Consider the following 42,222-nt stretch of genomic DNA (forward strand, 5'->3'; position numbering starts at 1 on the left):
CGACGGCGGCGGCGAGGTCCAGGGAGAGGTATTCGCGCCCCCAGTCCTCCTCGGTGGCGGCCACCACCGACGGGTGGAAGGACCGTACTCGTTCGTCGCCGTGCACGGTCACCCCGTGGGCCGCTAGTGCGGACAGGGCCCGGGGCAGGAAGGACGGCGCGACCTTCTCGTGGACGAGCAGCGACTCGGCGGCGTTGCAGACGGAGGGCCGCTGTGTCTTGGCGTCGAGCAGGATCGCCAGGGCCTTGTCCGGGTCGCCGTGTTCGTCCACGTACACATGGCAGTTGCCCACGCCCGTCTCGATGACCGGAACCGCGGCGTCGCGCACGGTGGCCTGGATGAGGTCGTGGCCGCCGCGCGGGACGAGGACGTCCACCAGGCCGCGCAGGGACATGAGTTCGCGGACGCTGTCGTGGGTCGTGCCGGGCACGAGCTGGACGGCGTCGGCGGGCACGGCGGTGTCGGCGAGGGCCTCCCGCATGGCGTGCACCAGGGCCGCGTTGGTGTGCCGGGCCGTGGAAGACCCGCGCAGGAGGACCGCGTTGCCGCTCTTGAGGCAGAGCAGCGCGGCGTCGACGGTCACGTTCGGGCGCCCCTCGTAGATCATGCCGACGACTCCGAGGGGTACCCGTACGCGCCGTACCTCCAGGCCGTTGGGCATGACGGAGCCGCTCGCGGTGCCGCCGACCGGGTCGGGCTCGGCCGCCAGTGCGTCCGCCGTCCGCGCGAGGCCGGCGAGCTGCGGCTCGGTGACCGTGAGGCGGTCCAGCACGGTCGCGGAGCGCCCTGCGTCGTCGGCCTCCCGCACGTCCTGCCGGTTCGCGGCGAGGATCCACGGGGCCCGTGAGGTCAGCCCGCGGGCGACGGCGGTGAGCGCGGCGTTCCGCTGCGCTCCCGTGGTGGTGGCCATCCGGGTGGCGGCGGCGCGGGCGGCCACGGCCGCCGCGCGGACGGTGGCCGCACCCGGGCTTGTCGTGCCCGCGGGCGTCGTGTCCTGTGTCGCCGTGTCCTGCGTCCTCGTACCCGGAGGCGTCGTGCCCTGCCCCGTCGCACCCAGGACCGTCGTGCCCGGTGTCGCGTCCCCGGTCGCCGGGCCCGGACCCGGCGTACCGGTGCCTTCCCCGGTGCCGACGGCGGTCACCGTTCCGCTCCGTCCTGTGTCGCGGTGTCGGCGGTGGCCGCGGGTTCGCCGGGCGCGGGGCCGCCGAGGGCCCAGGCCACGTCGGCGCAGCCGGTCAGTTCGGCCAGCATCGCCCATCCGAGGGCGTCGGCGGCGCTGCGGTCGGAGTCCTGACTCGTCATGTACGTCCTCCTCGGGGCGGGTCGTCAGCCGTAGACCCGGAATCCGGCGCCGGACTTGCGGCCCGCGCGGCCGGCGGCCACCAGGTGACCCAGCAGGGGTGCGGGAACGGTCCGGGGGTGCCGGTCGGCGTCGTGCAGGACCCGCTGGATGCTCAGCGAGATGTCCAGGCCGATGATGTCGAGCAGTTCGAAGGGGCCGAGCGGATAGCCGCAGCCCCGTTTCATCACCTCGTCTATCTCGTCGGCGGTCGCGTAGTGACTTTCCGTCAGTCGCACCGCGCCGTTGAGGTAGGGGAACAGCAGCGCGTTGACGATGAAGCCGGGCCGGTCCATGCACTGGACCGGGTGCTTGCCGAGCCGGCCGCACAACTCCCGTGCCGCGTCGACGTGTCGGGGCGCCGTCTCCAGCGAGGGGATCACCTCGACGAGCCGCATGAGGGGCGCGGGGTTGAAGAAGTGCAGCCCGATCACGTCCTCGGGGCGTCCGGAGGCCAGACCGCACTCGATCACGGGAAGGCTGGAGGTGGTGGTGGCGAGCAGGGCGCCCGGCCGGCAGAGGCGGCCCAGCTCGGCGAACAGCTGCTTCTTGACCTCCAGGTCCTCGGCAACGGCCTCGACGACGAGGTCGCAGTCGGCCAGCCGAGTCCGGTCGCCGACAGGGGTCAGCCGCTCCAGGGCGGCCTCCCTCTCGGCCTCGGTCAGCTTTCCGCGGCGTACGGCCCGTGCCGTCGAGGCGGCGATGGCTTCCCGGGCGGTCCTGGCACGTGCGTCGGTGCGGCCGACGAGCACGGTGGCGATCCCGCTCTTGGCGAAGACCTCGGCGATGCCGGTGGCCATGGTGCCGGTGCCGACGACGCCGACGGTGCGCAGGACGTGGTCCGCGGGCGGATCGACGGGTGCGGGCGGTGCGGCGGCGTCCGCGGCGTCGGCGGGCTGCCGGTAGTCGTAGAAGCCACGTCCGGACTTGCGGCCGAGCAGACCCGCCAGTGCCATGTGCCGCAGTCTGCGGGCGGGCTGGAGCGACGGCTCGGCCGAGCGGGCGGACAGGACGTCGAGGATGTCGCAGGCGGTGTCCGTGCCGATGAGGTCGAGGAGTTCGAGCGGTCCGAGGGGCAGTCCGCAGCCGTGGCGCATCGCCGCGTCGATGTCGTCGCGGCCGGCGAGCCGCTGGTCGTACATCGTGACGGCCTGGTTGAGGAAGCCGAACAGGAGCGCGGTGGAGATGAGGCCGGGCCGGTCGCCCACGGTGACCCGGCCCAGGCCGATGCCGTCGACGAGGTCGCGGACCCGGGTGAGGGCGCTGTCGTCGGTCATCACCGTGCGGCCGATCTCGGCGAGGCCGGCCGTCGGCAGGGCGAGGTGGAGGCCGACGAGTCGTCCGGGACGTCCGGAGGCCGCCGCGAGGTCGGTGAGCGAGAGGGCCGCGGCGGTGCTGGCCAGCACGGTCCCGGGCGGGCAGGCCCGGTCGAGGGCGCGCAGCACCTCGGCCTTGGTGTCGCGGCGCTCGGGCACCGCCTCCAGCACCGTGGCGGCGGGGGCGAGTTCGTCCCAGCGGTCGACGAGACGGATGCGTCCGCGCGCCTCGGGGGTCGCGTCGAGGAGCCGTGCCAGCCGCTCCTTCGTGCGCGCTCCGGGGTCGAGGACGAGGACGGGGTGGCCGGCCGCAGCGGCCCGGGCGGCGATCGCGCCGCCGATGGTGCCGAGGCCGACGACGCCGAGGGTGTCGTGCCGGGCGCTCATGCCGCGACCTCAGTCAGTACGGGCGCCGTGGTCCCGGGCCGCGGGGTGCGGAAGCGGTTGATGGCACTCTCGTGGAGTGCGCGGAATTCGGGGGCCGTGACGCCGAGTCCCTCGGCGGGGGCGAGGCAGCGCACTCCGACCTTGCCGTGGTGTTCGTTGCGGTGGATGGACTGGACGGCCCGGGCCACCTCGTCGAGCGCGTACGTCCGGGACAGCGTGGGATGGATCCTGCCCTTGGTGACGAGCCGGTTGGCCTCCCAGGCCTCGCGGTAGTTGGCGCAGTGCGAGCCGACGATCCGCTTGAGGCTCATCCACAGGTAGCGGTTGTCGTACTCGTGGGTGTAGCCCGCGGTGGAGGCGCAGGTGACGATGGTGCCGCCCTTGCGGGTGACGTAGACCGAGGCGCCGAAGGTCTCGCGGCCGGGGTGTTCGAAGACGATGTCGACGTCCTCGCCGCCGGTCAGCTCGCGGATGCGCTTGCCGAAGCGCTTCCACTCCGCCGGGTCCTGGGTGTGCGGGTCCCGCCAGAAGCGGTAGCCCTCCTCCTTGCGGTCGATGATCAGCTCGGCGCCCATGTCCCGGGCGAGCGCGGCCTTTTCGGGGGAGGAGACCACGCAGATGGGGTGGGCGCCGCCGGCCAGGGCGAGCTGGGTGGCGTAGGAGCCGAGTCCGCCGACGGCGCCCCAGATGAGGACGTTGTCGCCCTGCTTCATGCCGGCGCCGTTCGGGGTGACGAGCTGACGGTAGGCGGTGGAGTTGACCAGGCCGGGCGAGGCGGCCTCCTCCCAGGTGAGGTGTTCGGCCTTGGGGAGCAGCTGGGTGGCCTTGACGAGGGCGAGTTCGGCGAGTCCGCCGTAGTTGGTCTCGAAGCCCCAGATGCGCTGCTCGGGGTCGAGCATGGGGTCGCCGTGGCCCTCGGGGTCCTCCAGTTCGACGGACACGCAGTGCGCGACGACGCGGTCGCCGGTGCTCCAGCGCCGCACTCCGGGGCCGCACTGGAGGACCACTCCGGCGAGGTCGGAGCCGATGACGTGGTACGGCTGGTCGTGCCGGGCGGCGAGACCGCCGAGGCGCGCGTAGCGCTCCAGGAAGGCGAAAGTGGGGACCGGCGAGAACAGGGCGCTCCAGACGGTGTTGTAGTTCACGGCGCTGGCCATGACGGCCACCAGCACCTCACCCGGTCCCGGGGCGGGGGTCGGCACGTCCTGGATGTGGATGGAGTCGGCGGGGCGCCGGTCGCGCAGTTCCACTCCCTCGAACATGCCGGCCTCCTCCTTGTGGAGGACGGCCGCCCGGAAGGACTCGGGGACTCCCAGGGCCGCCAGATCGGCCGGCGCCGAGTCCGGGGACTCGATCACCTCCACCAGTTCGCGCATGGTCAGGCACCACCTTCCGCGGTTCACACTCGACAAGAACTCAACAACTAGTGAACTCAACAAGTAGGGAGTTTTGCATGAAGCGGAGACCCGGGCAAGCCCCGATCCCTTTGCCCGGCACGGCTCTTGACTTCGAGACGGACATCCCGTCGACGCCCCTTGTGTGTGCACCGCGCCGCGTGCAAAACTCATCAGCAGTTGAGTTCAACGGGTAGTGAATTAAGTTCAAAACGAGACCATTTCCGATGCCGGAGGACCTGCCGTGACGCATCCGCACGCCGCCGAAGCACTGCAAGCCACCGCCATCGCCGGCATCGCCGTCATCCTGATCGCGGGTACGGCACTCGCGCATGCCGCACGACGCATACGCCAGCCCGCGGTGATCGGCGAGATCACCGCGGGCATCCTGCTGGGGCCCAGCCTGCTGGGACTGCTCCCGGGGAACCCGACGGACCGTCTGTTTCCCGACGAGGTGCGGCCGTTACTCTCGATGGTCGCCCAGATCGGTCTGCTCCTCTTCATGTTCACCGTGGGCTGGGAGCTCGACTGGACGACGATGCGACGCAGGAAGAGCTCCGTCGCCGGGGTGACCGCGGGCAGCATCCTCGCCCCGATGCTGCTCGGCCTCGGAGTCGCCGCGCTGATCTACCGGAACCACTCGCACGTCAACGGCGAGAAGGTGCCCTTCAGTTCGTTCGCCCTCTATCTGGGTGTCAGCATGTCGATCACCGCGTTCCCGGTGCTCGCCCGCATCCTCAAGGACAACAACCTCAGCCGCACGAAGATCGGGGCGCTCGCGTTGACCAGCGCGGCCTTCGGCGACGTCCTCGCCTGGTGTCTGCTGGCCGGGGTCGTCGCCATCGTCACCGCCTCCGGCCCGTCCGGATTCACCGACACCCTCTGGATGTCCGCCGGCTACGGCGCCGTGATGATCGCCGTCGTCCGCCCGCTGCTCGCGCGGGCCGTCGCCTGGATGTCCCGTCGCGGCACCGGCCTGTATCTGGCGACCCTGGTCACGGCGGGCGTACTGCTGTCCGCGTACACGACGTCGAAGATCGGCATCCACCCCATCTTCGGCGCCTTCGCCTTCGGCCTGGTGATGCCGCGCAGGCCCACGGCGCTGCTGGAGGAGAAGATGCTCCGCCCCATCCAGCACGCCGGTGAACTCATGCTGCCCGTCTACTTCATCGTCACCGGACTCTCCGTCGACGTCGCCGGCATGTCGCTCACCGCCTGGGGCGAGCTCGGTCTCATCCTCGCCGCCGCCATCCTCGGCAAACTGTTCGGAGCCGGACTCCCCGCCAAGTCCTTCGGGCTCACCTGGCGGGAGTCGACGGGCGTCGGCGTCCTGATGAACACCCGGGGCCTGACCGAGCTGATCATCCTCGGCGTCGGACTCAGCCTGGGCGTGCTCGACCAGACCCTGTTCACCGAGATGGTCCTGATGGCGCTGATCACCACGGCCATGACCGGTCCCCTCCTCCCCTTCGTCCTCCCCCGTTCCCGGATGGACCTCATCGCCAGCCCTGCCAAGGCCTCCCCGCTCGTCCGGATCCCCGGTCCGGCCGACGAGCAGGCATCCGACCTGGCCGGATGACCGGGCGCGGCCCGGACCACCGGGCCGCCCCGCCGGTCGGGCTCCGCGCGCCCGGTTCCCCGGCGGGCTCCGCCCTGCCCGCGCGCGGCCCTGCCCGGGGACCGGCGCCCGCCCGCCCCCCGAGCAGACGGCCGGCACGGCCGCGACGCGCGACACCACCCCCCTTCGTCGCTCGGCACCCGCAGGAGAGGCGACGCACAGACAAGGAGATGGCCCAGGTGCACCCCGTCATCAGCACTCTTTCCCGCGTCTTCGACATGCCGTCGGAGTTCATCGGCGACGAGATGCAGCTCCGCGCCGTGGCCAGCTGGGACGACCTCACCGCCGTGGAACTCCAGGTCCACCTGGAACACGAGCTGGGCACCACTCTCGACGACCACCTCATCGAACACATCGACTCGGTGGGCCAGTTGCGCGCCTTCTACGACGAACGGCTCGCCGAACTCTCGTACATCAAGGCCCCGCCGGACGCCTCCGCCATCGCGCCCGCCCTGCCCGGCCCCGTGCCGCCGGCCGTCGTCCAGGAACTCACCGACATCTCCGACGTGGTCGTCGGCGAGACGGGCATCTCCGAGGTCGACCCGGTCCGCGGCAGGCTCGCCTACCGGGGCTATCCGATCGAGGAACTGATCGGCCGGGTCACCTTCGAGGAGGTCGTGCACCTGCTGATCCGCGGCTGGCTGCCCGACGCCGAGGAACTGAGCGCCTTCCGGGCCCGGCTCGCCGCCGCCCGTGAACTGCCGCCCATGGTCGCCACGAACCTGGTGCTCAACGCCAGCTCCAGCACCTCGTCGGTGCTGCGCACCGCGGTCCCCGCGCTCGGCGTCGCCGCGGAGGCGAACGCCGACCCGGCCGCCCACATCGACCTGCGCGAGCGCCTGGTCGCCCGCATTCCGACGATCTTCGCGACCCAGCAGGCGGCCCGCGCCGGACGGCGGCTGCCGAAACCGGCGCCCGAGCTGTCGCACGCCGAGAACATCCTCTACATGCTCGGGCTGCCGCACGACCCCGAGCGGGTACGGCTGGTCGACCTCTGCCTGATCCTCCAGGCCGAACACGGCTGCAACGCCTCGGCGTTCGCGGCCCGTGTCGCGGCCGGCACCGGCGCCGACACCTTCGCCACCATCACCGTCGCGCTCGCCACGTTCACCGGGCCGCTGCACGGCGGCGCCGCCCACCAGGTGATCGACCTGGCCCGCGAGGACGGCAGCCCGGACACCGCCGCCGCGTATCTGCGCGGGCGGGCCGACCAGGCGTCCGCCACCCGGACCCGGCCCGTCGCGCCCGCCGAGGAGGACCCCCGGGTCAGGCCGCTGCGCGACGCCGCCCGGCGCTTCAACGCGGGTCCCGGCAGCGACCGCCTCCTGCGGGTCCTGGACGCCGTACGGGCCGCGGCCCACCCCTCCAAGGGGCCCCGCCCCTATCTGACCGTCGACTGCTACGCGGCCGCGATCTACCACCTGCTGGGCATGCCCTCCGACCTGTTCGTCCCGATGTTCGCGGCGGCCCGGGTCCCCGGCTGGCTCGCCCACGTCGAGGAGCAGCGCGCCCGCCAGGGACGCATCCATCCACGGCTGCGCTACGTGGGCCCGCGCAACCTGCGCCACTCCCCCGAGCAGAACTGACCAGCATCCGATGAGGGAGGGCGCCCCCTTCCCCGTACCCCAGGAGCAGATGTGGAGTTCGGCTGGAACGAGGGCCAACAGGCCCGCTACGACGAGGTACTGGAGGCGACGCGGGCGGCCTTCCCCGCGCCGCCCGGCGCGGGCCACGGCTTCTACACCCGCAAGGACTGGCTCCGGCTCGGCGAGATCGGCATGCTCGGGTCCTGTCTGCCCGAGGAGTTCGGCGGGCAGGGGCTCGGCGCGCTCGACACCGCTCGCGTCGTCGAGGCCGTGGGCCGCGGCTGCGCGGACACCGGCCTGGTGTTCGGTGCGGCGGCGCACACCTTCGCCTGCGCCGTACCGATCGAGCGGTTCGGCAGCGACGCCGTACGCCGCCGCCTGCTGCCCGAGCTGGCCGCCGGCCGGCTGATCGCGGCGAACGCGATGACGGAGCCGGAGGCCGGATCCGACTCCTCGCGGCTCGCGATGACCGCTACCCCCACCGACGGCGGGTTCGTCCTCAACGGCACGAAGAGTTTCGTGTCCAACGGACCGGCCGCCGACGTGTTCGTCACGTACGCGACGGTCAACCCCAAGGCCGGCTTCCTCGGTGTCACGGGTCTGGTCGTCGACCGGGACACGCCCGGCGTCGTCGTCGGCAAGCCCTACGAGAAGATGGGCATGCACTCCTGCCCCGCCGGACCGGTCACCTTCGAGGACTGCTTCGTGCCCGAGGAGCAGGTGCTCGGCGGCGCCGGCGCCGGCGCCGCGATCTTCCAGCACTCCATGGGCTGGGAACGCGCCTGCCTCTTCGCCCTGTACATCGGCCTGCTCGACCGGCTCCTCGACCAGTGCGTCACGCACGCCCGCGAACGCCGCCAGTTCGGCCGCAGGATCGGCGACTTCCAGTCGGTGTCCAACCGGATCGCCGACATGAAGGTGCGCCTGGAGAGCGCCAGGCTGCTGCTGTACCGCGCCTGCTGGTCGATGGACCGCAATGACCCGTCCGTGCTGCACATCGCGCTGTCGAAGCTGGCCGTGTCCGAGGGCGTCCTGGCCTCCGCCGCCGACGCGGTCCGGATCTTCGGCGGCCGCGGCTATCTGCGCGAGGACGGCATCGAGGCCGCCCTGCGCGACGCCGTGCCCAGCACGATCTTCTCCGGAACCTCGGACATCCAGCGTCAGTTGATAGTGAAGGAGATAGGACTGTGAGGCTCCACCAGCTCGTCATCGACTCGGCCCGGCGCGCCCCGGACGCCCCGGCCGTGCGCTCCTCCCAGGGGGTGTTCAGCTACCGCGAGCTGGACGACCTCGCCGACCGGTACGCGGCGGCGCTGCACCGTCGCGGGGTGCGCCCCGGCGACCGCGTCGTGCTGTGGACCCACAAGACCCTCGACGCCATCGCCCTCATGCAGGGCGCGCTGCGCATCGGCGCGATCTACGCGCCGGTCAGCGCCAACAACCCGGCCGCCCGGGTCCGGCGGATCGCGGAGGGCTGCACCCCGGCCCTGGTGGTGGCCGACGCGGACGGGATCCGCCGCGCGGCGGACACCGACTGGGACGAGGCCCTGCCGATCGCCTCCTTCGCCGAGGTGCGCGCGGAGGCACCGCCCGAGGACGCACCGCCGCCGTACGAGAACGAGCCCGACGAGCCCGCCTACATCCTCTACACCTCGGGCTCCACCGGCGACCCCAAGGGCGTCTGCATCAGCCACCGCAACGCCCTCTCGTTCGTCGAATGGGCCGTCGGCGAGGTCGGCGTGACCGCCGACGACCGGCTCTCCAACCACGCGCCGTTCAACTTCGACCTGTCGGTCTTCGACCTGTACGCCACCTTCCTGGCCGGCGCGTCCGTGGTCCTGGTGCCCGAGGGCCTCGCCTACGACCCGGCCCAGCTCGGCGCGCTGCTGCGCCGCGAGCGGATCACCGTCTGGTACTCGGTGCCGTCCGCGCTCGTCCTGATGATGCAGCGCGGCGAACTGCTCACCGGCGAGCCGCCGCAGGATCTGCGGGTGTGCGTCTTCGCCGGGGAGCCGTTCCCCGTCCAGCAGGTCCACGAGCTGCGCAAGGCGTGGCCGGACGTGCGGATGCTGAACTGGTACGGGCCGACCGAGACGAACGTCTGCACCAGCTACGAGGTCACCGACCGCGACCTGGGCAGCACCCGTCCGCTGCCCATCGGCACCGCCGTCAGCGGCGACCGCATCCGGCTCCACCCGCCGCGCGAGCGCGAGGGCGAGATCGTGGTCAGCGGCCCCACGGTCATGCTCGGCTACTGGGGCCAGGAGCCGCAGAAGGGCCCGTACTTCACCGGCGACATCGGCCGGATGGGGCCCGACGGCATGCTGGAGTACGTGGGCCGCCGCGACCACATGGTCAAGGTGCGCGGGCACCGCATCGAGCTCGGCGACATCGAGGCCGTCGTCGCCGCCAACCCCAAGGTCGCCTCCGCGGCGTGCGTCGTGGTGGGCGAGGGCCTGGACGCGAAGATCCACGCGGTGGTGGTGCCGGAGGGTCCGCAGGGACCCGGCCTCCTGGAGATCAAGCGCGACTGCGCCGACCGGCTGCCGCTCTACATGGTGGTCGACGCAGTGCACTCGCTGCCCGAACTTCCCCTGACCGGCAACGGCAAGACGGACCGTCAGGCCCTGCTCAGGCAGATCACCTCGCTCGACGCCCGGTGATCCCCGATGCCCGACGAACGGCACCGTCCGACGACCGCCACCCGGTGAACCCCGATGAGCTCCGCGGCCCTGACCCGCCTCGGCCTCAGAGACGAGGACCTGCCCATGTCTGAACGACTCAGCACTTCCGATCCCCTGCCGGACCAGGTGGACCTGCACACCTTCCGTTCGGTGATGGGGTCGCTGCCGACCGGGGTGAGCGTCGTCACCAGCCTCACCGCCGACGGCGAACCGCGCGGTCTGACCTGCAGCGCGGTGTGCAGCGTGTCGGCCTCGCCGCCGCTGCTCCTGGTCTGTGTGAAACAGCCCAGCGCGACCCTCCAGGCGATCCACGACAGCTCGGTGTTCGCGGTGAACTTCCTGTCCGCGGGCATGACCGAGACGGCCCGCACCTTCGCGTCGCCGGTGCCCGAACGGTTCGAGGGCGTCGGGTGGACGCCGGGCAAGCGCACCGAGGCGCCGGTGCTCGACGACACCGTGGCGTTCGCCGAGTGCATTCTGACGAGCAGTCATCTGGCGGGCGACCATCAGGTGCTGATCGGCCGCCTGGTGCACGGCGACGTCTCGGCCACCCACACGCCGCTGGCGTACTGGCGGGCCCAGTTCTCCGAACTCCAGGCCCACTCCGCCGCCTGAACCGGCCCCCCACCGCCGCCGGCCCTCCCCCTGCACCCCGGGGCGAGGGCCGACGGCGTGCCGTGCGGCCGTGTCCCGCCGCGCCGTCCGGCCGCCCCGGGGTCCCGTCGGCCTCGGGGCGACGTCTGCCCCGGGCGTCGTCGGCACCGGGCGTCGTCGGCACCGGCGTGTGAGGCCGCCGCCCCGGCAGCCGTCGGGCAGGCGGCCGTCGGTCCGGCAGAGCAGTCCACCGCCCCCGGGCGCGCGCACCCGGGGGCGGTCCGGTCGTCAGTGCGTCGTGCCGGTGCGCGGCAGGGTCCGCAGCACCCCCGCGACGTACGCGTGGAACGCCGGGTCGTCGAGGATGAAGTGATCGCCGGGCAGCCACTCGATGGTGACGTCGCCGGCACCGTGGTGCTCCCAGTCGCGCAGTCCCGCGTCGTCGACCATCGGGTCGTCGACGCCGGCGCACACCCACAGCGGGCAGTCGAGCGGCGGTCCGGGAAGCGGTGTGTACGTCTCCGAGATGGTGAAGTCGGCGCGCAGCACCGGTGTGAACAGCTTGATCAGCTCGGGGTGTTCGAAGAGCTGCGGCGGGGTTCCGCCGAGCCGGCGTACGGATTCCAGGAAGGCCGGGGCCGACAGTGTGTGCAGATCGGGCAGGATGCGCCGGGCCGTGGGGCCGTTGCGGCCGACCACGACGACTCCGGCCGGGGGACGGCCCAGGGCGCTCCAGTAGCGGCCCGCCTCGTAGGCGAACGCCGCGCCCATGCTGTGCCCGAGGAGTACGTACTGCCCGGTGGTGTGCGGTGCGGAGCTGCGGATGAGGTCCTCGAAGACCGCACCGAAGTCGTCGCGCACCGGTTCGGCCATCCGGCTGCCGTGGCCGGGCAGTTCCAGCAGGGCCGTCCGTGCCGCCCGCGGCAGCGCCGCCTCCAGGCCGGCGAAGGCCCGTGCGGCGCCGCCGGCGTGCGGCAGGCACAGCAGTGTGGGGAGGTCGTGGGGGGCGTCCTCGGCCACGGCACCGGTGTCCGGGCCGGGAGTGCTCAGCTGCGGCATGACGGGGTCTCCTTCGTGGGGTGGGAGGCGGTGGCCGGACGCGGCCGGTCGCCGGACTCCGAAGGGCTCGCCGACCGCGAGGGCCAGGCGCGTACCGCGGGCTCCGGAACACCGCGCGAGGCCGCGGACGCGGAGCGGACGGCCCCGCCCGAAGAACCGTACGGAGGGCGGGAGTCGGCGCCCGAGGAACCGGCCGGGGGCCGGATCCCGCCGCCCGAGGAACCGGGCAGGGACCGGATTCCGCCGCCCGACGGAACGGACGGGGGCGGGACGTCCCCACTCGAGGCACCGGACGCGGAGCGGACACCGGCGGCGCCCGAGGAAGCAGGCAGCGACCCGGCGTCGGTGCCCGGAGGGCCCGACGGATAGGGCGGGCGGGGCCGTTCGCCGGGTTCGAGGGTGAGGAGCCGGACGGTTCCGCCGCCGCCCGCGACGGCGACGGCGGCCCTGAACTCGGAGCCCACGTCGACGAGTCGGAGGTTCCAGACGCGTGCGGCACAGCCGGGCGCGGCGTGCACCCGGACGGGTCCCTCGCGCCGTGCGCCCGGGTCGACCCGTACGGCGGTGAGGTCGCCCGCCAGCCCGCTGCCGAGGGCCTTGAGGACGGCTTCCTTGCACGCCCAGTGTGTGAACAGGCCGCTGTTCAGGGGGCCTTCGCGGTCAGCGGGCCAGCGCTCGGCCTCCTCGTCGCAGAGCACCTGGCGGCGCAGTCCTGCGGGGTCCCGGAGCGGTCTGATCCGTTCGACGTCGACGCCGACGGGGCCGTCGCGGCTGACCGCCACCAGGGACACGCCCTCGGTGTGCGCGAGGCTGACCCGCAGGCCCGGGTCGCCGGCCACGTGGGGCTTGCCCAGTCTGCCCCGCACGAAGGCGACTTCGGACGGATGGCGCCCCGCGTAGACGGCGGTCACCGCGCGCAGCGCGGCGTGCGCCGAGGCGTAGAGGGCGCGCTGCGAGGGCACCATGGTGCGCCAGCGGCGCAGCTCCCCCCGCGAGAGCAGGGCCAGACAGCGCCAGAGCGCCTTCTCGTTCCCCGGGCCGGGCTCCCGCACCGCCCAGACGTGGACTTCTCCGGCGGGCGGTCCGAGCCTGCGCGCGGTCGTGGTCCGGGTCATCACTTGGGTCATCGCATCTCCAACCAGTCGGTCATCACTGTCCGTTGGCCTCTTGACGATGAACTCAACACTAGTAGAGTTCATCAGGAAATGACATCATCAGGTGTTGAAATCAACGGGCGTTGAACTCCATCGGGTCCCCCGTTGAACCCCGGCGGGACCACCCGCCCCTCAACGCATCTCCAGGAGGTACGGCGTGGCCAGTGACCGCGACGAACTGATCAACCAGCTCACCGAGTTCATCCAGGAGCGGCTGCTCGCGGAGCCCGACGCCCAGGGCATCGCACCGGACACCCCGCTGCTCGAGTGGGGCATCCTCACCTCGATCAACACCGCTCAGCTGCTCACCTTCATCCGGGACGAGCTGGGGACGAACATCCCGCCGACCGAGCTGACCGGCACCAACTTCCAGAACCTGGACAGCATCACCGACCTGCTGCTGTCCCTGCGCACGCCCGCTCACTGATCCAGGGCCTGCCCGACGGGCCCTCGCGGCCACGGCACAGCGCCACCCACCCGAATTCGCGACAGGAGATCACGTTGTCCGAGACATCGGCGAACTACGACTACGACATCGGCATCATCGGCGGCGGACCGGCCGGCTCCACCGCCGCCTCCTACCTCGCCAAGGAGGGGCTGTCCGTGGTGGTCTTCGAATCGGAGACCTTTCCGCGCGACCACGTCGGCGAGTCGCTGGTCCCGGCCACGACTCCCGTGCTCATCGAGACCGGCGCCATGGAGAAGGTCGAGGCCGCGGGCTTCCCCAAGAAGTACGGCGCCGCCTGGACCTCCGCGGAGGACCGGGACATCGACCACATGGGCTTCCAGGGCCTGGACCACGACTTCCGCGCCGCCGAGGTCCTGTTCAGCGAGCGGGACCAGGCGGGCGTCGACCGGGACCACACCTTCCACGTGGACCGCAGCAAGTTCGACCAGATCCTGCTCCAGCACGCGGAGAGCCTGGGTGCGAAGGTCTACCACGGCGTGCGCGTGAACCGGGTCGACTTCACCGACCGGGACCGCCCCGTCATCCAGGCGAAGGTCGGCAACCAGGCGGTCGGCGTCCCCGTCCGCATGGTCATCGACGCGAGCGGCCGGCGCACCATGATGGGCAGTCAGCTCAAGGTCAAGGAGCCGGACCCGGTCTTCAACCAGTACGCGGTGCACACCTGGTTCGACGACTTCGACCGCAAGGCCCTCGCGGTCAACAAGGACCAGGCGGACTACATCTTCATCCACTTCCTCCCGCTGGAGGACACCTGGGTCTGGCAGATCCCGATCACCGACACCATCACGTCCATAGGTGTCGTGACCCAGAAGGCCCGCTTCAAGGAGGCCAAGAACGACCTGGAGACCTTCTTCTGGGACACCATCGGGAGCCGTCCCGCCCTCCAGGACGCGCTGAAGAACGCGAAGCGGGTCAAGGAGTTCAAGGCCGAGGGCGACTACAGCTACGCGCTCACCAAGATCGCCGACGACTCCCTCGTGATGATCGGCGACGCGGCCCGGTTCGTCGACCCGATCTTCTCCAGCGGTGTCAGCGTCGCGCTCAACAGCGCCCGCCTCGCCACCGCCGACATCATCGCGGCGCACAAGGCCGGCGACTTCCGCAAGGAGCGCTTCGACGGCTACGTCAACACGCTCCGCGGCGCGGTCAACAACTGGTACGAGTTCATCTCGATCTACTACCGCCTCAACATCCTCTTCACGGCGTTCGTCCAGGACCCGCGCTACCGCCTGGACGTCCTCAAGATGCTCCAGGGCGACGTGTACGACGGTGAGCCCAAGGCCCTCGCCGCGATGCGGGAGATCGTCGAGGCGGTCGAGAACGACCCCACCCATCTCTGGCACAAGTACCTGGGGACGCTCAAGGCGCCTTCCGCGGCGGCCAAGTTCTAAGGGCCTCGAGAAAGTCCCGGCACACACCGGGCACCACGGAGCCGCACCGGCACCTCCCCGCCGGCGCTCCACGGGTCCGCCGGGTCCGCTTACCGGCGGACCAGGGCCCGACCGGCCCCGTCCCGGCCGGCAGGCACCACGGCAGCCGGCCGCTGCCGGGCACGACCCGGGTGGCGTGGACGCCCCTCCCGCCACCCGGCCCCGGACCTCGTCCGCACCCACTGTCTGTCGCACTCCCGGAGGGGGATCAGCCATGCCCGCCCGCAACGGAATCACCACCGATCCGGCCATAGCCCTTGTCGGCATCGGGTGCCGTTACCCGGGCGGGGTGGACGGTCCCGAATCCTTCTGGCACGTCCTGCGGGACGGCGTCGACGTCATCGGGGAGATCCCGCCCGAACGCTGGGGACCCGAGTACATCAGTGAGGACGGGGCCGCGCCGGGCACCGGCTACTGCCGCTACGCGGGAGTGCTGCCGGGGCTGGACCGGTTCGACGCCGACTTCTTCGGCATCTCGTTCCGCGAGGCACGCGAGATGGACCCGCAACAGCGGCTCCTGCTCGAAGTCTCCTGGGAGGCCCTGGAGCACGCGGGGCTCACCAAGCCGCAGCTCGCCGGCTCCCGCACCGGCGTCTTCTTCGGCATGCTCGGCATGGACTACACGCTGCTGCACTCCAAGACGCGCGGTGTGAAGGCCATCGACCCGTACTACGCGAGCGGCAAGGAATTCAGCTTCGCGCCGGGCCGCGTCGCCTACACGCTGGGGCTGCACGGGCCGGCGCTCGCCGTGAACACCGCCTGCTCCTCGTCCCTGGTGGCCGTGCACCTGGCCTGCCGGGCGCTCGCGAGCGGCGAGGCGGACACGGCGCTCGCCGGCGGTGTGAACGTCCTCGCCGCCCCCGAACTGTCCATCTTCATGAGCAAGGTGCAGGCCCTGTCGCCCACCGGACGGTGCAAGCCGTTCGCCGCCGACGCCGACGGCATCGTCCGCGGCGAGGGCTGCGGCGTCGTCGTGCTCAAGCGGCTCGACGACGCGCTCGCCGACGGAGACCGGGTGCTCGCCGTCATCCGGGGCAGCGCCTTCAACCACGACGGCCGCAGCGCCGGCCTGACCGTGCCCAACGCCTCCGCACAGGAGGCGCTGCTGCGGGAGGCGCTGCTGCGCGCGGACGCCACCCCCGACGAGGTCGCCTTCGTCGAGGCCCACGGCACGGGCACACCGCTCGGCGACCCGATCGAGGCCTTCGCCCTGTCCGAGGTGTTCGGGCCCGGCCGCGACCCCGGTCACAAGCTCCACATCGGCTCGCACAAGGCCAACTTCGGGCACACCGACGCGGCAGCCGGCGTGGCCGCGCTGATCAAGACCGTACTGACCGCGCGGCACCGGGTGATACCGCCGCAACTGCACCTCGGCACGCCCAACCCCGCCATCCCCTGGAACGACGGCCCGCTGAGCGTCTCCGCCGAGGCCCGGCCGCTGGACGAGGACGCGGGCACCCTGTTCGGTGTGAGCGCCTTCGGCCTCAGCGGCACCAATGCCCACCTGCTGCTGTCCGCGCCTCCGGCCTCCGCCCCCGACTCCGCCCCTCCCCCACAGGACGGCCCCCGGGTGCTGCTGCTCTCCGGCTCCACGGAGGCCGCCCTCCAGGCACGCGCACGGGACCTCGCCGAGACCCTCGACGGCCCACAGCCGCTGTCCGACGTGCTGCACACCGCGGCCGTGCGCCGCACCCACCACGAGGCACGGGCCACCGTGATCGGCGCGGACGGGCACGAGCTGCGCGCCTCGCTGCTCGACCTGGCCCAGGGCGCCCCGGACGAGCGCACCGTCACCGGCACCGCGGAGCCCCGGCGACGCCACCACACCGTGTTCGTCTTCTCCGGGCAGGGCTCGCAGTGGCGCGGCATGGGCCTGGACCTGTGGGACCGCGATCCGGTCGCCGCGGCCGGTCTGGAACGCGGCGACGCCGTGCTGCGCGAACTGGGGCTGCCCGGCCTGCGCCGGCTGCTCGGCGACAGCGATCTCTCCGCCACCGAACTCGCCCAACCGGCCGTCGTCGCGGTCCAGTTGGCCCTGGCCGAGATGTGGCGCTCGCGCGGCGTGGAACCGACCAAGGTCGTCGGGCACAGTCTCGGCGAGATCTCGGCCGCCTGTTTCACCGGCGCCCTCGACCTGCCCACGGCGCTCGACCTGGCCGTGCGGCGCGGGCGCGTCATGGCCGCCGCCGCGGGCACCGGGCGGATGCTCGCGGTGGCACTCTCCGAGGAGGAGGCGGCCGAGACCGCCGCCGGGACCGGCCGCGCGGTCACGGTCGCCACGGTCAACGGACCGGGCGCCACCGTGCTGGCCGGTTCCGAGGACGATCTGACGGCGATCGCCTCGCTGCTGCGCGAGCGGTCCGTCCCGGCCCGCTTCGTGCCCGGCGACTACGCGTTCCACAGCCCGGCCATGGCGCCGTTCGCGGAGGAACTGCGCGCGGAACTGGGCGACTTGACGGCCGACCGGCCCGAGGCGTTCGTGTCCACCGTGTGGCCCGACGAACCCCCGGCCACGCTCGACGCGGCCTACTGGGCCGCCAACGTGCTCCGCCCGGTCCGCTTCTGGCCCGCCGTGCGCACCCTCCTGGAGGACCGTGGCGCGGACTTCGTGGAGATCGGCCCGCACCCCACGCTCGTACGCCCGCTGACCGAAGCCCTCACGTCGCTGCGGCGCCAGGGCGTCGCGGTCGGTTCGCTGCGCAGGGACACCGACGGCACGGCGACGATGCTGTCCTCGCTGGCCACCCTGCACTGTGCCGGCGCCGACGTCCGCTGGGCGGACCTCGTCCCGGGCCGGCTCACGGAGCTGCCCCGGCACCCCTGGCAGCACGAGTCGTTCTGGCTGCCCGACGTGACACCCGGCACGCAGTACGCGCCGGCCGCGCGGCCCGACGCACAGGCCGCGCCGGCCCGGCTCGCCGTACAGCTGCTGGACTCCTCGGGCAGGCCGCTCGGGCCCGCGCGCCGACTCGACCTCGGCGGCACGCCCGAGGACGCCGCCACGAACCCGCCGGAGCCCCTCGGTTCCGGCGGCACCGCCCCGGTCGCCGCCCCCACCCCCCTCGGGGCCGACCGGGAAGCCGCCTCGTCCGTCACCGCCCCGTACCATCCCCCGGCGGGAGCGGTGGCGGACGGGACCGGAACCGGTCCGGCCACGACGGAGGCCGGGAACACCCGGGACGCCACGGCGCACGACTCCGCACCGGACGCGGCGAGCGCCGACCGCGAACGCAGGACCCTGATGCGGACGACGTCCGAGGTGCTCGCGGAGACCCTCGGCCAGGACCCGGGCCGGCGCATCCCGCCCCGGCGTGGCTTCGCCGACCTCGGTCTGGACTCGCTGAGCATCGTCGAGTTCGTGGACCGCCTGGGGATGCGGGTCGGCCTGGACATCCCGCTGTCGACCCCCTTCGAACGCCCCTGCCTGGACGAACTGGTCGACCATCTGCTCCCGCAGGTGCTCGCGAAGAAGGCGCCGCGGCCGTCCTCCGCGGACCTCGCGGCGACCGACCGGCCGCGGACCCCGCAGTCCGGCGCGCCCGCGCCCGCCGACGACCCGATCGCGGTGGTCGGCATGAGCTGCCGGTTCCCCGGCAGCCCCACGGTGCGGGACTACTGGCGGCTCCTGCTCGACGGCCGCGAGGTCATCCGCGACGTGCCCGCGGACCGCTGGGACGGCCAGGCCTTCCTGTCGGACGGGCCGTGGACGCCCGGCACGATGACCTCGCTGCGTGGCGGGTACCTCGACGACGTGCGCGGCTTCGACGCGGCGTTCTTCCGGGTCTCGCCGCGCGAGGCCCGCAGCCTCGACCCGCAGCACCGGCTCTTCCTCGAAGTGGCCTACGAGGCGCTGGAGGACGCCGGAGCGACCCGCGACCGGCTGCGCGGTTCGGCGACGGGTGTGTTCGTCGGCATGAACAGCTCGGACCACGCGCAGCACGTCGGCAGCCGGCTCCAGGACGTCGACCTCTACTACGGCACCGGGAACTCCTTCGCCGGAGCGTCCGGACGGCTCTCCTACTTCCTGGGCCTGACGGGGCCGAGCATGGCCGTGGACACCGCCTGCTCGTCCTCGCTCACCGCCGTGCACCTGGCCATGCAGAGCCTGCGCCAGGGCGAGAGCGACCTCGCGGTGGCCGGTGGCGTCAACGTGATCCTCAGTCCGGTGATCCCGGTCGCGGTGTCGGCCGGCGGCGCCCTCTCCCCCAGCGGCCACTGCCGTACGTTCGACGAGGCGGCCGACGGCTATCTGCGCGGCGAGGGGTCCGGTGCGGTCGTCCTGAAACGGCTGTCGACCGCCCTCGCCGACGGCGACCGGATCTACGCCGTGCTGCCCGGCAGCGCGGTGAACCAGGACGGGGCGAGCAGCGGGCTGACCGTGCCGAACGGCACGGCACAGCGCGCCCTGATCGAACAGGCCCTGAGCCGGGCGGGCCTCACCGGACGCGACGTCGGCTACGCCGAGGCGCACGGCACCGGCACACCGCTCGGCGACCCCGTCGAACTGCGGGCGCTCGCCCAGGCGCTGCGCCCCGAAGGAGCCGACGGCGCCCCGCTCCTGGTCGGCTCCGCCAAGCCCAACATCGGTCATCTGGAGGCCTCGGCCGGCATGGCCGGGCTCATCAAGGCGGTCCTGTCGGTGCATCACGACCGGATCGCACCGCACATCGGGGTGAGCACCACGCCGACGCGGCAGGTCGCCTGGGAGCGGCTGGGCCTGGAGATCGCCCAGGGCATGGAGGCGTGGCCCGAGGACGGCCGGCGCCGGGTCGCGGGGGTGAGCTCCTTCGGGTTCACCGGGACCAACGCGCACGTCCTGGTCGCCCAGGCACCGGCGGCGGCGAGCGGCGGCGAGGCCCTGGCCGCGCAGAGCGGCGGCGAACCCCCGGCACGCTTCGCGCTGCCGCTGTCCGCCGCGCAGGAGGCCGCGCTGCCCGCCGCCGCGAAGCAGTACCTCGCGCTGCTGGAGCCGGGCGACGCGACCGCCCTCGCCGACCTGGCGTACACGGCGTCGGCGCGCCGCAGTCACCTCGACCACCGGGCCGTCGTCGTCGGCCGGGACGTGGTCGGCGTCCGGTCCGCGCTGCGTGCCCTGAGCAAGGGCGAGGAGCACGCCCAGGTCCGCACCGGCACGGCCGAGCTGGAGCGCTCCTGTGTGTTCGTCTTCTCCGGCTTCGGCTCCCAGTGGACGGGCATGGGCCGCCGGCTCCTCGAGAGCGAGCCGGTGTTCCGGGACGCGGTGCTGGCCTGCGAGGAGGAGATGCGGAAGTGGATCGCCTGGTCCCCGCTGGCCTCGCTGCGCGGCGAGCCGGACAGCCGCCCCTTCGACGAAGGCATCCCGCAGGAACTCATCTTCACCGTGCAGGTCGGCCTGGTCGCCCTGTGGCGCAGCTGGGGCGTGGTGCCCGAGGCGGTCGTCGGGCACAGCATGGGCGAGGTGGCCGCCGCCTGGGCCGCCGGGGCGCTGACCCTGGCGCAGGCGGCGGAGATCCTGTGCCTGCGCTCGCGGCTCCTCGACACGCTCGTGGGCACCGGCGGTTCGATCGTCGTCGGGCTGCCCCGCGCGGAACTGGCGCCTTATCTGGTGCTGTACGAGGACAAGCTGGGCGTCGCCACGATCAACGGGCCCCGCACCACGGTCGTCGCGGGCGACGTCGACGCCCTGGAGGAGCTGGCCGAGGAACTCACCGAGGCGAACGTGTTCGTCCGCCGGGTCAAGGTGCCGGTGGCGCCGCACTCACCGCTGATGGAGCCGCTGCGTGAGCGGCTGGTGGCGGGGCTCGCGGATCTGGTGCCCGCCGAGGCCCGCATCCCGTTCTACTCCTCCGTCGAGGGCCGCGAGGTGACGGGATCCGCCCTCACCGCCGAGTACTGGGGCCGCAATCTGCGCAACACCGTGCTGTTCCAGGACGCGGTGAGCGCGGTCGAGGACCCGCAGGACCGGGTGTTCGTGGAGGTGTCCCCGCATCCGGTGCTGGTCTCCGGCGCCGAGGAGTCCTTGCGGGCCGCCGGTGTGGCACAGCCCGTGGTGCTTCCGTCCCTTGTCCGGGACGAGGACGAAGTGGGCACGCTGCTCGGCTCGTTGGGCACGCTGCACGCGCAGGGCGTGCCGGTCGACTGGGCGGCGTTCGCGGGCCCCGGCCGCACGGTGGTGGACCTGCCCGGTTATCCGTGGCAGCGCAAGGAGCACTGGCTGCAGGACACGCCCGTGGACCGTGCCGGCGGCTCCGGCTCCCTCGTCGGCGCGCCGGTCCGGCCGACGACCGCGCCGTGGACGGCGCTGCTCGCGGTGTCGGTCGACGGCACCCGCAGCCCGTGGCAGGTCAGCGGCGCCGGAGCCGGTACGACGGTCTCGGCGCCCGCGCTCCTGGAGGCCGCCCTCGCCGGGGCCGCGGCGACGGGCTCCCCCGCGCCGGTGCTCCACGACGTGCGGTTCGGCACGCCGCCGCGAGCGGACGAGGACGGTCGGGCCGGTCTTCAGGCCGTCGTCGACACCCGGCAGGGCACGGTCGTGCTGCGCCGGCTGTCCGGTGACGGCGACGGCGGCGGGCCCGCGCTGACCGCGTCGACCGACGGGTCGCACGGGCCCGCCGCGAGCGCTCCCGATCCGTCGGCGCTCGCCGACGACGAACCCCTCAGGGCCACGCTGGCCGAGCGCTTCCCCGCGCTCGGGGTGCGGGCGGCCGGCAGCGGCCGGGGCGGCGCGGACGTCACCGTGGAACTGGCGGACGGCGCCTCCCGGCACCGGCTGCCCGCCGAACTGCTGCGGCTGGCGCTGCATCTGATCGCGGACGGCGTCGGCGGCGCCGCGGGAGGGGACGGCGAACCGCTGCCCGCCGCCATCGCGTCGGTCCGGGTCCGCGCCGCCGTGGAGGGCACCGTACGGCTGCTGCGCGGTCAGGTCCGGGCCGGCTCGGACGGGCGGCCCGAGGCCGATGTGACCGTCCTCGACGCGGCCGGACGTGCCGTCGTGGAGCTGGCCGGGCTGCGCCTGGCGGGCCCGCCCGAGCCGGCCGCGGCCGACGCGGACCGGGACCGGGTCGCCGACCTGCTGTACCGGATGGTGTGGCACCCCGCGGGCCAGCGGCCCGCCGGCCGTGACGGCGCGCAGGTGGCGCCCGCGACGCGCTGGCTGGTGTGCGGTGACACCGAGCATCTGGCGGGTGTCGTCGCCGACGGGCTGCGGGCGGCCGGCTGCGAGGTGCGCCGGGTGCGCTCCGCGGACGTACCCGGCGAGGAGGGTCTCGTCGTCGATCCCGCCGACCGGGAGGCGTGGCGGACGTTTCTCGCGGTCCACGCGAACGAGGGGACCACGGGCATCTGCGACCTGTGGCCGCTGGAGGACCTGGACTCCCGGCCGGACGGGTGGCGCGTCACGACGGCGCTGACCGCCGCCCTGGCCGAGGCCGAGGGGACCCCGCCCCGCCTGTGGCTGGTCACCCGGCACGCCCTGCTGCCGGCCGGTCACGAGGGCTTCCCCGACGGGAACCAGGGCGCGCACGCCGGGCTCGGCCGGACCCTGGCGATGACCCGCCCCGAGGCCTGGGGCGGCCACGTCGACCTGAGCCGCGGCAGTGCGGAGGAGCTGCGGGCGCTGGTGACACGGCTGCTGTGCGCGCCGGGCGACGAGCACGTCCGCGTCGAGCACTCCTCCGTCCAGGTGGGCGCGCTGGTGCGGGCCGACGTACCCGACCGGTCCGGCGGGCGGCCGTTGTCCGCGGAGCGCTGGCATCTGGTGACCGGAGCGGGCGGCGCCCTGGTGCCCCCGGTGGTGGACTGGCTGGTCGGCGCGGGCGCCCGGCGGATCGTGCTCGCGGACACCGAGCCCGAGCAGGCCGAGCGGCTGCCGGTCGACGACCGGATCGCCGGATGGCGCGCCGCGGGCGCCGAGGTCCGCACGGTCCGTACCGGCGGCGCACGCGAGGAACTGGCTTCGCTGGTGGAGGAGTTGCGTGCCGACACCGGGATCGCGGGTGTGGTGTGCGCGGCGGCTCCGGAGCTGGCGACCCCGCTGGAGGAGACCACCGAGGCCGCGCTGCGGGCGGAGTGGAACCGCGCGGAGACGGCCGAGCTGATGCACCGGCTCACCGCGAAGGACCCGGTGCGCCTGTTCGTCCTGCTGGGGTCCGTTCCCGGCACCTGGGGCGGCGCGGTGACGGGCGCCGCGGCGCCCTCCGACTGGTCGCTGCGGGCGCTGGCCGCACGCCGCAGGGCCTCGGGACTGCCGGTGGCGCACGTGGAGCTGATGCCCCTCGAAGGCAGCCGGCTCCTCGACGAGCGGACGACTTTACTGCTGAAGTCCAGCGGGGTCGCCCCGCTGCGGGAGCGGGACCTGACCACCGCCCTCGACCTGCTGGTCTGGGACCACACGGTGCACGCCTGCGTGGCCGACGTGGACTGGGAGCTGTTCGGGAGCGCGCTCGCCGACGCCCCGCACCGGGAGCTGTTCCGCACCGTCCTGGGGGCCGCGCGGCAGACCGGCGGCACCGAGTTCGTGGCCGGGCTGCGGAGCCTGGATCCCGGGCAGCGCAGGGACCGGATGCTCGACTGGGTGTGCGCGCAGGTCGCCGCCGTGCTCGGGCTCTCGGAGGACGATCTCCGGGCCGACCAGGGCTTCTTCGAGCTCGGCATGGACTCGGTGATGTCGCTGACGCTGCGGCTGCGGCTGTCCCGGGAGCTGGAGACCGAGCTGTCCTCGACGGTCGCCTTCGAGCACCCGACGGCGCTGGCGCTCACCGCGCACCTGCTGGAGCAGCTCGGCCTCCCGGCCGCCGGCTCCGACGACGCGGCCGCGGATCCGGTCGCGGTCGACGAGGACGGTGCCCAGCCCGCCGACGACCTGGACGACCTCGACGACGACGAACTGCTACGCCAGCTGGAGGCGGAGATCTCCGACTCACGGGCGCTTGGATTTGAGGAGAACTGATGACGAAGAGCCAAGCCGAGCAGCCGAGCCAGGAGGTCCTCCGCGGTCGGCTCAAGGACTCCCTCGGCACGATCCGCAGTCTGCGCGCGCGGGTCCAGGAGCTCCAGCAGCCACAGCCGCTGGCCGTGATCGGTCTGTCCTGCCGGCTGCCGGGCGGCGCGACGCCCGAGGCGTTCTGGGAGTCGCTGGCCGAGGGCCGTGACTCGACGTCCCGGTTCCCCGAGGAACGGCACTCCGTCGCGGGGTTCTACAACCCGGACCCGGACCACCCGGGCACCGCGTACACGCTGTCGGGGAACTTCCTCGACGGTCCGGTGGACACCTTCGATCCGACCGTGTTCGGGATCTCGCCGCGGGAGGCGGCGGGCATGGACCCGCAGCAGCGGCTGGTGCTGGAACTGGCCTGGGAGGCCATGGAGAACGCCTGCCTGCCGCCGAGCGAGCTGGAGGGCAGCCGGGTCGGCGTGTTCCTCGGCGCGAGCACCAGCGACTACGTACGGATGCGGCAGCAGAAGGGCTCGATGGCGGACGTCGACGCCTACCAGCTGATCGGCGAGCCGAGCTTCCTGGCCGGACGGATCTCCTACACGTTCGGGTTCCAGGGTCCCAGCATGGTGATCGACACGGCGTGCTCGTCGTCGCTGGTGGCGCTGGAGCAGGCCGTCCTGTCGCTGCGTTCGGGCGCCTGCGACATGGCGCTGGTCGGCGGCGTGAACCTGATGCTGTCGCCGTACGGATTCGTCCTGGTGAGCAAGTTGCGGGCGCTGTCGCCGGACGGGCGGTGCAAGACGTTCGACGCCTCCGCCGACGGATACGCGCGCGGTGAGGGCGGCGCGCTGTTCGTGCTGAAGCGGCTCAGCGAGGCGGAGGCCGCCGGGGACCGCGTCCTCGCGGTGGTGCGCGGCGTGGCGACGGAGCACGACGGGCGCAGCAGTGGTCTGACGGTCCCCAACCCGGCCGCACAGCAGAACGTCATCACCTCCGCCCTGAAGGACGCGGGGGTCTCTCCCGCCGAGCTCACCTACGTCGAGGCGCACGGCACCGGCACCCAGCTCGGCGACCCGATCGAGCTCAAGGCGCTGAACGCGGTCACCAGCACCGGGCGTGCGGCCGACCGTCCGCTGCTCGTCGGCTCGGTGAAGACGAACATCGGCCATCTGGAGCCGGCCGCGGGCGCGGCGGGCCTGCTGAAGGTCGTCCTCGCCCTCCAGCACGACACGCTGCCCCGGCATCTGCACCTGAAGGACCCCAACCCGCAGGTCCCCTGGGACGCCATCAATCTGAAGGTGACCGCGGAGGAGACCGTCTGGCCGGACGGGCCGAGGATCGCCGGGGTGAGCAGCTTCGGAGCCAGCGGCACCAACGCGCACACCGTGCTCGCCGAGGCGCCCCGGCCCGCTCCCCGCGAGGGCACCCCGCGCGAGGTGGGACTGCTCACGCTGAGCGCCAACAGCCCCGAGGCGCTCCGCGCGATGGCGGGCGTGTACGAGGAGCGGGTGCGGGAGGCGGACCCGCGGACCCTGTCGGACATCTGCTACTCGTCGCACATCGGGCGGGCCCGGATGAAGCACGGCCTCAGTGTGACCGGCGACCGCGGTCAACTCGCCGCGGGGCTGGCCGCGTTCGCCGCAGGTGAGCGGGCCGACCAGGTCACGGCGCACGGCCCGTCGGGCGCCAAGGCACGCCGGCTCGGCTGGATGTTCACCGGGCAGGGCTCGCAGTACGCCGGGATGGCCTCCTCCCTCGCGGCGGCGGAGCCGGTCTTCGCGCACGCCCTGGCCCAGGTGGTCGAGGCCCTCGACCGCCACCTGGACGAGCCGCTCGACCCGGTCCTGTCCGACGGCGAGCGCATCAACCGGACGGGGTTCACCCAGCCCGCGCTGTTCGCCGTGCAGTACGCGCTGGCGAAGATGTGGGAGTCGTGGGGGGTGCGGCCGACCGCGCTGATCGGGCACAGCCTGGGCGAGATCACGGCGGCGTGCGTCGCCGGGGTGCACTCGCTCGACGACGCCGCGCGGCTGGTCACGGCCCGCGCCCGGCTCATGGAGGCACTGCCCGCGGGCGGTGTCATGGAGACCCTGGTCTGCGACGAGGAGACCGTGCGCGCGGCGATCGCCGAGGCGGGCCCGGTGCCTTCGGTCGCGGTGGCAGCGGTCAACGGCCCGACGGACGTGGTCCTGTCGGGCCCCGAGGAGGAGGTCGCCCTGGTCGTCGAGGTGCTGGCGGGCCAAGGCGTGAAGCACCGCGGGCTCGCCGTCTCGCACGCGTTCCACTCGCCGCTGATGGCACCGATGATCGACGAGTTCCGCAAGGTCACCGAGACGCTGACCTTCCATCAGCCCAAGTACCCGATCATCTCGAACGTGACGGGCCGCGAGTGGGGGCCCGACCAGCTGCGCCCCGCCTACTGGTCCGAGCACGTGCTGGCGCCCGTGCGCTTCTACGCGGGCGTCACCACCCTGTACGAGACGGGCTGCCGCACGTTCCTCGAACTCGGCCCGGCGCCGGTGCTGCTGGGCCTGGGCGCGCGCTGCCTGCCCGAGGACGGGGTCGGCTGGATCCCGTCGCTGCGCCGTGACCGCGAGGACGCGCACATCGTGGGCCAGGCGCTGGGCGCGCTGCACCACCGCGGTGTGCCGGTCGACTGGAACGCGGTGCACCGCGACGAGAAGCCGCGCCGCACCTCGCTGCCCAGCTACCCGTGGCAGCGGGAGCGGTACTGGTTCAACGACGACGCGCCGGGCGACGTACCGGAGTTCGCGGCCGACGACGCGCCGGGGGCGCTCTTCGAGGGCCATCTGCTGTCCGGCGCGCCCACCTTCTCGCCCCAGCTGGACGACCTGTCCGACGTGTTCGTGCAGACGGGCCCGGACGGCCGGCGGTCCGTGTCGGCGGGCGGCTTCTGCCACTGGGCGCTGGCGGGTGCCGCGAAGCTGCCCGGCGCGCAGCCCCGCCTCGTGGACCGTTTCGTGGTGGGCGAGCCGCTGCTCCTGGACGCGGAGCACCGCCCCGCCCGCATACGGGTCTACGTGCTGCCGCAGGACGACGAGGGCCGCTCGCTGTTCCTGTGCTTCTCCCGGCAGGGCGTCGACTCGGTGGAGAGCGGCAGCTGGCGCCTGCACGCCCGCGGTGTGCTGGTGCGCCGTCCCACGGACACCCGGCGCGCCGACGGCGACCTCGACGCCGTACGGGCCCGGTGCGCGCCGGTCGACCCGGCCGACATCACGGTGCCCGGCTGGGCCGAGCCGGTCCTCAACGAGGTGTACCAGGGACCCGGCGAGGTGCTCGCCGAGGTCAACCGTGCCGCCGAGGACCTGCCCCGCGGCGCCCTGCTCGACCTGACGCTGGGCCTGCTGCGCCAGTCCGAGAACGCCCCGCGTCCGGGCGGCACCCCGGTGCCCACTGCGGTGCCCGAGGGCACCCGGCGTTACGTCCACGGCTGGCTGGACCCGTCCGGGGAGGACGGTGAACTGCGCGGCGGCCTGGAGATCCTGGGATCCGACGGCAGCGTGCTGATCATGATGCGGGACGTCCATCTGCGGTCCTCGACGCAGCCCGCGCCGGACGTGCCCCGCACCGCTCGCGAGGAGACGGTGTGGGAGCAGGTCTGGCGGCCCGCGGCCCCGGAGGCGTTCGCCGAGGGGAGTCTGCGCGACGAGCGGGTGCTGCTGGTCGGCTCGGGCGGCGCGGACACCGGACTGCTGGAGACGGTGGCGAAGCAACTGACGCTGCGCGGCGCGGTGGTGGCACAGTCCGAGCCGTCGGCCGAGGCGGTGCTCCAGGCGCTGGACGCGGGCCGTCCGTACGGGCATCTGGTCCTGCTCAGCGGCCTCGAACTCCCGCTGACCGGGTACGACGCCGAGTCCGTGGGACAGGCACGGGCCGCGGCGGAGCACGTCTTCCTGGCCGCTGCCCGGCAGCTCGCCCTCGACGAGACGGACACGCGGCTGTGGGTGGTGACGCGTGGCGCCCAGTGGACCGGCACCGGGCAGAACGAGATCTGTCTGCCGGCGGCCCCGCTGTGGGGTCTGGGCAAGGTGGCCGCGCTCGAACACCCGGAGCTGTGGGGCGGACTGCTCGACCTGGACCCGGCCGGAGAGGCGGACGAGGCGGAGCGGATCGCGGACCTCGTCGCGACCCGCAGCGCCGAGGATCTGACGGCCCGGCGCGGCGGCACCGTACTGGTGCCCCGGCTGGTGGCGGCCGGCTCGGGCGACGAGGACACTCCCCGGCCGACCCCGCAGCTGAGCGACCTCGGGAGCTACCTCGTCACCGGCGGACTCGGCAGTCTCGGCCTGCTGATGGGCGAGTGGCTGGCCCGCAACGGCGCGGGCACCGTCGTGCTGGCCGGACGGTCGGGCCTGCCGGACCGCGCGACCTGGGACGACCCGCAGCACGACGACACCACCGCGTCCCGGATCACCGGGGTGCGCCGTATCGAGGCCCAGGGCGCGGATGTACGGGTGGTGGCGCTGGACGCCGCCGACGAGACGGCGCTGCGCTCGCTGACCGACCAACTGGGTCTGGCGGGACGCCCGTTGCGCGGTGTGGTGCACGCGGCGGGACTGTCGGAGCCGCAATTCCTGCGGGAGAGCGATCCGGACACCTACGACCGCTGCCTGCACGCGAAGGTGGACGGCACCTGGGCGCTGCACAACGCCACCGTCGACCAGGACCTGGACCTGTTCGTCTCCTTCTCCTCGATCGCCTCGGTGTGGGGCTCGCAGCATCTGGCGGGGTACTCCGCCGCCAACGCCTTCCTCGACTCCTTCGCCCACTTCCGGCAGCTGCGGGGACTGGCCGCCACGACGGTGAGCTGGGGGCCGTGGGCCGCCAGGTCCGGGCTCGCGGACGACTCGGTGATGGCGTTCCTGCGCTCCATCGGGCTCCACCAGCTCAACCCCGACCACGCGCTGGAGCTCCTCGGCGAGGCCGTGGTCGACGGCGTCGCGCACCGCACCGTGTGCTCCGCGGACTGGACGCTGTTCCGCGACCTGATGGAGGCGCGCCGGGAGCGGCCGATGCTCGGCGAGGTCCGCAGCGCGCCCGCCGCGGGCCGGACGGACGACTCCGAACTCGGTCCGCTGACCGCGCGGTTGATCGGTCTGAGCCGTACCGAGCGACTGGCCGAGCTCAACGAGTACATCCGCGTCCAGCTGTCGGAGATCCTGCGCCTGGAGCTCGACACCCTCACCGAGGACACCCGGCTCGCCGACATGGGCCTGGACAGCCTCATGGTGATGGAGCTGATCAGCCGGTGCCGCGACGACCTGGGCCTGGAGATCAACAGCCGCGACTTCTTCGCCTGCCCCGGCATCCACTGGGGCTCCTTCCTCCACGAGCTGATCGAGGAGAAGCACCCGGCCGGCAGCCGGCCGACGGACCCGGCATGACACCCCTGGGTCCGGGGCGCGCGGCACGTGCCGCGCGCCCCGGACCCTGCCGCACCACCACTCCGCCCCGACCCCTGGAGGAACGAGCATCATGCAACCGCTGCCCGCGTCCGACTCGCCCGACAAGGCCGTCCACGACGTCGCCGTCCTGGGCGCCGGAATCGCCGGCTCCATCCTCGCTGCCATCCTGAGCCGCAACGGGGTGAAGACGGTCCTGATCGACGCCGGCACCCACCCGCGCTTCGCGGTGGGCGAGTCCACGATCCCGTACACGTCCGTGATGCTGCGCATCCTCGCCGCCCGCTACGGAGTGCCGGAGATCGCGCATCTGAGCCACTTCTCGACGATGCGCTCCAAGGTGTCCTCGAACTCCGGCCAGAAGCGCAACTTCGGCTTCGTCTACCACCGCGAGGGCGAGAAGCAGGTCGCCGACGAGATCAACCAGTTCGTGATCCCGGTGGCGCTGTCCACCGAGTCCCACATGTTCCGCCAGGACGTCGACTCGTACATGTTCAACGTGGCCGTGCGCTACGGCGCGGTGCCGCGGCTCGGCACGCGGGTGTCCGAGGTCGAGGTGGACGGCTCGGGCGTCACGCTCGCCGTGGACGGCGGGCCCTCGATCCGCGCCCGCTACGTCGTCGACGCCGGCGGCCACAACTCGCCACTGGCACGGAAGTTCGGGCTGCGCGACGAGGTGCCGCAGCAGCGCACGCACTCGCGCACCCTGTTCACGCACATGATCGGGGTGCGCCCGTACGACGACTGCCCCGCCGGCCGGACGCACGACAACCCGAGTCCGTGGCACCAGGGCACCCTGCACCATGTCTTCGACGGCGGCTGGGTGTGGGTCATCCCGTTCGACAACCACCGCGGCGCCACCAACCGGCTGTGCAGCGTCGGTCTGACTCTGGACCCGCGCAAGCACCCGAAGACGGATCTGCCGGCGGAGCAGGAGTTCGCGCAGTTCCTGGAGCGGTTCCCGGACATCGCCCCGCAGTTCAGGCACGCCAAGGCCGCCCGCCCGTGGGTGTCCACCGGGCGTCTGCAGTACTCCTCGCACCAGGTCGTCGGCGACCGCTTCTGTCTGACCTCGCACGCTGCGGGATTCGTGGACGCGCTGTACTCGCGCGGACTGACGAACACCACCGACGTGGTCAACTCGCTGGCCTGGCGGCTCATCGAGGCGGCGAAGGACGACGACTTCTCCGCCGAACGGTTCGGGCACGTCGAGACGCTCCAGCAGGGTCTCGTGCGCGCCCACGACGAGGTGGTCGCCTCCTCGTTCACCTCGTTCCGGGACTACGGGATGTGGAACGCCACGTTTCGCATGTGGGCGCTCGGCACGGTGCTCGGCACGCTCAACGCGCAGGACGCGCTCGTACGCTTCCAGCGGTCCAAGGACCCGATGATCTGGCGCGAGTTGGAGGCGCAGCCGCACCCGGGGGCGCTGTTCCCCGCGAGCGTCGGCTTCAACAAGATCACCGATGCCGCGTGGGCGGCCTGCCGGGACGTCGAGGCCGGTCTGATGACTCCGGACCGGGCCACCGGTGAGCTGTTCGACCTGTTGCAGGACGACGGCTACGCGCCGCCGCCGTTCGGTCTGCACGACCCGGCGAACCGGTTCTACAACCCCAATCCGGCCCGCATGATCCGCACCATGCACTGGGCCCGGCGCGGCTCCGCGGCCGCGGACACCGGCCCCGTGGTGGCCGGCGCACTCGGCGGATTCCTGCGCTCCCGGCTGCGCAGGCACTCATGAGGAAGGACCGGCGCATGCCCAAGGAAGAGCGCACGGAGCGACCATCCCCGGCGGTCCCGGCCCGGCCGCCGGACCAGAGCTGGGCGGAGGGTGCCGAGGCGGTGGGAGCGGCCGAATCGGCGCTGCCCTACGAGCCGACGACCGGCGCGGAGCCGTCGATCCGGGCGGGCGGCCCCGTGGCCGGTACGCCGGCGACGGTCGCCGCCCGCTCAAGGGCCGGCACGGCGTCGACCGCCGCCCGCTCGAAGACCGGCACGGCGTCGACCGCCGCCTCCCCGGACAGCGGGTCGACCACCGGCGCCCGGGACGGCGGTGACGCGACGAGCGCCGACCGCACCGGCGGTCACGCGACGAGTCCCGTCCGCACCGGCAGTGACGCGACGAGCGCCGTCCGCACCGGCGGTGACCCAACGAGTCCCGTCCGCAGCGGCGGTGACGCGACGGCCTCCGGCCCCTCGGGCGGGGCGACGGACGCGTCTGCCCGTGCCGCACAGCCCCCCGGCACGAGCGCGTCGACCGGTGCCGCACGGCCCGCCGGCGTCGGCACGCCCGCGGGTGCTGACGCCTCGGCCCGCCCGGCGCCCGGGCCCGGCCCCGCGCGCCCCGGCAGCCGGACGCGGCACACGGTGGCCGTGCTCGGCGCACACCTCGGCGGCGGCATGCTCGCCGCGATCCTGGCCCGCGCCGGGATCGACGTGGTGCTGGTGGACTCGCCGCACGACGCGACGACCCCGGCGGGCGAGACCACGGTCCCCTACACCGCGGAGGTCTTCGAACTGCTCGCGCGCCGCTACGGCGTGCCCGAGCTGTCCGCCCTCGGTCACTTCGGGCAGCTGCCGGCGGAGGTGCGCAGGACCTCCGGGGTCAAGTCGAGCATCGGCTTCGTGTACGCGCGCCCCGGCGCTCCCGTACGGCCGCACCAGGTGGTGCAGTTCAACGTCCCCAGCGAGCACGGCGAGTCGCATCTGTACCGGCCGGACGTCGAGGCCTGGGTGCACCGGCTCGCGGCGGGACACGGCGCGAAGGTTCCGCAGGGCCGCCCGGTCCTCACCGAAGTACGGGGCGAGGCAGGCGACTTCACGATCGAGCTGGCCGACGGAAGCGAGGTCGGGGCGGCGTTCGTGGTCGACATGTCCGGTCCCGACGCGCCGATGCTGCGCCGCCTCGGACCCGACCCGGCCCTGCGTCCGCTGCGCCATTCCTCGCGGGTGCTCACCGCGCACCTGCGGGGGGTGCGTCCGCTGGAGCGGCGGGTGGACCCCGGCGAGGGCGGGACGCCCTGGACGGGCGGCACCACGCAGGTGGTCTTCCCGGGCGGCTGGATCCAGCTCGTCCCGTTCGGCGACGACCGCACCGGCGAGAACGGTCTGACCAGCGTGGCGGTCAGTCTCGACGCCAAGCTGTGGCCGCAGCGGTCGGCGTCCGCCGAGGAGGACTTCCAGCAGCTGATACGTCAGTTCCCGGATCTGGCATGGCAGTTCGCCAAGGCCACGGCGGTGAGTCCGTGGACCGGTTCCGAGCCGTGGCAGTACGGCGCCAACACGGCCGCCGGCGACGGATTCGTGGTCCTGGACCGCTCCGCCGTCCGCTGCGACTTCACGTTGTCCCGGGACGTCACCCTGACCGCGGAACTGGTTCACGAGGCCGCCGCGCACCTCATCGCGGCGGCGGACAGCGGCGACTGGTCGGTGGAGCGCTTCCGGCCCCTGGAGTCCTTCCAGGCCGCGCTGATCGAGCACGGCGACCGGCTGCTGCGTACGGCCCTCACCGCGACCACCGACTTCAGGCTCTGGAACGCCTTCTGCCGGGTGTGGCTGCTGCACTCCATGTTCGCCGCTCTCTCCCTCAAGCGGGCCCGCAACGACGCCCTGGCCGCGCCCGGAGGGGCGGACCGGTGGCGGGAGTTGGAGCGGTACCGCGGCGCGGGGCTGTGGTTCCCGGTCTACCCGGGCTTCGTCGCCCTGTTCGACGACATGGACCGGCTGGCGCGGCAGGTGGCCGACAACCGGCTGGCGCCCGGTGTCGCGGCCGAGCGGATTTTCGGCCAGTTGCGCAGGGCGTCCTTCGTTCCGCCGCTATTCGCCTTCGGTGATCCCACCGACCGCTACTACAACTTCACCCCGCTGAAGCGGGTCAAGGTCCTGCTGTGGGCGAAGCGCCGGGCACCGTACATGGTTCACCGGGTCCTCACCCGGGGGGCCACCGTGCTGCCCGACGTGGAGCGGTAGGCGGACGCTTCGGGGAGATCGAAGGAATTCGGGCACAGGAACCGCCGTCCCGCAAAGGCTCGCCCGAACGGGCCGGGGACGGCGGTTCCTTGTCGCGCGACGGCCGCGAAGCGCGAAATGGTGCCGCCGCTGATCGGATCCGGCCAGCCCGCGCGCGGTCGCGCGATTCGGGCTCGACACCGCCGCGTCCTGCCGGAATGCTCCCTACCGGGGAGTCTTCCCATGTGGGATGCTGATATCGTCGATTTCCTACACGCATGAATTAATACCCGAAGGGGGACTGGTGAGCGCCGGAAACGGGATCCCCTGTGCCACGCAGGCGAACGCACAGCCGGGCGACGCAGCCCGCGGCAGGCGGTCGTCGTCACGCGGCGGAGGCCGGCGTCCGGGGCAGAGCAGCACCAAGGAGCAGATCCTGTCGGCCGCGCTCGCCCTCTTCGCCGAGAAGGGCTATTCGGGCACCACGATGCGTGGCATCGCACAGCAGGCACAGGTCGACCCGGCCCTCATCCACCACTTCTTCAGCAACAAGGAAGGCGTGTTCCAGGACGCCGTCCAGTCCCGCCTCGACGTGTCGGCCCTCTTCGACCCGCTGACGGACGACGACGCCGAGCCGGTCCTGGAGCGCCGCGGCGAGCGGATCGTGCGTACGTTCCTGTCGTACTGGGAGGACGGGTCGACGCGGCCCGCGCTGGTCGCGATCTATCGCACCGGGCTGTCGGACGAGTCGACCTCGAAGGCGTTCCGTGACCGCATCGAGGAGGGCTTCGCGGCCTGCGTGCGGCGGATCGTCCCCGAGCGGAGCGACCGCACCCAGGCGCTGGCGTCACTGGTGTCCGCGCAACTCGCCGGCCTGGTGATGCTGCGGTACGTCCTGCGGATGGAGCCGCTCGCCTCGCTCGACTTCGAGGAGCTCGTCGAGTGGTTCGCGCCCGCCGTGGACGTGCACTTCGACCGGCTCTCGGAGGGCTAGCCGCCCCCTGGCGGCGGCCTCGGTGTGCGTGCGCGCGAGGACGAGGACGCCCCGTGCGGCGGCGGCCGCCGCGGCACATCCCGCCAGCGCCGCGGGAAGGCCACCGGGGTAGCGGTCCCCCAGGACCAGGACCCCGACGACCACGGCGAAACCGGGGTTGACCAGTGTGAGGGTGGCCAGCGGCGCCTCCAGGCCTCCCCGGTAGGCGAGTTGGGACAGCGTGAGGCCCGCGACGGCCAGGCAGGCCACGCCGGCCGCGAGCGCGGCGGCGGACAGCGGCAGCCGCAGGGCGCCGCCCCGGGTCAGTTCCAGGACCGCCGTCTGGGTGAGCGCCGAGGCCGCGCCGAACGCCACCCCCGCGGCCACCGCGTACCAGAGGCTGGTGGTGATGCCGCGCCGGGCGGTGGCGGCCGCCACGACGGAGATCCCGAGCACGGCGACGGTCAGGCCCAGGACGCCGGCCGTCTGCGCCGGGGTCAGTGTCCGGCTCGCCTGTGCGGACCGGGTCAGGAAGAGCAGCCCGGCGACACCGGCGACGGCGCAGGCGATGCCGGAGCACTGGGCCGCGGTGGTACGGCGCCGCCGCGCGAGCGAGGACAGCAGGGGCGCCGCGACCAGGGTGAGCACACCGAGCATCTGCACGGCCACCAGCGAACCGAAGCGCAGTGCCGCCGTGTGCAGCGCCGCGCCCAGCAGGTTGAGTGCCAGTGACACCCACCAGGTCGCTCCGCGCAGGGCGGCGCGGCGCCCATGTCCCGTCGTCGTGCTGGCCACCGCCCGTTGCGCGACGGCCGCACCGGCGTACGCCAGCGCAGAGGCGGCGCCGAGCGCGAGGACCGACAACACGGTTCGTCCTTTCACCGCGTGGGCGCGGGTGCTGGAGGGAGGACCGGCACAGGGCCGGGTCGAGCGGGAGACGGGAAACGGGAAACGGGAGAACGAGCAACGGAGGGAGGGGAAGGAAGGGAAGGGAAGGGTTGACGGCGAGGGGCCGCGCACGACGGCGCCGCCCGCCCGGTCGCGACGGGCGGGCGCCCGTCGCGACCGCCGCCGGCGGCGTGCCGCTCCGCACCGGGCCGGGTCAGGCTCCCCCGGGCACGTCCTGGACGTCCTCGGGACGGATCTTCGGGAGGGCGAGGACGAGCAGGCAGGACAGGCCGAAGCAGCCGATCTGCCAGAACACCACCTGCTCGAAGCTGTCGCCGAAGTTGGACTTGCGCGCCTCGGGCACGGCCTTGCCGAGCACCGCGGCCTGCACCCGCGCCTTGGTCTGCGCCGGCACCGGCGCGCTCGCCATCTGCTTCTCGATGCGCGCGCAGCTCGCGGGTGTGGCGGTGAGGTCCTTCTGGTTCATCTTGTCGTGGAAGCAGGTCCGGAAACCGGTGGTGACCTGTGTCTGCTGAGCCTCGGAGAGTCCGGCCGCAGCGAGATCGGCGCGCAGTTCGGGCAGCGCGGTCCGGCTGGCGCCGTCGGCGTTCGACCCGAGCAGTCCGTAGAAGAGGATGCCGGCGACGGCGATGCCGATGGCGATGCCGACCTGCTGCACGGTGGCGAGCATGCCGGACGCCGAACCGGCTTCGCGGGAGCGGATGCCGGCCAGGATGATCCCGGTGCAGGGGGCGAGGAAGAAGCCGCCGCCGAGGCCGGCGACCATCAGCGAGGGGATCAACTGGTAGCCGTGCAGGTCCGATCCGGCCCAGTGCAGGGTGCCGATCACACCCGACATGCCGACGAGCAGCAGCCCGGTGCCGACCGCGAGGGTCTTCGTGCCGAGCCGCTTCACCACGGCCGCCGAGCGGGCCGAACCGACCGCGATGAGCGCGGCGAAGCCGAGGCTGACCAGTCCCGCGGAGATCGGGGTGTAGCCGAAGCCGATCTGCAGGCTCATGAAGAAGACCATGAAGAACGACGGGATGCCGGCGAAGAACACCACGCTGATCACAAGGCCGACCGTGAACGAGCGCTCCTTGAACAGCCCGCTCGGCACCAGCGGTGACCTGTCGGCCAGCTTCGACAGCTTGTTCTCGTACACGAAGAACTCGGCGAGCACGAGCGGACTCAGCACGAGGAGCACCAGGCTCCAGCCGGGCCAGTCGTGCTCACGGCCGATGACCAGCGGCAGGATGAGGCTGAAGAGTCCGGCGCTGAGGATGATCGCGCCGGTGACGTCGAGCCGCCGGGCACCGCCGCCCGAGGACTCCGGGATCTTGGCGAGGCCGAGGAGCAGGGCGATCAGGCCGACCGGCAGGTTGACGTAGAAGATGGCCCGCCAGTCGGTGTCCATGATGTTCAGCTCGATCAGCCAGCCGCCGAGCACCGGACCGAGCACCGTGCCGAGTCCCACCGAAGCGCCGTACATCGCGAGCGCCTTGGGGCGCTCCTTGGCCGAGAACGTGACCTGGATGATCGACAGCACCTGAGGGAACATCAGACCTGAGCACATGCCCTGGAGCACCCGGGACACGATCAGGAAGGTCGAGCTGGGGGCCGCGCCGCACAGCGCCGAGGCGAGGGTGAAGCCGAGCATGCCGATCAGGAAGATCTTGCGGCGCCCGTAGATGTCGCCGAGCCGGCCGCCGGTCACCAGGACGCACGCGAAGGCGAGCGAGTAGACGGCGACGACCAGCTGGATCTCGGCGAACGTCGAGCCGAGGTCGCTCTGCAGCGAGGGCAGGGCGACCATCGTGATCGTGGTGTCCAGCATCTGCATGAAGATGGCGGACAGCGTGACGGCGAGGATCACCCAGCGTGCGGGGTTGGCCGGGGATCCCGGGGCGGGCGAAGTGCCGGGCGGGGCCGCCGCCTTCACGCCCGCGTCAATCGATTCCATGTTCCCTCCTTGGGTACGCCGTCCGCTGACAGCACCCCGAGTTATTCATTCTCCAATGAAGTCTACGAGTACTGAATTCCAATCCGCAAGGTCGATGGCCGTGTTCCGGACAGCGCTCACCGCTCCAACAACCTTGGATGGTCGCCGCGTTGACGTGCGGATAGTGCTGCGGGACCGTCAGGAGCGGGTGTGCGCACACTCGTTCCGGATCAGTGACGGGCGGCCGAGTCCGGTCTTCTCGCGCTCCCGCGCCGTCGCCGGGTCAACACCTGCCGAACCGCCCGGCATCCGTGGCCGGACCGGCGTGACAGCATGCGGTCATGACCGTCCCGCACCCCGGCGGCGCCCCCTACGCGATCACCGTGCTGTACTCCGTGCCCGATGACGCCTGGTACCTGGAGCTGGAGCTCGTCGGCGAGCGACGAGCCCTGGTGACCGCGATCGTCCCCGACGAGGACCCGGCACGGGAGCCGACGGTCTGCTTCGGCCCCGGGCGGCACCTGGACGTGCCGTACGAGGTGCTGCGCTGGTTCATGGACCAGGTCGAGGAGGAGATCCGCACGTCCCGCGCCTGGATGCGGAGGCGCCCCGAACTCGTCGAGGTCGTCCACCGGCTGCGCCAGGAACACATGGGTACCGTCGACGACGACCGCTTCCCCCAGGTCCTGGCCGAAGTGCGCGCGGCGGTCCCGGAGGCAGATCTCCCCGCCGTGCTCGACGCCGCGTTCGGGCGGAGGCCCGACGGAACCACCATGGACGATCCGCGGGCTCCCCGGTCGGCGGACGATCAGGGAGCCAGCACCTGAGCGCACTTCAGGAGAGGGCTCGCGACGCTTCCACGGCCTTGACCAGACACGCGCGGTCGTCCGCGCCGATCAGCCCGTCCGGCATCGTCCCGTCGTCCGCCGGCGCGCGCAGAGCGGAGGTGTGTGCGGCGAACGCGGCCCGGCACCGGGCGCGTTCCGGTCCGGGTGATCGCGGTCGGCACCGAGGAGCAGCACCTGGGCTTCGCCGTCCGCGACGGCGGGCCGGGACAGCTCAGCGGCGACGCATTCCGGCACGCCCGCGCTCAGGCCGCCCGCCAGACCGTCATGTCCGCGGTCAGGAAGCTGGACCCGCTCTCCGGCAGCGCGGTCGACTTCACCTGGATCACCAGCAGCGCGATGTCCCCGGAAGGGTGCTTGACGCAGATCTCGCTGCCGGCCGCCGTCGCGGCGAGCGGCAGACGGTGGCTGTCGGCGCCCTTGAGCGTGAGACGGCACGAATCGAGGGTGGCCCCCGGCTCGCCGTACACCATCGCGATCACGCTGCTGTCGCTCTCCAGCGCGCAGGAGTCGCCGCAGACGAAGCGGACGTCCCCCTTGCGGTCCTTCCGCTCGACCGGTTCCTCGATGTCCAGCGAGTTCTTCTCGTCCAGCCACTGGAGGGGGTACGGGACGGCCCGCGGCGGCGCGGACGTGCTCTGGGAGGGGTGCGCGGCTCCGGTTGCCCGGCCGTCCGCTCCCGAGGTCGCCACGGATGCGGGTGAGGACGCCGACGAGCGTGCGGACGCCGCCGGACCGGACGCCGAGGGTCCGGCCGCGTTCCGATGGCCGAGCCGGTCCTTCACGTCCATCACCGTCCACGCCAGGCCGACCAGGCCCGCCAGCAGCAGCGCGCCCGCCGTGACGACGGCGCCCGTGACCAGTGCGGTGCGCCGGCGGCGGGACCGCCGGACGTCCGTTCCGGCCGGCTGAGGACCGGCGAGCAACGGCAGCGTGTGCACCGGGGTGGGGTCGGGGACCGGAGGGGGTACCGTCACCTCCGGCCCGGCGGCCTCCCGCCACACGGACGGCCCCGCGCCCGTGTCGGCGTCCGGGCCCAGCCGCTGCCGGCACCAGGCGACGACCTCCGCCGGGGTCACCCGCTCCTCCGGATCGGCCGCCAGACACCGGGCGACGAGCGGACGCAGCTGCTCGGGAAGGAGGGACAGGTCGGGTTCCGAATGCACGATCCGGTAGAGCACGTTGACGGCGGGTCCGTCCCCGTACAGCGGCGCGCCCAGTGCCGCGAACGCCGCCGTCTGACCGAGCGCGAAGATGTCGCTCGCCGCGGTGATCTCCCCCGCGGACGCCTGCTCGGGCGCCATGAAGGACGGGGTGCCGATCGCGGTGCCCGTGACGGTGTGCGACGTGGCGTCGGAGGCCAGCGAGATGCCGAAGTCGATCACACGCGGCCCATCGGCGGCCAGCAGCACGTTGGAGGGCTTCAGGTCCCGGTGCACGATTCCGGCACCGTGGATGGCCTGAAGCGCCTCGGCGACCCCCGCCATCAGCCACAGCACGGCGGGCACCGGCAGCGGTCCGCGCCGGGCGACGGCCTCCGCCAGGGAGGGTCCGGGCACGTACAGCGTGGCCAGCCAGGGCGGTACGCCTTCCGCGTCGGCGTCGATCAGTTCGGCGGTGTACGCCCCCCGGACCCGCCGGGCCGCCTTGATCTCCCGGCGGAACCGCCGGCGGAAGTCCGGGTCGTCGGCCAGCTCCGGGCGCACCACCTTGATCGCCACCGGTCGCCCGCCCTGCGTGTGGGACAGGTAGACCCGACCCATGCCACCCACGCCGAGCCGGGCGGCGAGGCGGTACCCGGCCACCAGGACCGGATCGTCCGCCCGAAGTGGCTGGAACACCTCGGTGGCGTTGTCCATCGGCCCTCGTCCCCCCGCTCCCCTGGCCCCTCGCTGCGATGAGTTGACCAACAGCAGGAGCCTAAGTGCCCCGTGAAACTTGTTCGGAGTCGGGTCACGTGGTGCCAACAGGGCGCGGCTTCCTACGGGGCCTCCGACTCGCCCAGGGTGCCGCGCCGCGGCACCGCATGCGCCACGCCCACGACGAAGACGGCACCGTCCGGCCCGAGCCGCCGAGCCGCCGAGCCGCCGGGCGGGAGAGCCGGAGACGGGTGAGCCGGTGGGCCCGTGAGCCAGCGAGGCAGCGAGGCAGCGACGGCCGAGGCCCGCGACGCCCCTCAGTCCCCGGCCGGGGCAGGAACGGCCCTCGCCGGATCCGCCGCGAGAAACGCGGCCACCGCCGGAGCGAGTACACGCACGAGTTCCGAGGAGTCGCCGTCCGCACTCAACTCGGGAGGCAGCAAGCCCATGTGACGTGACGTCATGACACCGACGAGCAGGCTGCTGATCAGCGCCAGCCTGATCTCGTCCGCACCCCCGACCCCTTCCGGGACCAGGGACTGGCTCATCCGTTCCCGCGCCGCGGGCAGGTCGAGCGCGGAGCGCAGCACACCGAGGATGCGCCGCCGCTGGACAGGGTCGCCCCAGTCGGTCACCGCGTGCCGCAGGAGCCACTCGGCCGTACCCGGATCGCGTCGCGCCATCGCCTCGCGGAAGATCTCGGCCGGCCTGACCGTCTCGGCGACGACGGCGTCGTACAGCGCCTCCTTGGAGGTGAAGTAGTGGCCGATCAGTGCGGGATCACAGCCCGCGTCCGCGGCCACCGCACGGAGCGAGGTGTTGCGGTAGCCGAGTTCGGCGAAGAGGTCCGCGGCGGACCGCATGATGGCCCGACGACTCCCGGCTGCGCCTCTGGTTTCGGCCAAGGCGGCACTTCCTCTCGATCACGAGTTCCCCCGAAGGACGTGCCTCCCGCCCGGTCTCCACACGGGTGCTTTCGCGGCGACGGGGCAGCGTGACGCCACCCTCCACATCAATTCATTCAGTCATGAAGTCTACACACAGTGACTTCTTGGGTCAAAGCTTTCGCGACATCCGAGACGCACGCCAACACCCCTGCAGCCGTGGGCGTTTGGCACGTTACCAGCACTGGTGATCGACACTCGGAACGCACGCCGAGTACGTGCCACCCGACCTCGCCCACGCCCCGCCGCACTCAATTCAACGCCCATTGAAATTGTGTGGCGATCCCCCTACGCTCGCAGCGGGCGCCCAACCCTCGTTCAGCGCGACGGCTCTGCGGGTGCGCATGCCCGCGCACGCGTACTCCGCCCCAGGGAGAGGCACTTGCAGGTGACGAAACAGACGGACCGGCTCGACCGGGTGATCATCCGGTTCTCGGGTGACTCGGGCGACGGCATGCAGCTCACGGGTGATCTGTTCACCTCTCAGACGGCGTCCTTCGGCAATGACCTGGCGACGCTCCCGAACTTCCCCGCCGAGATCCGCGCGCCCGCAGGCACCCTGCCGGGGGTGTCCAGCTTCCAGTTGCATTTCGCGGACCACGACATCCTCACGCCCGGTGACGCGCCGAACGTGCTGGTCGCGATGAACCCGGCCGCACTGAAGGCGAACATCGGGGACGTGCCGCGCGGCGCGGAGATCATCGTCAACACGGACGAGTTCACCAAGCGCGCGATGACGAAGGTCGGCTACGCGAACAGCCCGCTGGAGGACGGCTCCCTGGACGGCTACCGCGTCCATCCCGTGCCCCTCAACACCCTCACTGTGGAGGCGCTCGCCGACTTCGGCCTGGCCCGCAAGGACGCCGACCGCTGCAAGAACATGTTCGCGCTGGGTCTGCTGTCGTGGATGTACCACCGGCCGACCGAGGGGACCGAGAAGTTCCTGCAGAGCAAGTTCGCGAAGAAGCCGGACATCGCCGCCGCGAACATCGCCGCGTTCCGCGCGGGCTGGAACTTCGGCGAGACCACCGAGGACTTCGCCGTCTCCTACGAAGTCGCCCCCGCGGCAGAGGCCTTCCCCGCCGGCACCTACCGCAACATCTCGGGGAACCTGGCGCTCTCGTACGGTCTCGTCGCCGCCTCGCAGCAGGCCGACCTGCCGCTGTACCTCGGCTCGTACCCGATCACTCCGGCCTCGGACATCCTGCACGAGCTGAGCAAGCACAAGAACTTCGGCGTCCGCACCTTCCAGGCCGAGGACGAGATCGCCGCCGTCGGCGCGGCCCTGGGCGCGGCATTCGGGGGTTCGCTCGCCGTCACGACCACCTCCGGCCCCGGCGTCACCCTCAAGGCCGAGGCGGTCGGTCTGGCGGTGTCGCTCGAACTGCCGCTGCTGGTCGTCGACATCCAGCGCGGCGGCCCCTCCACCGGCCTGCCCACCAAGACCGAGCAGGCC

General features: G+C 72.8%; 23 protein-coding genes (1 of these 23 running past the window's edge). 14 read left to right on the forward strand and 9 right to left on the reverse strand.

The window, feature by feature from the left end; translation table 11 throughout:
• The 4 genes in view from ACZ4IF_RS09415 to ccrA are tightly spaced (at most 24 nt apart) and all read right to left on the reverse strand, a layout consistent with a single transcriptional unit that may run on beyond the window.
• Nucleotides 1-1,141, reverse strand: partial view of a glutamate-5-semialdehyde dehydrogenase gene (locus ACZ4IF_RS09415; RefSeq protein ID WP_467561043.1) — the 5' portion only. 308 nt of this gene lie to the left of the window's left edge; only the first 1,141 of its 1,449 coding nucleotides appear in the window; it begins with the start codon at nucleotides 1,139-1,141; its stop codon lies off the left edge, out of view.
• The gene (locus ACZ4IF_RS09420) at nucleotides 1,138-1,302 is read right to left on the reverse strand and encodes a hypothetical protein (RefSeq protein ID WP_467561045.1); all 165 of its coding nucleotides are present in this window, start codon (nucleotides 1,300-1,302) and stop codon (nucleotides 1,138-1,140) included. Before ACZ4IF_RS09420 ends, ACZ4IF_RS09415 begins: the two co-directional genes overlap by 4 nt.
• A gap of 24 nt (nucleotides 1,303-1,326) precedes the next feature.
• A complete protein-coding gene (locus ACZ4IF_RS09425; protein WP_467561047.1) occupies nucleotides 1,327-3,042 on the reverse strand; it encodes a 3-hydroxyacyl-CoA dehydrogenase family protein in 1,716 nt (571 codons plus the stop codon).
• Nucleotides 3,039-4,418 carry a crotonyl-CoA carboxylase/reductase gene (ccrA, locus tag ACZ4IF_RS09430; RefSeq protein WP_467561049.1) on the reverse strand — a complete coding sequence of 460 codons (1,380 nt, stop codon included), beginning with the start codon at nucleotides 4,416-4,418 and terminating at the stop codon, nucleotides 3,039-3,041. Before ccrA ends, ACZ4IF_RS09425 begins: the two co-directional genes overlap by 4 nt.
• Before the next feature lie 262 nt (nucleotides 4,419-4,680).
• On the opposite strand from ccrA, the gene ACZ4IF_RS09435 reads away from it, so the two are divergent.
• The 5 genes from ACZ4IF_RS09435 (at nucleotide 4,681) to ACZ4IF_RS09455 (ending at nucleotide 10,939) form a co-directional block, all read left to right on the forward strand.
• Entirely contained in the window at nucleotides 4,681-6,015 is a 1,335-nt protein-coding gene (locus tag ACZ4IF_RS09435; protein WP_467561051.1) for a cation:proton antiporter, read from the forward strand.
• 209 nt (nucleotides 6,016-6,224) lie between these two features.
• Nucleotides 6,225-7,640 carry a citrate/2-methylcitrate synthase gene (locus ACZ4IF_RS09440; protein WP_179332633.1) on the forward strand — a complete coding sequence of 472 codons (1,416 nt, stop codon included), beginning with the start codon at nucleotides 6,225-6,227 and terminating at the stop codon, nucleotides 7,638-7,640.
• 51 nt (nucleotides 7,641-7,691) lie between these two features.
• Nucleotides 7,692-8,831 (forward strand): acyl-CoA dehydrogenase family protein, encoded by a 1,140-nt coding sequence (locus tag ACZ4IF_RS09445; RefSeq protein ID WP_467561053.1) that lies wholly within the window; start codon nucleotides 7,692-7,694, stop codon nucleotides 8,829-8,831.
• Entirely contained in the window at nucleotides 8,828-10,303 is a 1,476-nt protein-coding gene (locus ACZ4IF_RS09450; RefSeq protein ID WP_467561055.1) for an amino acid adenylation domain-containing protein, read from the forward strand. The genes ACZ4IF_RS09445 and ACZ4IF_RS09450 overlap by 4 nt, the downstream gene beginning before the upstream one ends.
• 105 nt (nucleotides 10,304-10,408) lie before the next feature.
• Nucleotides 10,409-10,939 (forward strand): flavin reductase family protein, encoded by a 531-nt coding sequence (locus tag ACZ4IF_RS09455; RefSeq protein ID WP_467561057.1) that lies wholly within the window; start codon nucleotides 10,409-10,411, stop codon nucleotides 10,937-10,939.
• Between the two features lie 267 nt (nucleotides 10,940-11,206).
• Here ACZ4IF_RS09455 and ACZ4IF_RS09460 read toward each other — a convergent pair whose 3' ends face one another.
• Both ACZ4IF_RS09460 and ACZ4IF_RS09465 read right to left on the reverse strand, forming a co-directional pair.
• Nucleotides 11,207-11,977, reverse strand: a complete 771-nt coding sequence (locus ACZ4IF_RS09460; protein ID WP_467561059.1) for a thioesterase II family protein — start codon at nucleotides 11,975-11,977, stop codon at nucleotides 11,207-11,209.
• The gene (locus ACZ4IF_RS09465; RefSeq protein ID WP_467561061.1) at nucleotides 11,965-13,104 is read right to left on the reverse strand and encodes a 4'-phosphopantetheinyl transferase family protein; all 1,140 of its coding nucleotides are present in this window, start codon (nucleotides 13,102-13,104) and stop codon (nucleotides 11,965-11,967) included. Before ACZ4IF_RS09465 ends, ACZ4IF_RS09460 begins: the two co-directional genes overlap by 13 nt.
• Before the next feature lie 184 nt (nucleotides 13,105-13,288).
• Here ACZ4IF_RS09465 and ACZ4IF_RS09470 point away from each other — a divergent pair, with 184 nt between their 5' ends.
• The 7 genes from ACZ4IF_RS09470 to ACZ4IF_RS09500 all read left to right on the forward strand — a co-directional run bounded on the left by ACZ4IF_RS09470 (nucleotide 13,289) and on the right by ACZ4IF_RS09500 (nucleotide 34,309).
• Nucleotides 13,289-13,558 (forward strand): acyl carrier protein, encoded by a 270-nt coding sequence (locus tag ACZ4IF_RS09470; RefSeq protein ID WP_095937511.1) that lies wholly within the window; start codon nucleotides 13,289-13,291, stop codon nucleotides 13,556-13,558.
• 74 nt (nucleotides 13,559-13,632) lie between these two features.
• Nucleotides 13,633-14,991 carry an NAD(P)/FAD-dependent oxidoreductase gene (locus ACZ4IF_RS09475; RefSeq protein ID WP_467561063.1) on the forward strand — a complete coding sequence of 453 codons (1,359 nt, stop codon included), beginning with the start codon at nucleotides 13,633-13,635 and terminating at the stop codon, nucleotides 14,989-14,991.
• Between the two features lie 253 nt (nucleotides 14,992-15,244).
• On the forward strand, nucleotides 15,245-23,956 hold the full coding sequence (locus ACZ4IF_RS09480; protein WP_467561065.1) for a type I polyketide synthase: 8,712 nt from the start codon (nucleotides 15,245-15,247) through the stop codon (nucleotides 23,954-23,956).
• The gene (locus tag ACZ4IF_RS09485; protein ID WP_467561067.1) at nucleotides 23,956-29,349 is read left to right on the forward strand and encodes an SDR family NAD(P)-dependent oxidoreductase; all 5,394 of its coding nucleotides are present in this window, start codon (nucleotides 23,956-23,958) and stop codon (nucleotides 29,347-29,349) included. The genes ACZ4IF_RS09480 and ACZ4IF_RS09485 overlap by 1 nt, the downstream gene beginning before the upstream one ends.
• A 91-nt stretch (nucleotides 29,350-29,440) precedes the next feature.
• On the forward strand, nucleotides 29,441-31,108 hold the full coding sequence (locus ACZ4IF_RS09490) for an NAD(P)/FAD-dependent oxidoreductase (RefSeq protein WP_467561069.1): 1,668 nt from the start codon (nucleotides 29,441-29,443) through the stop codon (nucleotides 31,106-31,108).
• A 14-nt stretch (nucleotides 31,109-31,122) separates the two neighbouring features.
• Nucleotides 31,123-33,336, forward strand: coding sequence for an NAD(P)/FAD-dependent oxidoreductase (locus ACZ4IF_RS09495; RefSeq protein WP_467561071.1), 2,214 nt, complete (start codon nucleotides 31,123-31,125; stop codon nucleotides 33,334-33,336).
• 229 nt (nucleotides 33,337-33,565) lie between these two features.
• On the forward strand, nucleotides 33,566-34,309 hold the full coding sequence (locus ACZ4IF_RS09500) for a TetR/AcrR family transcriptional regulator (protein ID WP_467561073.1): 744 nt from the start codon (nucleotides 33,566-33,568) through the stop codon (nucleotides 34,307-34,309).
• 1,081 nt (nucleotides 34,310-35,390) lie between these two features.
• On the opposite strand, the gene ACZ4IF_RS09505 is transcribed toward ACZ4IF_RS09500, so the two are convergent.
• Nucleotides 35,391-37,139: an MFS transporter gene (locus ACZ4IF_RS09505; RefSeq protein ID WP_359504547.1), complete on the reverse strand. Its 1,749-nt coding sequence runs from the start codon at nucleotides 37,137-37,139 to the stop codon at nucleotides 35,391-35,393.
• A gap of 320 nt (nucleotides 37,140-37,459) precedes the next feature.
• On the opposite strand from ACZ4IF_RS09505, the gene ACZ4IF_RS09510 reads away from it, so the two are divergent.
• Nucleotides 37,460-37,945 (forward strand): hypothetical protein, encoded by a 486-nt coding sequence (locus tag ACZ4IF_RS09510; protein ID WP_467561076.1) that lies wholly within the window; start codon nucleotides 37,460-37,462, stop codon nucleotides 37,943-37,945.
• A gap of 263 nt (nucleotides 37,946-38,208) precedes the next feature.
• On the opposite strand, the gene ACZ4IF_RS09515 is transcribed toward ACZ4IF_RS09510, so the two are convergent.
• Together ACZ4IF_RS09515 and ACZ4IF_RS09520 are read right to left on the reverse strand one after the other, a co-directional pair.
• Nucleotides 38,209-39,822 (reverse strand): serine/threonine-protein kinase, encoded by a 1,614-nt coding sequence (locus ACZ4IF_RS09515; protein WP_467561077.1) that lies wholly within the window; start codon nucleotides 39,820-39,822, stop codon nucleotides 38,209-38,211.
• Between the two features lie 317 nt (nucleotides 39,823-40,139).
• On the reverse strand, nucleotides 40,140-40,685 hold the full coding sequence (locus ACZ4IF_RS09520) for a TetR/AcrR family transcriptional regulator (RefSeq protein ID WP_467561079.1): 546 nt from the start codon (nucleotides 40,683-40,685) through the stop codon (nucleotides 40,140-40,142).
• A 463-nt stretch (nucleotides 40,686-41,148) separates the two neighbouring features.
• On the opposite strand from ACZ4IF_RS09520, the gene ACZ4IF_RS09525 reads away from it, so the two are divergent.
• Nucleotides 41,149-42,222: 2-oxoacid:acceptor oxidoreductase family protein (locus tag ACZ4IF_RS09525; RefSeq protein WP_467561081.1), on the forward strand; the 1,074-nt coding region annotated here is incomplete at its 3' end.

It is taken from the genome of Streptomyces sp. NPDC025784 (assembly GCF_055558435.1).

Excerpts from the sequence above, each read along its gene's own strand:
- ACZ4IF_RS09420 (WP_467561045.1), bottom strand. The coding sequence starts at position 1,302 with ATGACGAGTCAGGACTCCGACCGCAGCGCCGCCGACGCCCTCGGATGG.
- ACZ4IF_RS09480 (WP_467561065.1), top strand. The coding sequence starts at position 15,245 with ATGCCCGCCCGCAACGGAATCACCACCGATCCGGCCATAGCCCTTGTC.
- ACZ4IF_RS09465 (WP_467561061.1), bottom strand. The coding sequence starts at position 13,104 with ATGACCCAAGTGATGACCCGGACCACGACCGCGCGCAGGCTCGGACCG.
- ACZ4IF_RS09455 (WP_467561057.1), top strand. The coding sequence starts at position 10,409 with ATGTCTGAACGACTCAGCACTTCCGATCCCCTGCCGGACCAGGTGGAC.
- ACZ4IF_RS09485 (WP_467561067.1), top strand. The coding sequence starts at position 23,956 with ATGACGAAGAGCCAAGCCGAGCAGCCGAGCCAGGAGGTCCTCCGCGGT.
- ACZ4IF_RS09460 (WP_467561059.1), bottom strand. The coding sequence starts at position 11,977 with ATGCCGCAGCTGAGCACTCCCGGCCCGGACACCGGTGCCGTGGCCGAG.
- ACZ4IF_RS09520 (WP_467561079.1), bottom strand. The coding sequence starts at position 40,685 with ATGCGGTCCGCCGCGGACCTCTTCGCCGAACTCGGCTACCGCAACACC.
- ACZ4IF_RS09440 (WP_179332633.1), top strand. The coding sequence starts at position 6,225 with ATGGCCCAGGTGCACCCCGTCATCAGCACTCTTTCCCGCGTCTTCGAC.
- ACZ4IF_RS09490 (WP_467561069.1), top strand. The coding sequence starts at position 29,441 with ATGCAACCGCTGCCCGCGTCCGACTCGCCCGACAAGGCCGTCCACGAC.
- ccrA (WP_467561049.1), bottom strand. The coding sequence starts at position 4,418 with ATGCGCGAACTGGTGGAGGTGATCGAGTCCCCGGACTCGGCGCCGGCC.
- ACZ4IF_RS09500 (WP_467561073.1), top strand. The coding sequence starts at position 33,566 with ATGCTGATATCGTCGATTTCCTACACGCATGAATTAATACCCGAAGGG.
- ACZ4IF_RS09510 (WP_467561076.1), top strand. The coding sequence starts at position 37,460 with ATGACCGTCCCGCACCCCGGCGGCGCCCCCTACGCGATCACCGTGCTG.
- ACZ4IF_RS09505 (WP_359504547.1), bottom strand. The coding sequence starts at position 37,139 with ATGGAATCGATTGACGCGGGCGTGAAGGCGGCGGCCCCGCCCGGCACT.
- ACZ4IF_RS09515 (WP_467561077.1), bottom strand. The coding sequence starts at position 39,822 with ATGGACAACGCCACCGAGGTGTTCCAGCCACTTCGGGCGGACGATCCG.
- ACZ4IF_RS09495 (WP_467561071.1), top strand. The coding sequence starts at position 31,123 with ATGCCCAAGGAAGAGCGCACGGAGCGACCATCCCCGGCGGTCCCGGCC.
- ACZ4IF_RS09425 (WP_467561047.1), bottom strand. The coding sequence starts at position 3,042 with ATGAGCGCCCGGCACGACACCCTCGGCGTCGTCGGCCTCGGCACCATC.